Origin of the sequence: Bacteroides fluxus YIT 12057, from assembly GCF_000195635.1 — a bacterium.
Taxonomy (GTDB): Bacteria; Bacteroidota; Bacteroidia; order Bacteroidales; family Bacteroidaceae; genus Bacteroides; species Bacteroides fluxus.
Genome location: NZ_GL882633.1, coordinates 1 through 57671, shown reverse-complemented (window position 1 = coordinate 57671; position 57671 = coordinate 1). Strand labels below are relative to the sequence as shown.

Annotated in this window: 36 protein-coding genes (1 of these 36 running past the window's edge); 20 read left to right on the top strand and 16 right to left on the bottom strand. The window is 45.6% G+C overall.

What is annotated here, in order from left to right; translation table 11 throughout:
* The 9 genes from HMPREF9446_RS08975 to HMPREF9446_RS08935 all read right to left on the bottom strand — a co-directional run.
* Positions 1-2103: the 5' portion of a SusC/RagA family TonB-linked outer membrane protein gene (locus HMPREF9446_RS08975; RefSeq protein WP_009125281.1), read on the bottom strand. The gene continues 1155 nt to the left of window position 1, outside the view; 2103 of the gene's 3258 nt are visible here — the first part of the coding sequence; it begins with the start codon at positions 2101-2103; the stop codon falls past the left edge of the window.
* 215 nt (positions 2104-2318) lie between these two features.
* Positions 2319-3956: a DUF4992 family lipoprotein gene (locus HMPREF9446_RS08970; RefSeq protein ID WP_009125280.1), complete on the bottom strand. Its 1638-nt coding sequence runs from the start codon at positions 3954-3956 to the stop codon at positions 2319-2321.
* Positions 3957-3985: 29 nt separating this feature from the next.
* The gene (locus tag HMPREF9446_RS08965) at positions 3986-5935 is read right to left on the bottom strand and encodes a RagB/SusD family nutrient uptake outer membrane protein (protein WP_039968904.1); all 1950 of its coding nucleotides are present in this window, start codon (positions 5933-5935) and stop codon (positions 3986-3988) included.
* 16 nt (positions 5936-5951) lie between these two features.
* Positions 5952-9212, bottom strand: a complete 3261-nt coding sequence (locus tag HMPREF9446_RS08960) for a SusC/RagA family TonB-linked outer membrane protein (RefSeq protein ID WP_009125278.1) — start codon at positions 9210-9212, stop codon at positions 5952-5954.
* A gap of 363 nt (positions 9213-9575) precedes the next feature.
* Complete coding sequence (locus tag HMPREF9446_RS08955) at positions 9576-12059, bottom strand: glycoside hydrolase family 95 protein (protein ID WP_009125277.1); 2484 nt, start codon at positions 12057-12059, stop codon at positions 9576-9578.
* 85 nt (positions 12060-12144) lie between these two features.
* Positions 12145-12804, bottom strand: a complete 660-nt coding sequence (locus HMPREF9446_RS08950; protein ID WP_009125276.1) for an HAD family hydrolase — start codon at positions 12802-12804, stop codon at positions 12145-12147.
* Between the two features lie 285 nt (positions 12805-13089).
* Positions 13090-14769 carry a glycoside hydrolase family 43 protein gene (locus HMPREF9446_RS08945; protein WP_009125275.1) on the bottom strand — a complete coding sequence of 560 codons (1680 nt, stop codon included), beginning with the start codon at positions 14767-14769 and terminating at the stop codon, positions 13090-13092.
* Between the two features lie 52 nt (positions 14770-14821).
* Entirely contained in the window at positions 14822-16048 is a 1227-nt protein-coding gene (locus HMPREF9446_RS08940; RefSeq protein WP_009125274.1) for a DUF4861 domain-containing protein, read from the bottom strand.
* 210 nt (positions 16049-16258) lie between these two features.
* The gene (locus tag HMPREF9446_RS08935; protein WP_009125272.1) at positions 16259-17857 is read right to left on the bottom strand and encodes a glycoside hydrolase family 28 protein; all 1599 of its coding nucleotides are present in this window, start codon (positions 17855-17857) and stop codon (positions 16259-16261) included.
* A 419-nt stretch (positions 17858-18276) separates the two neighbouring features.
* On the opposite strand from HMPREF9446_RS08935, the gene HMPREF9446_RS08930 reads away from it, so the two are divergent.
* Positions 18277-19134 carry an enoyl-ACP reductase FabI gene (locus HMPREF9446_RS08930; RefSeq protein ID WP_009125270.1) on the top strand — a complete coding sequence of 286 codons (858 nt, stop codon included), beginning with the start codon at positions 18277-18279 and terminating at the stop codon, positions 19132-19134.
* A 100-nt stretch (positions 19135-19234) separates the two neighbouring features.
* Entirely contained in the window at positions 19235-19939 is a 705-nt protein-coding gene (locus HMPREF9446_RS08925; RefSeq protein ID WP_009125269.1) for an SAM-dependent methyltransferase, read from the top strand.
* Here HMPREF9446_RS08925 and HMPREF9446_RS08920 read toward each other — a convergent pair.
* From HMPREF9446_RS08920 to HMPREF9446_RS08905, 4 genes are all read right to left on the bottom strand, one after another.
* Complete coding sequence (locus HMPREF9446_RS08920) at positions 19905-21023, bottom strand: hypothetical protein (protein ID WP_039968869.1); 1119 nt, start codon at positions 21021-21023, stop codon at positions 19905-19907. The genes HMPREF9446_RS08925 and HMPREF9446_RS08920 overlap by 35 nt on opposite strands.
* Before the next feature lie 54 nt (positions 21024-21077).
* Entirely contained in the window at positions 21078-21947 is an 870-nt protein-coding gene (gene lipA, locus HMPREF9446_RS08915; RefSeq protein WP_039968867.1) for a lipoyl synthase, read from the bottom strand.
* Positions 21948-21951: 4 nt separating this feature from the next.
* Positions 21952-24162 carry a S9 family peptidase gene (locus tag HMPREF9446_RS08910; RefSeq protein WP_009125265.1) on the bottom strand — a complete coding sequence of 737 codons (2211 nt, stop codon included), beginning with the start codon at positions 24160-24162 and terminating at the stop codon, positions 21952-21954.
* A gap of 190 nt (positions 24163-24352) precedes the next feature.
* Positions 24353-25531 (bottom strand): MFS transporter, encoded by a 1179-nt coding sequence (locus tag HMPREF9446_RS08905; RefSeq protein WP_009125263.1) that lies wholly within the window; start codon positions 25529-25531, stop codon positions 24353-24355.
* Positions 25532-25679: 148 nt separating this feature from the next.
* Between HMPREF9446_RS08905 and HMPREF9446_RS08900 the strand changes: the two genes are divergently transcribed.
* The 12 genes from HMPREF9446_RS08900 to HMPREF9446_RS08850 all read left to right on the top strand — a co-directional run bounded on the left by HMPREF9446_RS08900 (position 25680) and on the right by HMPREF9446_RS08850 (position 42915).
* A complete protein-coding gene (locus tag HMPREF9446_RS08900; protein WP_039968866.1) occupies positions 25680-26606 on the top strand; it encodes a TIGR01212 family radical SAM protein in 927 nt (308 codons plus the stop codon).
* A 60-nt stretch (positions 26607-26666) separates the two neighbouring features.
* Positions 26667-27872 carry an FprA family A-type flavoprotein gene (locus HMPREF9446_RS08895; RefSeq protein ID WP_009125261.1) on the top strand — a complete coding sequence of 402 codons (1206 nt, stop codon included), beginning with the start codon at positions 26667-26669 and terminating at the stop codon, positions 27870-27872.
* Between the two features lie 53 nt (positions 27873-27925).
* Complete coding sequence (nagB, locus tag HMPREF9446_RS08890; protein WP_009125260.1) at positions 27926-28738, top strand: glucosamine-6-phosphate deaminase; 813 nt, start codon at positions 27926-27928, stop codon at positions 28736-28738.
* 444 nt (positions 28739-29182) lie between these two features.
* Positions 29183-29899 carry a hypothetical protein gene (locus tag HMPREF9446_RS08885; protein WP_009125259.1) on the top strand — a complete coding sequence of 239 codons (717 nt, stop codon included), beginning with the start codon at positions 29183-29185 and terminating at the stop codon, positions 29897-29899.
* Positions 29900-29915: 16 nt separating this feature from the next.
* A complete protein-coding gene (locus tag HMPREF9446_RS08880) occupies positions 29916-30908 on the top strand; it encodes a 6-bladed beta-propeller (RefSeq protein WP_009125258.1) in 993 nt (330 codons plus the stop codon).
* Between the two features lie 203 nt (positions 30909-31111).
* Positions 31112-31579 carry a 6-bladed beta-propeller gene (locus tag HMPREF9446_RS19375; protein ID WP_009125257.1) on the top strand — a complete coding sequence of 156 codons (468 nt, stop codon included), beginning with the start codon at positions 31112-31114 and terminating at the stop codon, positions 31577-31579.
* Positions 31580-31647: 68 nt separating this feature from the next.
* On the top strand, positions 31648-32286 hold the full coding sequence (locus HMPREF9446_RS19370) for a hypothetical protein (RefSeq protein WP_338058229.1): 639 nt from the start codon (positions 31648-31650) through the stop codon (positions 32284-32286).
* 362 nt (positions 32287-32648) lie between these two features.
* Positions 32649-33689: a DUF4934 domain-containing protein gene (locus HMPREF9446_RS08870; protein ID WP_148345771.1), complete on the top strand. Its 1041-nt coding sequence runs from the start codon at positions 32649-32651 to the stop codon at positions 33687-33689.
* A 178-nt stretch (positions 33690-33867) separates the two neighbouring features.
* Positions 33868-34935 (top strand): efflux RND transporter periplasmic adaptor subunit, encoded by a 1068-nt coding sequence (locus HMPREF9446_RS08865; RefSeq protein ID WP_009125254.1) that lies wholly within the window; start codon positions 33868-33870, stop codon positions 34933-34935.
* Positions 34936-34937: 2 nt separating this feature from the next.
* Positions 34938-38036, top strand: a complete 3099-nt coding sequence (locus HMPREF9446_RS08860; RefSeq protein WP_009125253.1) for an efflux RND transporter permease subunit — start codon at positions 34938-34940, stop codon at positions 38034-38036.
* A 173-nt stretch (positions 38037-38209) separates the two neighbouring features.
* Entirely contained in the window at positions 38210-39688 is a 1479-nt protein-coding gene (locus HMPREF9446_RS08855; protein WP_039968894.1) for a TolC family protein, read from the top strand.
* Positions 39689-39714: 26 nt separating this feature from the next.
* Entirely contained in the window at positions 39715-42915 is a 3201-nt protein-coding gene (locus HMPREF9446_RS08850) for an efflux RND transporter permease subunit (RefSeq protein WP_039968863.1), read from the top strand.
* A 99-nt stretch (positions 42916-43014) separates the two neighbouring features.
* Here the strand turns inward: HMPREF9446_RS08850 and HMPREF9446_RS08845 are convergent, their stop codons facing one another.
* From HMPREF9446_RS08845 to HMPREF9446_RS08835, 3 genes are all read right to left on the bottom strand, one after another.
* Positions 43015-43629: an L-threonylcarbamoyladenylate synthase gene (locus HMPREF9446_RS08845; protein WP_039968860.1), complete on the bottom strand. Its 615-nt coding sequence runs from the start codon at positions 43627-43629 to the stop codon at positions 43015-43017.
* 66 nt (positions 43630-43695) lie between these two features.
* Entirely contained in the window at positions 43696-45438 is a 1743-nt protein-coding gene (locus HMPREF9446_RS08840; RefSeq protein ID WP_009125247.1) for an ATP-dependent DNA helicase, read from the bottom strand.
* A gap of 1 nt (position 45439) precedes the next feature.
* Positions 45440-46231: a Cof-type HAD-IIB family hydrolase gene (locus tag HMPREF9446_RS08835; RefSeq protein ID WP_009125246.1), complete on the bottom strand. Its 792-nt coding sequence runs from the start codon at positions 46229-46231 to the stop codon at positions 45440-45442.
* Positions 46232-46323: 92 nt separating this feature from the next.
* Here HMPREF9446_RS08835 and HMPREF9446_RS08830 point away from each other — a divergent pair, with 92 nt between their 5' ends.
* The 6 genes from HMPREF9446_RS08830 to HMPREF9446_RS08805 all read left to right on the top strand — a co-directional run bounded on the left by HMPREF9446_RS08830 (position 46324) and on the right by HMPREF9446_RS08805 (position 57631).
* Entirely contained in the window at positions 46324-47496 is a 1173-nt protein-coding gene (locus HMPREF9446_RS08830; RefSeq protein WP_009125245.1) for a MalY/PatB family protein, read from the top strand.
* A 428-nt stretch (positions 47497-47924) separates the two neighbouring features.
* Entirely contained in the window at positions 47925-49379 is a 1455-nt protein-coding gene (locus HMPREF9446_RS08825; protein ID WP_039968892.1) for a pectate lyase family protein, read from the top strand.
* Between the two features lie 29 nt (positions 49380-49408).
* Positions 49409-50509, top strand: coding sequence for a pectinesterase family protein (locus HMPREF9446_RS08820; RefSeq protein ID WP_009125243.1), 1101 nt, complete (start codon positions 49409-49411; stop codon positions 50507-50509).
* Between the two features lie 122 nt (positions 50510-50631).
* Complete coding sequence (locus tag HMPREF9446_RS08815; protein WP_009125242.1) at positions 50632-53883, top strand: SusC/RagA family TonB-linked outer membrane protein; 3252 nt, start codon at positions 50632-50634, stop codon at positions 53881-53883.
* 15 nt (positions 53884-53898) lie between these two features.
* A complete protein-coding gene (locus HMPREF9446_RS08810) occupies positions 53899-55959 on the top strand; it encodes a RagB/SusD family nutrient uptake outer membrane protein (protein ID WP_009125241.1) in 2061 nt (686 codons plus the stop codon).
* A 31-nt stretch (positions 55960-55990) separates the two neighbouring features.
* Positions 55991-57631 carry a DUF5123 domain-containing protein gene (locus HMPREF9446_RS08805; RefSeq protein WP_039968856.1) on the top strand — a complete coding sequence of 547 codons (1641 nt, stop codon included), beginning with the start codon at positions 55991-55993 and terminating at the stop codon, positions 57629-57631.
* Positions 57632-57671 lie beyond the last annotated feature (40 nt).

The following is a 57671-nucleotide window of genomic DNA, read 5'->3' as shown; positions in this document are numbered from 1 at the left end:
AAAACCTTTTCCGAAACTTGAATAATAGAGTTTGCTGGCGAGGAATAATGTTTCATAGTTGCCTACAGATGCATTGTTGCCGGTAGCACCATAACTGGCACGTAATTTTAAGTTGCTGATCCAAGGGGTGTTCTCGCGGATGAAGTTTTCTTCGCTGATGCGCCAAGCCAACGCCGCTGAAGGGAACATGCCCCATTTATGTCCATCCTGGAATTTGGATGATCCATCCCAACGAGTAGATACGGTAGCCAGATATTTACCTCTGTAGTTGTAGTTTATCCGGAGCGCATAAGATAACATGGTTGCCTTTCCATAGGAACTTTCAACGCCACTGTATGTACCTGCTGATCCTAGATTGTACCATAAAGTTTCAGGAGTAACCCCTTCTCCAGTCAGTGCGTATTTTTCAGCTTCTGTGCTATACACGCTCAATAACGCCATGGCATTCAAGTTATGGTCATTATTGAAGCTCTTCATGTAGTTTACCTGTGTATCCCAGGTGTATGAGAAAGACTCGTTTCGTGTGACAGATGCAGATGCTGTTCCCGTAGGATTGGTGGTCGCATTGTATGTCCCGGATTGCATGGAAGACAATCCACCGTAATATTCACCTCGGCGTCTGGTGGAAAAGGTGGGGGAGAAGGTTGTCTTTATGATAACATCGTCAATCGGTTTGTACTGTGCGTACATTGTGCCTAAAACCCGGTAACCTTTTGTCTCGTCTTTTGAGTTCATTGAATCTATCAAGGGAGATACGGAGGAGGAGAATCCTGCCGGAAAGGTCAGACTGGAAGATTGTCCCGGACGTAAGTCTTTGCCTGGCTGATAATTGACTTCACCTGTTTCTGTATTATAAGGTAACCAATACCCGTTTGCGCGGAAAGCTTCCTGTACGGCGCGTTTTGAACCGTAATCATAGTTGAATGCTACAAGATTGATGGTAGTACCGATAGCTACATGCTTATTGATTGCGCCGTCAATGGAAGCTTTTACATTGTAGCGTTTCATGGCATCGCCCATCACACCGTCTTCCTGTTGATAGCCTGCACCTAATCTGTAGGATACCTTTTTGCCTGCACCGGCTACTTGTATGAAGTGATTTTGTTGTGTGCCGTTTTCAAGCATCAAGTCTCGCCAATCAGTGAAATCCCCGGTTAAAAATTGTTCGCGCATCTTTGTTGAGATATTATTGCCTTTGTCATTCCATACGGATGCCAGATTTCCCGCTGTCATTTCCAGGGGAAGCCGTCCATTGGTGATGCTTGCATTTTTTACAGGAGTGGCATACTTCATGTAACGATAGTCCATCCATTCTCTGTCGTCCATGAAGTCGGGCATGCGGGCTACGGTTTTATAGCCTACATAGCCGTCATAGGAAACGGATACTTTCATCTCTTCACCGGTTTTAGCCTGTTTGGTAGTTACGATTACTACACCATTTGTGGCACGTGATCCATAAATGGCTGTAGAAGATGCGTCTTTCAAGATATCAATTTTCTCAATATCCGAAGGGTTTAGGAAATTGATGTCGTCGCATATGACTCCATCTACAACAAACAAGGGGCTTGTACTTCCTCCTAATGTGCTCTTGCCGCGGATGGAAATGTTGAAGCTTTCGCCTACACGGCTTGAGGATTGGGAGATATCCACACCGGCTACTTGGCCTTGCAAAGACTCCATGACGGTAGATGCGCCTTTGGCGGCTAACTTTTCATTATCTACGCTACCGACAGAACCGGTTAAATCCGATTTTTTCTGTACGCCGTAACCTACAACAACCACTTCGTCCAGTGCCTGTGCATCTTCCTTTAAGGTTACCTTGATATTGTTTTGAGTACCTACGGCAAGTGTCTGCGTAATATAACCGATAAATGATACTTGAATTTTGGCATTAGGCTGCACGTTCAGTTTAAAATTACCGTCAATGTCGGTTATTACACCGTTGGTGGTACCTACTTCCAATACATTTGCGCCAATCACCGGTTCGCCGGTACCGTCAATGACTGTACCTGTAATCTGACGACCTTGTGCAAAAGCGACTAAACACAACATACTCAATGAAAGAGTAGCTAATGCCCTTTTGGCAAGTTTTTTAAGATTCATAATGATGTTTTTTATAGTTATTAAATAAGATTGAGGTCAACATCGATAGAACGGTGTTCCCTGCTATCGATTACAAAACTATGGGTTAATGAGTGTAAATATGGGTAATTTTTCGTTGTTTTATGGGAAAAATTGGGCTTTGGTCATAAAAAGAGGCTTGTTCCCGTTACGGAAACAAGCCTCTTGCCCTATTGGCCAGCCTTTCTCTGGCAACATTACTTTTTATACCATCTTGGATCACCGCAATTTGTTTTTCCGGGGAAACTGTTGTCTATGATTGTGAAGTCATAATTGGCGGAATTCTGGAATAAATCGGCTTCACCGCCTTCATAGGAAGTCAGATTGCCGATAGGGTTATTGGTTATATACATGTCTTTAGTTGCATAACTATTGGATACTTCCACAGTACCTTTGGCACGTATCCCATTGATTTTTTCACCTTCAGCGGGTGTGACAGAGCTGCTGCCGAAAATGCAGTTTTCAATGCTCGTGCCGTTAGACGGCCCATAAGTATTTTTGGCACAGTCGAGGAAATAATCGCCTACACCGATAATTTTACTGAATGTGCAGTTTGCAAACTTCAGTGAGGTAAAGTCCGTGTTTTTGCAATAAATAAAGGACTTGCCGGTATAAACGACGGTTGAGTTCGTAAACAAGATGTTTTCTACTTTGCCGTTTCCGCTGCCCGCATCTATGTGTACCAGGCTGTAACTGCGTGATGATGCTCCGTATATGATACTATTGTCGAATGTCAGGTTATTGACCGTTTTCATGTCGGATCCTTGCATTCTGAATGGAGAATTCTTGAAACCATGGATGAATGAGTTGCTGAACTTGATTTCTCCGACATGGGCAGAAACTGATTGATTGAAAACATAATCACCATGTTCTCCGTTCAGCTCTACATTTTCAAAGTGTATAAACTCGTGAGTTCCTGCATAATCGATGTTTTTGACACTGATGATGGCTTGGGATGCTCCGGGTAATCCGAAGAATGTTACAGACATGCCGTCGGGAATGACGATGCTGTTGTCATTGTTGTATGCCGCACCTGATGCAAGAGCGATATTGACGGTCTGGTAGCCGGCTTCGGACATCGTTTCAAACAAGGTATTGTTCAGAGAATCCGTAGCGGCTAAATAGACAGTATAATCGGCATCGGGTACAGTGGCATTGGTCACGAATGTTACGACTCCGCGTTTGGTTTCACCCAAATACAATGTGGCGGTATAGGATGTCAGCTGATTCAGACCGTCTATTGTTACTGTTCCTTCTGATTTGGCCGTATCATCAAGTGTTACTTTTTTTATGGAAGTTCCGTTTGCATCAGTAATTTCAATATAATCCACATCTGCTCCCGGGGTCCAATGCAGGGTGATTGTCTTGTCACTGATATCTTCATTGGAGACCGTTTCAAAAAGCTGTTCGGTTTTTGTAGTGAAACTATAGTCTGTATAATAGGCCCATTTGGACTCGTTCTTTATGGAAGACATGGATTTGATACGTAGAAAGTATTTAGTGTCTGCCGACAGGTCAGTCAGCAGGTAAGGACTTTCTGTGATAGACTTGTCTTCACCATATACAATGGCATTCTCGCCATTCATGGCAATGGCGTCATACAGTGTATCTTTGCTGACTTCTATGATATAGTATTCAGCATCTTTGCTCAAGTCCCATTTCACTTCTGCTGTTGTTGCATTCTCGGAAACAGATATATTCTCGGAATTGACACTAAAGAGGCGGTCAAATGAACTGTCGGTTTCCCAGTCATTCCCGTCTATACAGGATACGGTAACCATGGAAGCTAATGTCATAATAGCTCCTGCTCCGGCTATATTTTTTAATATTTTCATTGTAGTTCTACTTTAAATAAATGGGATGATTAGTTGGAATATCCATAGGAATTGTACAACGTACCATTGGATGCCGATATAGTGGTAGAGGCAATAGGCAGCAAATAGCGGTTTATAACTTCTACATTATCTCCGACCAAACCACTGGAAATGGATGGAAGGTTGGTTGTCAATTGTGTTTGTTTGGCATCTGTTCTTTCCTTTCCAAAGAAATCTTTTTTGTCATCATAGTCACTTTCTGATTTACCGTCAGGAAGACCGTACCAGGTTACACTTGACATGTCAATCTGGGTTTTTGCCTCATCTGAATAGTTGAAGTAAATCTTTTCCGGATAACCGTTTGTTTCATCCTCCAGCTGAGCTACATAGTCAGTTTTGAATTCATTGATCTTTTCTGCCAACAGATTCCAGCGGATAAGGTCGAACTTACGGAAACCTTCACCCGCCAGTTCCCAGGCATTTTCGTCAACGATAGCGTTGAAAAAAGCATCCTTGTCGGCAGGAATGGCCGTGATATAGCTGGCTGCAGCATTCTTGTCGGCTTCGGCAAAAGCACGGCAATGGACTTCAGACAAAGCTTGGCGAGCTGTCATTCCGGCATCTCCTGTATAATTACCGTCAGGGCCGGACAATTCATTCATTACTTCAGCATACATCAGTAATACTTGCGGGTAGCGCATGCGTACGCAATTGATGCCGCTCATCCATTTGGAGTTTCCTACGGAAATGGCGATTGAACGCCATTCTTCACTCATCTTGCGGATGTCCCATTTGCCGCAATAAATGGCAAAAGGCGTATTTCCTAACATTTCTTCTTTGAGGATACCGCTTGTCTCTTTCAGTTGCAGGTTGCAGCAGGTTATATCACGGCGTAGATCCTTCTTGTCGAATGACCAAAAGAAGGGAGCGGTTAGTTTGAGTTTGCCGGAAGAATTGCCTTTGGCGCCATATTGGCTGCTTGAGCCGTTGATACGTACTCCTACGGTGTAACCTAATTCCCCTGTACTTCCCAATCCCATTGGAATTTCAAATATATTCTCGCGATAGGTTTGGTCTAGCTTGAGCTGGTTCAAAAGATACCATTCATTCTCTATGGAAGGATTTAATTTGTGCGTGCCGTTTGTGATGACACTGCTTAGATGCTTCAACGCCAACTCGTACATTTCTTTACGCTTGGTTGCATCGCAACGTTGGGTGGGGTAAGTGGCGTCTGTATAAGATGCTGTTTCATACCCGTCCTTGGCCTTTTCACGAATGGCCCATCCTGCGCGCGTTAAGGCTATGTTTGCCAACAAGGCGTGTGCGTATCCTTTGGTTACATGTTCCGTAGTGTACGTTGATACTTCACCTGCCCATGGCAGAAGGTTTATCGCTTCTTCCAGATTGACCATCAAGGTATCCATGATTTCGTCGCGGTCCGTTTTTCCCAAATAGGCGTTGCTCAAGTCATCTTTGGAGGATTCTAATTTCATAGGAACATCGCCGAAGAAACGGATCAAATCAAAATAAATCATTGCCCGGAGTGTCAAAGCTTCACCTTTGTAGCGTTCCATTATTTTTTGGTCGCTGCCACCGGCGGTGGCCAATGGGCTTTGATCTACCATTTCGATGGCGAGATTGGCATTCTCTATGATTTCATACATGGCATTCCACACTTTGGATAGATTAGCCCATCCCGGATTGGCATTATAGTTCATGTTTCCACGTTCGCTGCTTGTATTGCTCGCATCACTGCCCAAGCCATCTACAAGTTCACAATCGCTGTTCAATCCCCATACGATGGGGATATATTGGGAATAGGTTTCGTCTTTGAGTAAACCGCCGTATATTTTGTTGACGGCCAATCCGGTATAGTAGGTGGATTGGGATATTGTTTCGGTGGTCAGTTCTGAAGGAGATGTCTGGTCCAGAAAGTCGGAGCAGGCTGTGGTACCCAGTAAACCTATTGTCAATGTGAGTGCTTTTGCTATATTTTTCATAAGATAGTTCATAATTTTAGAATGTTACATTAATACCACCGACGAACGAACGGCTTTTGGGATAAGCTGCGTAGTCAATGCCCGGTGTCATTGCATTTCTTTTGCTGCTTGTATCTACTTCGGGGTCAGCGCCGGAGTAGTTTGTGATACATAACAAGTTATAGCCTGTTACATAAACACGGATTTTCTGGGTAAATACCTTCTGGCACCATTGTTTGGGCAATGTATAACCCACAGTCACATTGTTGATACGCAGGAAGGACGCATTTTCTACTGCATAGTCTGTCAACTGCATCGTGGTCACTCCTGCCGGGTTATAGATAGAAGCATTGGCGTTAAGTGCATTTAAACGTGCAGCTACGGCTTCTGCTCCTCCATAGTATTCGATGGTGCTGGTGCTGGGGCGTCCTAAATTCAGCCCATTGGCAGGATCAATCCATGTGTAGCGGTTGGCCAGTGCGAAGTCGTTGTTCAGATTGTAACCTTTGGCGGATCCGGTATAGAATGCTGTCGCCAATTTACTGCCGTTTACAAGTTTGTTGCCGATGGAGTAATTACAGAATACATTGAAATCGAAATTGCCTATTGAACCGTCGAAGCCGAAGCCACCGGTCAGGGGGGCAATGGTGTTGCCTAATTTTTGCTTGACGGGATTACCCTCTTCATCGCATTGTATTTTCAAGGCTCCCGGATAATAGCTGCCGCCGGTAATTGTTTGACTGTTGTCTTTGATTCCGTCTCTCAATTTCCAATTCGTACCGTTTAGCACCAACTCTCCGTTCGGATTGTTTTGGGCGTCGTATGCTGTAAAGAACCCATTGGTTTTATACCCCCATATTTCTCCCAGGCTTCCGCCTTCCTCTACACGGAAATCTTCATACTTGGACATTGTACTGCCGGACCAGTTGCTGCTTTGCCATGGATTATCTGTGTTCAACTCATCAATGCGATTCTTGTTGTAAGAGATGTTGAAGTTGAAATTCAAGCTGTATTTTTTTGCATCCAACAGTACTGCGTTCAAGCTGAGTTCTATACCTTTATTGGAAGTCTTGCCAAAATTCTGGTATTGGTAGCCATATCCGGTGTTTGAAGGTATCTCGGTCCTCATCAACAGATCTTTGGTAGTATTCCAGTAGAGATCGACCGAACCTGAAAGGCGGTTGTTCCAGAAACCGAAATCAACACCGAAATTACGTGTAATGGTTGTTTCCCATTTCAGATTAGGGTTAGAAAGGTTGCTTCCGTGTTCCAACATCGTATAACGTGTCTCGTCAAAGAATGGAGCTTTGGAAGTGTTGTCTGACATGGTAAAGGTTGTGTACATCAAGCCGGAACTGATACGGTTGTTGCCCGCTGTACCATAACTGAGGCGTAATTTTAAATTGGAAAGCCATTCGGATGTAGCATTCATAAAAGCTTCGTCCGACATACGCCATGCTAAAGCGGCAGAGGGGAAAACACCCCATTGATTGCCTTTGGCAAATTTACTGGAGCCATCGGCACGTACCGTTACAGTCAGTAAGTACTTGTCTGCCATCGTATAATTTAAACGTCCAAAGAATGACAGCATATTTTCTTTGGCCGCAATAGTCGTTTGGTTGGCAAGGGCATTGCCGGCAGCCATATTAGCCAGAATTTCGTCTATAGTCATTGACAACGGAAAGCCGGTAGATGTATTTTCTCTTGTATTCTTCTGGCTGCTGCTGACTTCATGGCCTAACAAGACATTTAATTTGTCGCGCCCGTTGAATAATTTTTTATTGTCATAAGTCAACGTATTTGCATTGCGCCAATTTTTGGTTACGTTTCTTGATAGAACTACTTGAGGCTGTCCTTTAGGATCTAATTTGGAATTTTGGGTGGCATCTGCTCCCCATGCCTCATCTGTATCTTCGTATTTCCAGCCATATCCGAACTCGGAACGGAAGGTGAAGTTCTTGAACGGCTTCCAGTTTAAGCCTACGTTATAATTTTGGTTAAACGTATTCTTCTTTTTGTAGGTAGCGAGCAAACGTTCCAAGGGAGTCTTTTGACTGCTGGTATTGTTTTCTTCATCATCGGTGTCGCTGGTCAGCGGATCTATGGGGCGGAAACGGGCGGCATTGGCCACGATGGAAGTTGCGGCATTCGATTCATTGGTATCGGCTCCGCCACTCATGCCGTCCACGGTGGTATAGCTTAGGCGTGCATTGAAGTCCAGGCTTATCCATTGGTTCAATTCCGCATTGATTTTTGCATTGATGTTGTCTTTGTTGAAGCCGGAACCGAGCATGATGCTTTTCTCGTCATTGTGGGCGTAGCCGACATTGAATTTAAGTTGCTTGCTGCCGCCACTTACATTTACATTGTATTGGGTCTGATTGCCGGTACGGCCAAAGATCTCATCCTGGTAATCTGTTCCTTCGACGGACTTCCAGATATCCAGATCTTGATAATTCCCGTAATCAGTGGAACCCAATTCGTATTGATAGGCAGCATAGTCGTAGGGGCTCAGCACCTTCATGAGCTTGGTCACTTTCTTGAAACCGTATGAAGCATTGAAATCCACCTGGGTTTTTCCTTCGTGGCCACTTTTAGTAGTTACGATAATGACTCCGTTGGCACCGCGCGCACCATAAATGGCTGTGGAAGACGCGTCTTTTAACACATCGATGCTTTGTATTTCAGAGGGGGCAATGTCACTGATACTTGAAACCGGAAATCCATCCACGATATAAAGTGGCGAGTTGTCTTGTGATAAGGAACCTCCTCCGCGGACACGTATTTTTATGTCAGCGTCCGGGGAACCTTCAGTGGTCGTGATATTTACACCGGCTAATTTTCCTGTCAAGGCTTCGGTTGCACTTGAAACCGGCACAGCCTGTAATTGCTCTGCACTGACAGATGCTACTGAACCTGTCAAGTCTTTCTTTTGCACTGTACCATAACCGATAACCACAACCTCTTCCAGTGTCTGTGTGTCATCCGTCATCGTTACGTTGATAACGTTTTGTCCTTTGACTTCAATTTCCTGGGACATCATGCCTACATAGGAGAATATCAATGTGGCGTTGGCAGGAACGCTAAGTGAATAATTACCGTCGATATCGGTAATTGTACCATTGCTGGTATTCCCTTTTTGTACCACGGAAGCACCGATCACGGTTTCTCCCGTATTGTCTTTCACGGTACCTTTTACGGTTACATTCTGCGCTGATACGCTGAGCGATATCACGGCTACTAAAAATAATAGTAACGCACTGCGCATGCTTTTCATTTTGTTAGACATTCTTTGCATATAAATATATTAAAAGTGATTCCTTTCAACTATTTGCATGGTGTGTTCGCACACACCGTTAATTCATGGCTGCAAATGTATAGGTATGTAAAAAAACAGTTGTGGAATAATTGTTCTTAGGCTGGTATTTTTTGTTATCTATTACATGCTATGATGTTAACGCTTAATTTGATGGTGCTTTAGAGCAACAGAAAAAGATGCGAAGGGATAATCGTTCCACCGTGGAGTAAATTTCGTTCCACCACGGGGTAAATATCGTTCCTCCATGGTGGAACGATTATTCCCCCATGATGGAACGATTAAGTGTTGCCTGTTTCCGCTCTTGGCGTTTCCCGACAGGCATATACTTCCTGGTAGGTATGATTATTGTATCCGGGTCGTTAATGTATATTGGTTCCCGGTGTTGGTCTCAATGTCATACACATAAGTCTCCGTATATTCCGGAACGGAAAGTGGGGCATTGGCGGCGACCGATGGCTTGCGTATGGGTTGGGGTTGCAAGAGCTGATTCTCGCAAGGCTTTTGTGTGGTCGGTACCAGTTTTTCTCCATTCATGTAGAGGGGAGATGAAGTACGTATCCGCAGGATGCCTCCTATATTCGAGGTGATGCTCACGGTTTGCAGCTGACCGTTTTCCCAATTCAGTTCATCAATGGTGAAGCCGCCTCTGCAACGGATTCCTTTCAAAGTTCCCTGTTGCCATACATCCGGTAATGCCGGCAGAAGGTGGATGGCACCGTCGTGGCTTTGAACGAGCATTTCGGCAATACCGGCGGCGCAGCCAAAGTTCCCGTCAATCTGGAAAGGCGGATGCGCGTCAAACAGGTTGGGGTAGGTACCTCCATTTTGTCCCTTTTCATCGGTCGTTGGATGGAGCTGCTCGGTAATCAGCTTGTAGGCATGATTGCCGTCGAGCAAGCGTGCCCATAAGCAGACTTTCCACCCCATGGACCAGCCGGTAGAGTGATCGCCGCGGGCGATGAGGGATTTTTTGGCGGCTTCAAACAAGACGGGGGAATTGTAGGCACTGATTTGTCGTCCGGGATATAGGCCCCACAAATGAGAGACATGCCTGTGGTGATCTTTCGGATTATCCCAGTCTTCCATCCATTCCTGTAATTGTCCCCAACGTCCCACCTGCATGGGAGCCAGATGATCGGACACTGCTTGAAGGCTGTCGGTGAATGCAATGTTCTCATTCATCAGCTTGGCTGCCTGTATGGTATTGTAGAATAAGTCATATACCATCTGGTTGTCCATGGTAGTTCCGGCCACGACTACAAAGTCACGCTTGCCGTTTACGACCGGTCTGTTTTCGGGAGAGTAGGAAGGGGCAACCACCAACCAGTTGTTTTTCGGTTCGCGTACCAGGAAATCAAGATAGAATTCGCAGGCACCGCGCATCAGAGGATAGATCTCGGCCAGGTATGCCTTGTCTCCGGAAAAAAGATAGCGGTCCCACAAGTGTTGGCAAAACCAGGCATTGCAAGTAGGCCAGATACCATATCCGGGACCATCTACCGCACCGGTGCTACGCCAGATGTCTGTATTGTGATGCAATGTCCAGCCACGGCAGCCATACATGGCGGCGCTTTCGCGTCCGGTTAGGGCTACTTCTTTTACCAATTGGAGGAAAGGCTCGTGCATTTCCGGCAAAGAAGTGCTTTCTGCCGGCCAGTAGTTCATCTCCACGTTGATGTCGGTAGTATATTTGCCGTCCCAAGGGGCGCGGAGCTGGTAATTCCAGATACCTTGCAGGTTGGCCGCTTGTCCTCCGGGCTGTGAGCTGCATATCAGCAGGTAACGTCCGAATTGGAAATACAGGGCAGCCATTTGCGGGTCGAAGCTGCCGCTGAACTCCTTGACACGTACGTCGGTAGGTTTGTCCGCTTGCGCATTGCTGCCCAAATTGAGCGATACGCGGTCGAAATACTTCCGGTAGGCGTTGATGTGGGCCAGTTTTCCCTTGGTGTAGTTCTTGCCTGCCTGTTTCATATATTTCCGGGCGGTGGCAAGTGCGTCACCTGACACATCTTTGTAGTTGACGAAATTGGTACCGATGGAAACATATAGCGTTACGCTGTTGGCGTTCTTGACTTGCAGGGTGCTGTCGGACAGGACCTCCAGGCTTCCTCCGCTGTTCTCGATCCGGGTAAGAGCTGTAAACCGTACCTTTCCTTCGATGCCTTCGTGGTCATTGGCTTTCCCGTCCAGCTGTAATTCCTTGTCGGGAGATATACTGCGCTCTACATTCTTTTTATAAGGTGTAGTATATCTGGCAGTGAAGGAGATGCTTTTCTTTTGGGAAGCCGTCAGTCTGATAACCAACAATTGTTCGGGAAAAGAGGTGTAGGCTTCGCGGGTGTACGTGATTCCTCCTGCCGTGAAACGGGTAGTGGTTACAGCCTTTTCCAGGTCGAGTTCACGGTAATAGTTGGTGTAGCCGGATGTCCCCTCAAAATCAAGGTGCAGCGAGCCTACCGTCTGATAGGGCATGCCGTTGGCTGATTGTGAACAGATGCCCGGCCCGCAAAGAGCCTGTGCCTCCGCGTTCCGGCCTTCAAAGATGAGCTGGCGGATACGTGGCAATGCGTCTTTGGCTTTTGGATTGGTATTGTTGTATGGTGAACCGCCCCAGACTGTTTCCTCGTTCAGCTGGAACTGTTCATTTGCCGGGTCGCCAAAAACCATGGCACCCAGGCGTCCGTTGCCCAATGGCAGAGCTTCCACCCATTGGGTTGCGGGTTTGTCATACCATAACTTTAAATTGTTTTCTTGTTGTTGTGCTTGTACTTTGCCTCCTGAACAACAGATTGCAAAGAGCAGGATTGACCATTTCTTTATCATTGTTTTTCATATTTGGTATTCAGGTGGCAATATTAGGCACTTTCAGGCATACGGAGGGGGATTTTTCGGATGAAAAGGTGGAATTTTAGTGTCGGCAAGCGACGATTCCGGCTATAGCGTCAGCTTTATCTACGATATGTTCCGGATGGAAGCCTTCCAGTTCGGTACGCGGGCGAAAGCCCCAGGTTACTCCACAAGCAGTTATTCCTGCGTTGACGGCTGTCTGCATATCCACTCCGGAATCTCCTACATACAGTACATCTTCTTTGCTGACTTTGGCTATATCCAGAATGTCATGGACAATGGTCGGGTCCGGTTTTACCGGGATACCGTCCCGTTGTCCGAAAACAGCGGTAAAACGGATATTGGGAAAGTAACGGGAAACCAGTTTGGCAGTGGCCGCCTGGTATTTGTTGGAGGCTACCGCCAGCAATACCCCTTGTTCCTGCAACTGTTCCAGTAGCTGGGGGATGCCGGGGTAAGGACGGCTCTTGTCCGCATTGTGCAGGTCATAGAAGGGAATGAATTCCCGGCGGACACGCAATATGTTTTCTTCTGTTTTTTCTCCTTCGGGAAGGGCACGTTCAAATAGTTTGTTGATACCGTTGCCAACCATGAAATTATAGGCTGATTCTTCGTGAGTGGGGTAGCCAAGTGTCTGCAGGGCATGGTTTGTACTTTGTGCCAAGTCTGCAATTGTATTTAAGAGAGTTCCGTCCAGGTCAAATATTACCAGCTTCTTCATTGTCTTTTTCTTTTTTCTGTTTTGAAATGCAAAGATAGGGCATTTGCCTGAATCCGGGTATTGACGTATATCAATAAGCTTTAAAAAAGGGTAGAAAAAAGAGGGTGTCAAAACTGATAAAAGAACGCAAATAACACAAATTACGCAAAAAAAAGCGAATCTGATAATCGCTGATTATCAGGAGTCATTAAAAAGCAGGGTTGTGTAATTCGTGTTATTTGGGTTCTAAATCTTTATTTTGACACACCTGTTTTCCGAGAGATGCCAATCATAAGCATCTGACCGTTATTTCTTGGTGATTCTGAACCAATCGACATCCGTCCATCCTCCGTCATTGGTCACGATGGCAGGGCGGGTGCAGAACATGCCTACTTTGGCGCCTATCCATTGTCCTTCCCGGGCCTGGAAAGGCTTGCCGAGCGGCAGATATTTCTTTCCGTCAAGGCTGTAGCTGAAATTACACATTGCCAGCAGGTCGTGTCCGCCTTCACTCTTGGAGATTTTCTTTCCGTCACAACTGAATTTGACACGTAGATAAAGGGTGTTGTCTTTCAAATCTACCGTTCCGTTCACTTGTTCCGTGCCTCCTTTATCTGCTTTGGGACAGGCAACTTGTGAGAGTACCAGCCCCTTGTCTGTATTCTCTAAAATCAGGCCGGCATAATCTCTTCCCATCACTACCAGGCCGGTGCGCTCGCCTTTGTATTTCTCTGTAGGTTTGAAGGTCAGTTTCATAGTGGCTGTGAAGTTGTCCGAAGGAGTTTTCTGTAACAACAGGTTGGCTACATCCCACAGGCTCTTGTATTCTTTGAGGACCGGATAGGAGTAGAGGCGTACAAGGCTTTGGTCTCCTGCATAGTAGGCCCACTTCTCATTGATGTTGGCATGCCATTGCCATTGAGGCGACAAGGTATATCCGTCGAATTCGTCACTTTCTTGCGGATTGCAGGCCGGATAGGTCTTGCCGACATTCGGTTTCTTATAGGTCATTACAGGTTCACCGCAACCGTCACCGTCTTTGTCTATGCCGATTACAGGCCAGCCATCTACCCATTTCATGGGCTGGAGATGTACCAGGCGGCCGTATGCGCCTACATCCTGGAAATGCAGGAACCAGTCTTCACCGGTGGGAGTGTCCACCCATGCTCCCTGATGCGGGCCGTTGACGGGAGAATTTCCTTGCGCCAATACCGTTTTCCATTCATAGGGACCATATATGTTCTTGGAACGGAGAACTACCTGCCATCCTGTAGGAACACCGCCTGCCGGATGGAAGATGTAATAATATTCTCCTTTCTTGTAGAGTTTGGGACCCTCACAAGTCTGGTGTGCTTCATGTCCGTCAAAGATGATGCGTGACTGCGTGATGGCTTTGGTGGCGTCTGCATTCAACTCACAGATAGCAATGACGCTTTTTAGCCCGGCGCGGCTGCCTGCGTATGCATGTACCATATATACTTTCCCGTCTTCATCCCAGAAAGGGCAAGTGTCGATAACGCCTTTGGCAGGCTTTACAAGTACGGGTTCCGACCATGGACCTTTCGGGTCTTTGGCTTTCACCATGAAGGCGCCTTGGTCCGGATCCCCCCAGAAGATGTAGAATTCTCCGTTGTGGTGACGGATGGCGGGTGCCCATACACGGTTGCCGTGTTCGGGGCGTTCGGGAGTCTCTATCGGGGGCAGCGCATAGGGTACGGCAGCACCGATAATGGTCCAGTTCACCAAATCCTTGGAATGTAATATCTGTAGCCCCGGCAGGCAGTTGAAGCTGGAGGAGGTCAGGTAGAAATCATCTCCTACGCGGCAGGCATCCGGGTCGGAATAGTCTGCATAGAGTACCGGATTTTTGTACTTTCCGTTTCTCAAGTCCGGTGACCAGACTTCGGACACGTAATTCTTTTGCTGTGCTGCTGCCGGCAAGGCGAGCAGCAGGCTGAGTCCTAAAAGGGCATTTTTGATTTTCATGGGTTTAAATTTATATTTGAGTTATGTTTCAGGATAAATGACCAGTTCCTGCTCATGGTTTTATTTTTACTGTTACCGGATGTTCCAGCTCTTCCTTCCACTCCTGCATGTAGGCAAACCAGGTTTCCGGTGTGGGATAGCCGAAGGTTTCCTTACGCGAGGTAAACATGGTATAGTAGTGGAAATGTTTGCAGCCCGGTGCAGAGACGGTATAAAGGAAATTATCTTTGTCTTTTACTTCCTTACGGACATATTTCTGCGGAATGTAAGTGGCGATACCTACCGTTTCTTTGGCATACTTCACGGTGTCTGTAACAGGCCAGTGCCTTCCCCAGCTACCAACCAGGCCGTGATGGTCGGAATGAGAGAGGGTTTCGTTTCCCATAATGTTCTGTACCCCGGTGCAGAAAACTTCGTCAGTCAGCGGCTCGTCGAAAAATGTTTCTACCAACAGGTCACGGTGCCCGGCATAGAGAATGTAGCGATTGGTCATATTCAGTTCCTTGCCTTGATATTCCCACCCTTTGACCTCTACCTCTGTGACGGTACGTATGGGGCCGTAGGCAAGGATACGTTCGGTACGGAAGGCCACCGGCTCTATGTGAGTGGCTTTGGCGCCATCCCAGCCTTTCAGTGTACCGATGCCGCAGCTGTTGCCCACCATCAGCACATCGTCGCCGAAGCCGCGTTCCAATTGCGCTTTGGTGGGATAGAATTGGCTTTCTTCAATTTCCAGCCCTTTGTTGAATTTGCCGTATGGGTCAACGGTCTGTTTCTGGTTGAAATAGATGCGGTAGCCCACTAGTTCCGACTCGAAGGCGGGGCCGTGGTGTTGCACCATATTGTAAAAATTCGTAGTACCGGGTACGGTGATGGATTGTGCCGGTGCATGTTTCTGCTTCTTGGCGTCACGTACCAGCATCTCGGCAAATACACGTGCAGGGTAGGTCTTGCCTGTCTTTTCAGAAGAAAGGGTAACGGTCAATACTTTTTTGCTTTGGGCAGGCACGTTGATAACAAATGCCAATTCGTCGGCTTTCAGGTCGCCGTCAAGGTCATCCAATTGGGAAGCGATTTCTTCATTTCCATTCATCACGACTGCCGAGCGTACGCGGAAGCCGGGATTGACTTCATTCAGGCGTATGACGACCGGCGCGTCGGTCTTGTCTGTTTTCCATTGGTTGCCCACTTCTACTGTCAGCTGAACTGTTTGTTGAGCGAATATGCTCAGGGGAAGTCCGCAGAGCAAACAAAGGAGGATAAAAATGTTTTTCTTCATGGTTTTACTTGTTTGTTTTTTGATTGGCAAATGTAAGGGAATTCTCCGAGAGCCGGTCCGTCTTTTTTGATGTTCTGACTATCTGCTTTGTGACTTATTCCCTCCGGCCTGCCGGGACATGAATGGAAACGCTCCATGCCGCTTGTTGGAGCAAGCAGCATGGAGCGAACAGGGTACTTAATCTCTTCACCGACTTTTTCATGGGGAGAATTACATCTTGATGGATTGTCCTTTGGAGGTCTTGTTCTCGTAAGTTTTCCCGTTGACTTTCACATCTTCGGCATTCTTTATCTGCAGTACATCACCTTCGGTTTCGATGCGTACATTTTCCAGAATCACGCCCTTGGTCTGGCTGATGACGATACCTTCTTTGGCATCACTGATCACTACATTCTTCACGCTCACATTGTTGATGGGCATTTCGGGCAGTCCGTTGAAGAACATGGCGCGTCCGGCACCTTTGCAGATTACATGGGAGATATGGATATCACGGAAAGCGGGAGTTTCTACCGTCACGGGAGGAATGTTTGCTTTCATGCGTCCGGCAAGTTCTGTTTCCGTTTCTTCACCGGCAGCTTTGCCGCCATAGAACAGGTCGAACAATAACGGTTCATGGGGAATATCAATCATGTGGATGTTATGGATATAGATGCCTTCTACTACACCGCCGCGTCCACGGGTGCTTTTGAAACGGAGACCGACATCGGTACCGAGGAAAGTACAATCGGACACATAGATGTTTTTAACGCCGCCGGACATCTCGCTACCCACTACAAAGCCGCCGTGGCCATGCAATACGGTATTATCTTTTACCACCACGTTCTGGCAAGGTTCACCGCGTCTTCGCCCGTCTTCATCTTTACCGGACTTGATGCAGATTGCATCGTCTCCGGCATCGAATATATTGTTGATGATCAAGGCGTTTTTGCAGGATTCCAAATCCAGGGCATCTCCGTTCTGGGAATACCAGGGGTTGAATACTTTTACATTGTTGATGGTAATATGTTCGCAGGACAGCGGATGCAGGCACCAGCTGGGTGAGTTCTTGAAAGTGACGCCTTCCAGCAAAACTTTCTTGCTTTTTACAATGTTCAGCAGCACCGGACGTAGCCACGGGCGGATTTCATTCCATTCCTCGTCAGTATCGATGCCTTCAGGATTGTTGAAATTCTTGCATGCCAAAGCGCCTTTCAGAGCACCGGCGGTAGGATACCATATTGACTTATCTACGACACCGCCAGACTTAACGAGTGCTTCCCATTGCGAAGCAGTCAGTTTGCCCTTCTTTACCGGACGCCAACTGTCACCCGATCCGTCAAAGACCCCGTATCCGGTAATGGCGATGTTTTCAGCGTTTCTGGCAGAAATGGGAGACTGGCAACGGCGCGTATCCAATCCTTCGAATGAAGTTTTAATGATGGGGTAAGCGCTAAAATCGTCCGTGAACACGACCAAGGCGTTTTTTTCCGTATATAGATTTACATTGCTCAGCAATTCGATGGGGCCCGTCAGCCATATCCCCTCCGGGATAATGACTTTACCGCCACCATGGGCGTTCACGGCCTTGATGGCATCGTTGATAGCTTGGGTGTTGAGGGCAACTCCATCATTTTTTCCACCGAAATCTACAATGTTGACAGAGTATTCGGGGAAAGTGGGTTGCTCTACCTGGGGCATATCAAAAGGGAGATTCTCATAGATACTATTATCTATATGATTTCCGCATTGGGCATAGGCCGCATTCTGAGCCGGTATCAGCGGAAGGGATAAAGCGGTAAGCACTAATAGCTTTTTGATAAGTGTTTTCATTCGTGATACTTATGTTTATTACAGATTATTAATTACAAATTATCAAGTATTTGAGGAAGTCTTTTCATTGTCTTATCATTTCTCCGCAAGCTGCTCTCTCGAGTGGCCTGCGAAAGAAATAATAAATGATTCATGTTAACCTAATTCTAACCTTAAATAAATAGGATGAAAAAACCTCTTAATTACTGATTGCAAATGTACCCGGGTTTGCCTGAAGCGGTGTGCACTTATTGTTGGTTTTGGTGTATTTTTTGGCGTTTCGCCCTTTTCTTTGCACACTTTCGTTTCTTTTTCATGCAGAAACTTCCTATCTTTAAATAAAATAGGCTGCATCTCGGCATAGCAAAAATAAGCCCTCTTATTTTGGCTATGCGTTCAATTTGCACTATCTTTGCAACCGAATTTTAGTAAAAATAGGTATGAGTTACAATTTGTTGAAAGGAAAAAGAGGCATTATTTTCGGTGCTCTGAATGAGCAGTCCATTGCCTGGAAAGTAGCTGAGAAAGCAGTAGAAGAAGGTGCGACAATCACTTTGTCCAATACTCCGGTTGCCGTGCGTATGGGAGAGGTTTCTGCTCTTGCCGAAAAGCTGAACTGTGAGGTTATCGCTGCAGATGCTACCAATGTAGAAGATTTGGAGAACGTATTCAAACGTTCCATGGAAGTGCTGGGCGGCCAGATAGATTTCGTACTGCACTCTATCGGAATGTCTCCTAACGTGCGTAAAAAACGTACATACGATGATTTGGATTATGATATGCTGGACAAGACACTGGATATTTCGGCCATTTCTTTCCATAAGATGATACAGGCTGCCAAAAAAATGAATGCTATTGCGGATTATGGTTCTATTCTTGCTTTGAGCTATGTGGCTGCGCAGCGTACTTTCTACGGTTACAATGATATGGCAGATGCAAAGGCATTGCTGGAATCAATAGCCCGTAGTTTTGGTTACATCTATGGACGTGAGCATAACGTTCGTGTCAATACTATCTCCCAGTCACCGACCATGACAACTGCCGGTTCGGGTGTGAAAGGTATGGATAAGCTGTTCGACTTCGCCAACCGTATGTCTCCTTTAGGTAATGCTTCAGCCGATGAGTGTGCCGATTATTGTATCGTTATGTTCTCCGACCTGACCCGTAAGGTTACCATGCAGAATTTATTCCATGACGGAGGGTTCTCCAGTGTAGGCATGAGCCTTCGTGCCATGGCGACTTATGAAAAGGGGCTGGACGAATACAAGGATGAGAATGGAAATATAATCTATGGCTAAGCCGTAGAAATGAAGAATCAAGAACGAAGAATGAAGAATGAAAGCAGGTAGCATTTCATCCTTCATTCTTCATTTATTTATTTAAAATCTGCCTGTAACCATGTCTGCCGCTCTTTATCTTTTGCCCGTTACTTTGGGTGATACGCCTCTTGAAACAGTCTTGCCTTCTTATAATAAGGAAGTGATATTGAGAATCCACCATTTTATTGTGGAGGATATACGTTCTGCACGCCGTTTTTTAAAGAAAGTGGACCGGGAGATAGATATTGATGCCCTGAAATTTTATACGCTGAACAAGCATACAACGCCGGAAGAATTATCCGGTTATCTTCAGCCTCTTGAGGCCGGTCATTCTATGGGGGTCATTTCGGAAGCCGGTTGTCCGGCAGTGGCTGATCCGGGAGCAGATGTAGTGGCGATTGCCCAAAAGAAAAATCTCAGGGTAGTTCCTTTGGTGGGCCCTTCTTCCATTATTCTGTCTGTCATGGGTTCCGGATTCAACGGGCAGAGTTTTGCTTTCCATGGTTACCTACCGATTGAGGCGGGGGAGCGTGCCAAAAAAATAAAGATGCTGGAGCAACGTGTATATACCGAACAGCAGACTCAGCTTTTTATAGAGACTCCTTACCGCAATAATAAGATGGTGGATGATATCCTGCATAATTGCCGTCCGCAGACAAGACTCTGCATTGCGGCCAACATTACTTGTGAGGGGGAGTATATCAAGACGAAGACCATAAAAGAGTGGCACGGTAAAGTTCCCGACCTTTCTAAGATTCCTTGTATTTTTCTCTTGTACAAATGATGGACTTCAGGTGCTCGTATTCATATTCGAAGCAGTGACTGAAGAAATTCCTGTCCAGATTGTGCTCTATTTGTTGGAATGTCCACAGCTTTCCACCTTTAAAGGATTTATTGCATAGGATGGAATCATCGTCCAGATCCAGGGTGAACAGGTAAATCAACCGGTTGGTCGCTTCATTCTCAAAATGATACTTCAGATTGAAATGTAAATCGTCCAGCGGAGCGGCAGGCAATGCTTGTCTCAATATTCTGCTGACTCCCTGCTCAAGGGTTTCCCCATATAACAGATATCCTTCTATAAGCAAGTCTATTTTCCCTTTTTCAAATGTGCTGCACTGGGGGCGGGGAAGGAGGAATAACATACCATGCGAGGCAGCCGCGATCCTGATTACCGGATTGATATAGTCGTGTCGTTTATTGATGGCTTCGGATGCGATCGCTTTTCCTATGACATCTCCTTTCTTATCTACTATCGGTACAAATACCGTATGTTTCATGACTACATTGAAATAGATGATACCGAACTGGTTGAATACGATGCAAAGGATAAATACGGCGGCGGGAGCTATGTTGAATAAGATGTATCGTGTGGTATTCCCTAACGGGTGACTTATCAGGATGGCAAGGAAGATAGTCAGGAAATGCAGAAAGCTGATGATGAGTACGACACGGGCGGATACGATTGCCGCTTCGGCTGATTGGGCAAAAAGTTGTTTGCAACATTGTCCTGTTTGGGCGGCATGGTAATCCAGGAAACGTTTTCGGTTCAGAAAGATGATAAGAGGAGGTATAATGGCACTGACCTCCAATGTAAAGGGGAACATGGAACGTGGACAATAACTTGTTGTGAACAAGGTGGTTATTGATAGCAATAGTAACATTCCCGTTGTACAGCAAAGTATAATCTGGGGAATACGCGCCCCTTTATGCCTCCATGAATATAGATATAGCAATACCCCTACACCGGCACCGGTGTAGATGGATATGTCTTGCGTTATAACTTCGCATAGCAGGATGGATATAATAACGGGGATAAATCCCAATGACATATTGAACTTAGACGATAGAACTTTTTGATGACCCATTATCCGTACTATTTTGCCGTTTCCATTATAACATACGGAACAACAAAATGTTCTTTATTTCACCTTCTTTTGTAAGAATAAGGCTGATTTTTCTGCATGATAGGATGAACGGACCAAAGGAGCGCTTTCTACTTGAGTGAAGCCTTTGTCAAGTCCGAGCTGTCTGTATATGCCAAACTGTTCGGGAGTAACATATTCTGCGACCGGATAATGCCTGTGGCTTGGTTGCAGGTATTGTCCGATAGTCAGTATATGGCAGCCTGCCCGGCGCAGGTCGTCCATAAGTTCTTCCACTTCAACGGGTGTTTCGCCCAGGCCTACCATGATACCGGATTTGGTGGTGATACCGCTTTCTGCCACTTGTCTCAAAACGTCCAGGCTGGTTTCGTAGCGGGCGGCACTGCGCACTAAGGGTGTAATACGCCTTACAGTTTCCATATTATGGGAAATGATGTCCGGATGAGCCTCCGTGATTTGGGCTATCAGTTCTTTTCGGCCTTGAAAATCGGGAATCAGTACCTCGACTGTGGTTTCTGGATTGATGCGTCTGATTTCCTGTATCGTATGTACCCAATGTGCCGCCCCTAGATCGGACAGGTCATCCCTGTCTACAGAAGTGATGACGGCATGCGAAAGCTTCATCAGGGCAATGGACTCTGCTACATGGGCCGGTTCATTGACATCCAGAGGCAACGGTTTGCCGGTTTGGGTATTGCAGAATTTACAGCAACGGGTACAGATATCGCCACCTATCATAAAGGTGGCGGTTCCTTTACCCCAACATTCTCCCATGTTGGGGCAACGGCCACTGCTGCAAATCGTATGGAGGCAATGGGATTCCACAATGCGTTTTGTTTCGGTATAGCGCTCATTGGCACCAATGCTTATTTTGAGCCATTCCGGCTTGCGTACTCTTTCCGCCATTTAATCAAAGGTTGTTTTTGAAGAAATTAGTCAATTTCGTATATAGATGCAGGCGTGTATTGCCTCCGAAAATGCCGTGGTTCCGGTTAGTATAGACTTGCATGTCAAACTGCTTGCCGAGTTGCACTAAATGTTCTGCATATTCGGTACAGTTCTGGAAGTGTACATTATCATCCGCCATGCCATGTACCAGCAGAAGGTTGCCATTCAGTTTGCCGGCACGTGTGAAGGCGGAAGAGGCTTTATAGCCTTCGGCATTCTCTTTGGGAGTGCGCATGAAACGTTCGCCGTAGATGGTGTCATAATAATTCCAGTCTGTAACGGCGGCCACGGCGACACCGGCTTTGAATACCGGAGTACCTTCACTCATGCTCATGATGGTCATATAACCACCGAAACTCCATCCCCATATACCGATGCGGCTCTTATCTACATACGGCTGGCTTCCCATGTAGAGGGCGGTTTCTACTTGATCTTTAGCTTCTTTCACCCCTAAGTTCAAGTAAGTGCATTTTTCAAACTCGGCACCGCGTCCGCCTGTACCGCGTCCATCCACACAGACTACGATATAGCCTTGTGATGCCATGTAGGTCTCCCAACTGATGCTGAAGTTATCAAGAACTTGTTGTGAACCGGGCCCGCTGTATTGAAACATCAGTACCGGATACTTTTGGGCTGTAGAGAAACCAATCGGTTTCATCATCCATCCATTCAACGTAGTACCGTCGGAAGTTTGGAAGGTAAAGAATTCTTTTTGCGGTACGTTGTATCCGTCCAAGGTCTGTTTCAGTTTCTCGTTGGTAACAAGGGTGGTAAGTGTCTTGCCCGTATTGTCGTTCAATGTGATGACAGTGGGGGTGCTCAGGCTCGTATAGCGGTTCATGAAATATTTCATGTTTGTGCTGAACTGTGCATTATTGATCCCTGCTTGGGCAGAAAGCTTTTGTTTTTTACCCTTACGGTCAATCTTATATACGGCTTTACGCATGGGGCTTTCCTCATTGCTGGTAAAGTAGAAAGAACCGTCTTCGGAATCATAGCCCAGGAACTCTTTTACTTCGTACTTCCCTGCTGTAACTTGCTTCAACAGATTCCCCCCCATGCTGTACCAATACAGATGGTTGTAACCGCTTTTTTCACTGACAAAGCTGAAGTATTCAGGATAGAAGATGATATTGTCGAATACATTTTCTTTGATGTAAGTGTCGCTTTCATCGCGGAGGGCCAGTTTGCAGACCGTACTGCGGGGGTCGGCAAAATAGAGGTCGAACCGGTTCTGATGGCGGTTCAGTGTCATCACGGCCAGCTTGTTCGGGTCTTTGGTGAAGCGGATGCGGGGAATGTACCCGTCGGCATCCATAGGAACATTCAGCTTGCGGGTTACTTTGGATTTTATGTCGAAAGTGTGGACGGATACTTTGGAGTTGGGTTCACCGGTTTTGGGATACTTGTAAGTATATTCTCCGGGATATTTTTCGTAGGCCGCAATATGCGGGGCTTCACCTGCAAATACCGGGAAGGTATAGGAAGGCACCTCCGTCTCGTCGAAGCGGATAAAGGCAATCATTTTGCTGTCCGCGCTGAATTCCAGGGCACGATTAAAAGAGAATTCTTCTTCATATACCCAGTCGGGGATACCGTTTAATACGGCGTTGCGTTTGCCGTCTTCCGTCACCTGGCTTTCACTGTTGCCATATAACAGCTTGACCAGAAAGATATTGTTGTCGCGTACAAAAGCTACCATGTTTCCATCCGGAGAAAATACGGGTACCTGTTGCGGGCCGCCATCCGAAAGCTTTTCTACTACATTATTGATCTTACCGTCCAGATTCCGTTTCAGACTATAAAGGTAGTGTACGGCTGTATAGGAATGGCGATATATGGGTGTGGTTTTCGTTGCAATGAGCAGTTTTCCGCCATCCGGTGAAAAACTGTAACTGTCGAAAGTCTTGAAAGGACATTCGCGCGCGGTGGCAGCATCGAACAATACTTCTACGGGTTTTCCGGTCTTAAAGGAATATTTGATGATTTGAGTACCGTCGGCATTCATTTGTGAATAATGCTCTCCGTCACCCGGAATGGGAATGACACCGTAAATGTTTTCGGGACGGAACTTGCCGGATACGATTTCTTTTAAATCCAGTGATTTGCCGTCTTGGGCGAAACTCGCCAATGTGCAGAGGCAAAATAAGAGTGCGATGCTTATCTGTTTCATTTTTTAAATTAGGTTATATCCTTGTTTTTAGGTTTTCAAGGCAAAGATAATGTAAACCCTGAACAGAATGAAATGAACTTGTTCCTTTTTTGTGTCAAGATACGGTTTTTATGCAAAAAGGTCCGTTCTGCTTCTTGGGAGAGAAGTAGAACGGACGGACGGTCACTCATGGATCATGATTGGAATAGCTTTAATTAGAAGATTTTGACTTTTTCTGATATTCTGCGAGTGAACGTTTGAACAAAAGGAGCATAATGATGAGAGAGCCGATCATAAGGTAGGGATAGAGGTTGAGGCCGCTTTCATATTGTGAGACGACTCCCATCAGCCCATTCATGGTTGCCTGCCCCACGAGCGCGATGGCAAGTGCCACGCTGAATGCCGTTCCCGACAAAGAAGGATAGCGGTTGCCGAGCACGCTTAATATGACGGGATAGGTAGATGAGAGACCTGCACCTACAATGGCCATGCCGATGGCTGCCCGTATGAATCCCGGCGAGAAAGTGAGCAGGGTAAAACCGGTGGCAGTCAGGATGAGGCTATAGGGAAGTACCGTTTCCGGTTTTATTTTCTTGAAGACTACAACTTGAAGCATACGTGCCACTGTAAGTCCGGCTACCATGCAGGTCAGTGCTATCAGTGCCTGGTTGGCGGGCATGTCGGCTGCTTGTCCGAAATAGCTTGTGGACCAATTGTTGCAGACTCCTTCGATGCCGCTTTGGAAAAAGAGAATGAGACTGAGCAACAACAGGCTGCTTTCTTTCAGTAATCCCAATCCCTCTTTTACGGGGAAACCCTGGGCTTGCTTGGGTGCGGGAAAACGTATGGGGATACAATACACGATACCAATCAGCATGATTGTGCCAATGCCTTGTAATATGGCTTCAAACGTAAAGTGTCTGGATAAGGCTCCCAATAGCATAGGAATGCCCAATGCGCCAAGTCCGTAGAACATTCCCAGGAAGCTGAGCCGTGAGCCTTTCTCGGATTCTCCGGAAATATCGGCTACCAGTGCGTTGGTTTCTCCGTTAAGGATGCCTCCTCCTAAGCCGATGCCGATGATGGAAGCCTGCAGCAAGGGGATGTTCTCAAAAAAGGCAAGTCCTTCCATACCCAGCAATACGATGATACAACTTGGAACCAACAGGGCCTTATGTCCGAAGTGGTCAACGATAGGGCCGAATATCAAAGAACCAATCAGCATGCCGAGTGGCAGGAACGTGACTAAGGTGGTGGTTTGCAGTCCACTTAAATCCAACTTGTTGACGAGTGACGGTAATACGGCCCCCAATGTAATCATCGAGACGCCGAAAAAACACATACCGATGCATGCGGCCGTAAAAACGAGGTTTTTGTGATAGTTACCCATGATTAATCGTATAAGTGATTTATGCAAAGCTATGAATTAATTTCATTCTTCCTGTATGCGGAAAGAGAATTTTGTGTATAAATAATGTAATCAATCATTAGAATCTCTCGTAAAAACTTTATTTTTGTCTGGTATAATAAATATGATTATGAGCATTACACCTCTTTATAATGAATTTCCTGTTTTTCTGAAACGTTATTTTCCTTACAAAGTGCAGAAAATATCGTTGAATGCCGGCTTTACTTGTCCCAACCGGGATGGGAGTAAAGGCTATGGCGGTTGCACTTACTGTAACAACCAGACGTTTAATCCCGATTATTGCCGTACGGAAAAAACTGTTACGCAACAGTTGGAAGAGGGTAAACTTTTCTTTGCTCGTAAATATCCGGAGATGAAATATCTTGCCTACTTTCAGGCATATACTAATACCTACGGCGAACTGGAAAGCTTGAAACGGAAATATGAAGAAGCATTGTCGGTAGATGGGGTGGTGGGGCTTGTCATAGGTACTCGCCCCGATTGCATGCCCGATGAATTGCTCCGTTATCTGGAAGGGATCAACAGGCAAACCTTCCTTTTGGTAGAATATGGTATAGAAAGCACCCGTGATGAAACCTTGAAGCGCATTAACCGCGGGCATACTTTCCAAGCTACCGTCGATGCTGTGGAACGGACAGCGGCATGCGGCATTCTTACCGGTGGGCATGTCATTTTAGGATTGCCGGGCGAGACGCACGAAAGTATTGTGGCGCAAGCCGCAACCTTGTCCCGTTTACCGGTTACTACGTTGAAGATGCATCAGTTGCAGTTGATACGGGGTACCCGTATGGCTTTGGAATATGAACAGCATCCGCAGGATTTTCATTTGTTCCAGGTAGATGAATATATCGAACTGGTTATTGATTATATTGAACATCTGCGTCCCGATATTGTATTGGAACGTTTCGTCTCTCAGTCTCCTAAAGACCTGCTGATTGCGCCGGACTGGGGACTAAAAAATTATGAATTTAACCACCGGGTACTAAAAAGAATGAAAGAACTGGGCGCTTATCAAGGCAAGAAGTATGATATGTGAGAAAAAAACGTTATTTTTGCAGCTGTTAGAATATGGAATCAATCTAAATAAAGAATAACAATGAACCCAAAAACAGTGATAAAAGGAAAAATCCACTATGTGGGAGTGAATGACCGCAATAAGCATTTGTTTGAAGGTATGTGGCCATTGCCTTACGGAGTGTCATACAACTCTTACCTGATAGACGATGAGACTGTTGCATTGGTTGATACAGTGGATATCTGTTATTTTGAAGTATATCTTCGTAAGATTAAGAGCATTATAGGTGAACGTCCTATTCAATATTTGATCATAAACCACATGGAGCCTGACCATTCCGGCTCGATACGTCTTATCAAGCAGCATTATCCGGACATTATTATCGTAGGCAATAAGCAGACTTTCGGTATGATTGAAGGGTTCTATGGTGTGACGGGCGAACAATATATGGTGAAAGATGAAGATTTCCTGGCATTGGGGCATCATAAACTCCGTTTCTACATGACGCCTATGGTGCATTGGCCCGAGACGATGATGACTTTTGACGAAACAGACGGTGTTCTCTTCTCCGGTGACGGCTTCGGCTGCTTCGGCACGCTGGACGGCGGCTTCCTTGATACACGTATCAATCTGGACAGATATTGGGATGAGATGGTGCGCTATTACTCCAATATTGTCGGTAAATACGGTTCTCCGGTACAAAAGGCGCTGGCGAAGTTGGGCGGACTGCCTATTTCTACCATCTGCTCTACGCATGGACCGGTGTGGACGGAAAATATAGCTAAGGTAATCGGCATCTACGATAAACTGAGCCGTTATGCCGCCGATGAGGGTGTGGTCATTGCATACGGTTCCATGTACGGCAATACGGAGCAGATGGCGGAAGCTGTCGCCGCCGAACTTTCGGCACAGGGCATCAAGAACATTGTGATGCATAATGTCAGCAAGAGCAATCCCTCTTATATCTTGATGGACATCTTCAAATACAGAGGTTTGATTATCGGAAGCCCTACCTATAGCAACCAGATTTATCCCGAAATAGAATCTTTACTTTCCAAGATACTGGTTCGTGAAGTAAAGGGACGCTATCTTGGTTACTTCGGTTCTTTCTGCTGGGCCGGTGCTGCGGTGAAACGTATGGGCGAGTTTGCCGAGAAAAGTAAGTTTGAGATAGTCGGTGACCCGGTTGAGATGAAACAGGCCATGAAAGATATCACTTACGAACAGTGCGAGAACCTGGCCCGTGCCATGGCGGAGCGTCTGAAGAAAGACAGAACCAACTCATAATTCAAAATTCATAAAATAACCCCTAATTTATTAACCTGATAAAAATAAGAACAATGAGACTAATCATTCAGCCGGATTACCAATCCGTGTCAAATTGGGCAGCGCATTATGTAGCTGCGAAAATCAAGGCCGCTAATCCGACACCTGAGAAACCTTTTGTATTGGGATGCCCTACCGGATCTTCCCCGTTGGGTATGTACAAAGGATTGATCGAACTTAACAAAAAAGGGATCGTATCTTTCCAAAACGTGGTTACTTTTAATATGGACGAATATGTAGGTTTGCCCAAGGAACATCCGGAGAGCTACTATTCTTTCATGTGGAACAATTTCTTCAGCCACATCGATATCAAACCGGAAAACACCAACATCTTGAATGGTAATGCTGCCGATCTGGATGCGGAATGTGCACGTTATGAAGAAAAAATCAAGTCTTACGGTGGCATTGACTTGTTTATGGGTGGTATCGGCCCCGACGGACATATCGCTTTCAATGAGCCGGGTTCCTCCTTGTCTTCCCGCACTCGTCAGAAGACATTGACTACCGACACTATCATTGCTAATTCCCGTTTCTTTGACAATGACGTGAATAAGGTGCCCAAAACTGCTCTGACAGTAGGTGTAGGTACTGTGCTCAGTGCCAAGGAAGTGATGATTATCGTAAACGGTCATAACAAGGCACGTGCGCTTTATCAGGCGGTGGAAGGTCCTGTTATGCAGATGTGGACTATCAGCGCCTTGCAGATGCATGAAAAGGGTATCATTGTTTGTGACGATGCGGCTACTGAGGAATTGAGGGTAGGTACTTACCGTTATTTCAAGGATATCGAAGCCGATCATCTGGATCCGGAAAGTTTGCTGAAATAATAAGAAAACGATAAGTTAGTAAAAGGCGCATTGACCACAGTTCTCGTTGAGGACTCCGGTGGTTGATGCGCCTCTTTTTTGATGCCTATAAAGAAACATATTGCCGGGGATAAGCCTCCTTTACATCAGCAGAAAGCACTCCTTTACATCAGTAGAAAGTATTGCATTCCTTGCTCCATTACATCACATCCTTTACATCAAGGCATAAAAGTGTTTACATTATTGGGTAACGACCGTTACACTAAGAGGTAACAACCGTTACATACTTGAGTAAAGCCTTTTACATCAGCATGCAACTCATATGTAAACAGAATGCGCTGGTAATTAAGTGTATAACCGTTTTATAATCCTTATATAAAAGTGAGGATTGCAATTACTATGGCAAAAGAAACTCCATATCCAATCATATAATGTATATTTGCAGGCGATATCCAACCTTGCTAAATGAAACAAAACATAATAGCCCTAAGTATAGCCACGTTTTTCTGTATCCTGATTACAGGAGGATATTCTGTAACCTTGTATCGTGATGTTCAAAAGCAACTGCCCGAATGGAAAGAATCGGTTCGGGAAGCCCTTGTCGAGGCACTGCAGGTTGAAGTGCGGAAGCGTGGAAATATTCCGGTGGATGTAATAACCGTCAACTCTACCGAAGTACAGACATTGGAGGAGAAGGTACCCGACTCGGTGACGCTGATAAGCAAATACGGCAAAAAGACGTATGCAATTCCTCGGGAGAAGTTTGCGCACAGTCTTGTAAAAGAAAGAAAAAAGAGGATGCTGCTGAGTATGCTGCTTGAAAAGTACCCTGTCTCGGTAGATACTCTGAACCAAAACTGGGACAGCTTGTTGCTTGCCAAAAAGATTGCTGCGAATACCTATATCCGCTATTCCATAACAGACCTGCAGGAATACACTACCACTACCTATTCCCGCAAGTACAGGCAGAACCTACAGGCGGACAGCCTGACACCCTGCTATATGGGGTTCCGTTGCGAAGCAGAGGTTACCGGATTTGTCCTCTACCGGTGGTGGCAGATGATTGACGGGTGGCAATGGGGTTTATTGGTTCTTCCTTGGATAGGTCTGTGCATCTTTATGTTCGCCTATAGGCGTATAATATCTTTCTTTAAAGAAAAAAGTATCGAAACATACTTTTGAAATCAGTAAGGAATTTATGCGGATTATTTATAGTTTTTATCTGTTGTTGTTTTTGGTATCTTGTGGAAATAAAGGCAGGAAAGAAGTTTTAAGTGAAATGGAGATTGTCCCGGAATTGGTGACAGATGAATTACCAATCCTTCCCCCTTTACAAATGAAGGATATGAAAACGCATCTGTTGTTTGTTACTCCCGGCATGGAACACAATCTGCTGCTCTTTGATAAAGAAACTCAAGAAGTATCTGCTTGGGGGAAGTTAGGCAATGGACCGGATGACTTTATTAGTGCTTTGTGTATAGGAGAAAAAGAAAACAGAATAAAATTGTTTGATAGTAATTTAAGGAAATGTGTCGAATATGAATTGCTGTTACAAGATACGGTGAGTTTGAGCCGTTTGCAGGAGTATCGATACAGAACAGATTCTGTGACATTGCTCGGCCTGCATGCGATGAACAACGGAGTAATGGTAGGTTTTGCAGGGTTTGGCTGTGATAATATGTTTGTATTGCTGAATGAAAAAATGGAAATGATAAAATCTTTTGGGAATATAGCCATAGAAGGAAAGCCTGAAAAAAATAATTTGCAGTTTTATGGTTGGTTCACTTCTTATAAAGATAAACTGTTTTTTGTCTCACAACTTACGGGATATATTGTCTGTTATACTATTGACGGGGAAAATAATACAATAAAGGAGTGGGAGCATTATTTGACCGAACCATTATATGATGCTGAAACTCAAAAGTGGGATAAAGAGAATAAATATGGTTTTTATGACGTTTTGTGTAACGAAGATTATGTGTTTGCTGCATTTAGTGGAAAAAACGGATCGGATAAAAAATTACTTCCACAGAATATATTGGTCTTTACGCATACTGGCAGACTGGTGGGGAATATACGGTATAAAGATGTAAGTTTTGGTAAAATAGCTTTATCTGATGATTCGCTCTACACAATAGGAGAAGATAAGTTAATGATTTGTAACTGGAAAAATTGGAAATTGCAAAATTGAAAACGGGTTTTAAACTCTTGATGACCGTTTCGGAATAAATCCAAAAACAGAAAGCATATCTAATTTGATATTGGCGAATGTGGAGGCACGGTTTGTTAGGCTGAAAGTCTTTAAGGCAGGCGCTTCACACAAGATATGGCCTTTAGCCCTTTGCGAAACTTTAACTGTTGAAGTCATGAAGTGTTTAATCAAAGAACAATAAAATGAAAAAATTAATTCCATTAGTCATAATACTGTCCATTTTTATGGCCTGCAAAAGCGAGCGAAAAAATACAGATGGATTGTTGCGAATTCCAATTAATGTAGAAGACGTTACTTCTGATGCAGCTTCCTTTTTGGAAAAGATAGAGATTGTACCGCTGGAGACCAATGATTCAATCTTATTTAGTTATCCTTCGAAGATTCTTTATGATAAAGAAACAGATACCTATGCTGTTATGAATAGGATGAATGTTTTTACATTTACAGGTGAAGGAAAGGCAATCGGAAGTTCTGTTAATAAAAGGGGACAAGGCCCGGATGAATATACTATGATAGTAGATATGAAGTTCAATCATTTTCTGGGTGGAATTGATTTGTTGAGTCCATACGGAACTATATATACATATAGTCCGACATTTAAATTGTTGGCACGTCGTAGTTTTAAACCGGAATTTCCTGTTTCTTATTGATGCCTTTAAGTGTTGATAACTATTTATTTTCTTTCCCGTACTTGTGGACCGATCAGGAAGTGGCATTTATGAATATCTCTACAGGAAATACTACCTATGTGAAATATCAAGGAATGATATCGGGAGGTAATGGATTGGAGCATCAACATTTTCATAAGCTTGGGGATTCTTTCTATTTTATACCTCAAGGGGTTAATTATTATTTTTATAAGATTGACACTTTGGAGAAAAAGGTTTCTCCTGCTATTTTCCTGGATTTTGGAATAAATGAAATAAAAGAGGGGGAGTTGCCGGGACGAGCTTCCGGGAAAAGAGTGGATAATGACAAGGATAGGATGGATATTGCGGACGAATATTCCGTTAGACATAACTTTTTAAGGAAATCTGATAAGTATGTAATTCCCATGCAAAAATTTTTCAATGAGCATTATGTATATATATATATGGTGAAGGGGCAGGAATCGTATGGACGGCATTATATTTATAATCGTATGAGAGATGTGGGATATCTGATAAAAAGAGGTGAACCTTTTTGTATGTATCCGTGCTTTGCCATTGATGGTAATGTTCTGCTTGCTGTATGCCAGCCTTCCGAGTTGCCCATGTGCGTAGATCGTAAGTTTATGGCACCGGAAGAGATTGCTACAATGGAAGGCATAAAGGATGAAGATAATTCTATTATAATAAAATATCATTTAAAAAGATGAAGAGATCAATCCAGATAATTGGGGCTATCATAGTTCCCTTTCAACCCAAAAGAGCTGTTGAAGTCATTAAGAATTAATAGATTTAAATATTATATATATTGATGAAAATGACTCTCTCAATCTGCTGAATCATTTTTCCAAAGAAGATGTATTCCGTACATTTTTGTTGGATAGGGACAATTTTAAGGAAGATGTGCAGAAAACCTATTCTACAGCAGTACGGCAGATGCGGCAAAAAGTAAAAAAAGATAAGTGTTGCTACGCCTTTTTAGTAATTTAACGATGTTGATTAGTTTTAAAACTAATTATTTTAGTTCCTTTGTGAAGATATTATGAATCTTAAATCAAAAACACACGAAACCATGAAAAAGAGTTGGCTATATGCTGTTTGTCTGGTTTGTTTGGCTGCAGCTTGTTCCGGTACTAAGCAGTCTGTGACTTTAGAAACTACTGATTCGTGCTTGATTGGAAGAAATCCCTATATCTTGCTGTTGGATAAGCATATTGTTGTCTTTTCAAATAAATCATGTTATCTATTCGATAAGATGAATGGTAAGTTTGTCTGTGAAGTAGGGCATGGGGGAGATGATCCTGAAGCCTATTCTTATGCGCAACCCACATACAATGACGTGGATAAGACGCTCTGTTTCAAACGTGAGCCGAATGGATTGCAGAAGTATGACCTGCAAGGCAACTACCTTGGCAAATTGGTGATTCCCACACCTCCTGCAGCGCCTAATGATTATGTGTTTACGGATTCCTTGATTATCGGCTATTATAATAATGTAGCCCAACAATACAATGTACGTGCTTTGATGTTTTTCAATGCAGAAGGTACTCAGATAGACACGGTTCCCAGCCTGCTGCCGGTTCTTCCGGAAAAGCAATTGAATGATATAGCGGAAATTTCAGTGAGGAGATTCGGGCTTGCCGTTTTTTTTCTGTCAAAATTCTCAGATGGCAGCTACTCGGCAGGTATCAGAGGCATTCCTTTTTTATGGAAGAATAAAGGGAAAGTGCGTTTCAAGGAGAGTTTTAATGACACGGTCTATACGGTAGAACGGGAACGGTTGGTTCCTGCCATTGCTTTTTCTACTGGTAAATGGCATTGGGGGGCAGATGCGCGTACCGACTCCAAGGACAATGAGAACCGTTTGTTGATGACTGCCGTTTTTGAGACGGATTATACGATTTCCTTTCAATGTACACGTGAAATATATGGTGGCAAGCCGGATACATTCAATGGCATCTACAATCGCCAAACGGGTACTACCTGCATGTATGCCGAAAAAGAAGGCATTACGGATGACCTGACAAACTTCATGCCTTTCCATCCGAAAACTTGCAGTGCCCGGGGGGAATATGCAATGATTGTTGGGGCGGATGTAGTGGTCATAACGTAGCCTTAGTGGGAATGACAGTCTGTATTTTGTCCACCTATGAAAAGATGGTCGTAAATGTAATACGTTGATAATTAATTGTATGCTGTAAATGCGTAAGCCATGATTTGTCTATATATAAATATCGGTTTCTACTGCTGAAACCACTAATTTTGTAACTCAATCGTTTTTTAGTATAAATATGAAAATACAAAACTACCGATACTTGCTATGCGTCGCTGTTGCTCTGCTGGCAGCTTGTTCCGATGCCAAGAAGGAAAATGCTGGAGAAGAGGGGGTGGCCACTGTTTTGCCGAGTGATGATAATAAGGTGACCGTACAGAGGTTGGAGCGCCGGACTTTTGACCATGAACTGGTCAGTAACGGAAAAGTGATTGCCGGAGGGCAGGCGGATTTACGTTTCGAGACTGCGGGGATTATAGCACATATTTATGTAAAGAACGGTGACTTTGTGCGTAAAGGGCAGAAGATAGCCGAACTGGATAAATTCCGTCTTGCTAACAAGACGGTACAGGCCAAGGATGCATTGGAAAAATCAAAACTGGAATTGCAGGATGTATTGATAGGGCAGGGATATCCTGCAGGCGACACATCTAAAGTTCCGGCTGACATTATGCGATTGGCACGGGTAAAGAGCGGTTACGACCAAAGTCTTTCCCTATACGAACTGGCGAAATATGAGGAAGAGCATGCTACCTTGACCGCTCCTTTCGACGGTGTGGTAGCCAATCTCTTTTCTAAGCCTTACAATGCGGCAAGTGCGTCGGATGCATTCTGTACCATTGTAGGCACGCAAGGTATGGAAGCTGACTTTACGGTATTGGAGAGTGAGCTTCCTTTGATAAAGAATGGGGATAAGGTGATAGTGACTCCTTATGCCGATGCTGCATCCGGTTACGAGGGGCGCATAACACAGATCAATCCTTTGGTGGATGATAAAGGTATGGTAAAAGTCAAGGCGGTGGTAGGCAGTAAGGGAAAGCTGTTTAGTGGCATGAATGTACGGATAAACGTGCACCGTTCTCTTGGCGAGCAGCTGGTGATACCCAAAAGTGCTGTCGTATTGCGTTCGGGCAAGCAGGTGGTGTTTACTTTAAAAGAGGGCAAAGCCCGATGGAACTATATACAAACCGGCCTGGAAAATGCAGAGCATTACAGTGTAGTGGATGGTTTGCAGGAGGGAGATACGGTCATTGTTACGGGAAATGTGAATCTGGCACATGAAGCGCCGGTAAAAGTAGTGGAGTAATCATGGTGAAATTCTTGATACAACGGCCCATAGCTGTATTGATGGCGTTTACTGCTTGTTTCATCGTCGGGATGGTGACTTATTTCACTTTGCCGGTATCTTTGTTGCCGGATATTGCCATACCGGAGATTACGGTGCAGGTGTCGGCTCAGAATACCTCGGCGCGTGAGTTGGAGAATACGGTGGTCAAACCCTTGCGCGGGCAGCTTATACAGGTGGCCAAACTCAAGGACATGCATAGTGAGACAAGGGATGGTGCGGGGATTATCCGCCTGAGCTTCGACTATGGTACCAATACAGATCTTGCTTTTATAGAGGTGAATGAGAAGATAGATGCTGCCATGAATTACCTTCCCAAAGATGCTGAACGTCCCAAAGTGGTAAAGGCCAGCGCAACGGATATTCCGGTCTTTTACCTGAACTTGACTTTGAAGAGCGACAGCGCATATGGAAAGACCGATGAACGTGCTTTTCTGGATTTGTGTGAGTTTGCCGAGAATGTCATCAAGCGCCGTATCGAACAGCTGGCCGAAGTGGCAATGGTCGATGTGACCGGTCTTTTGGAACGTCAGTTGCAGATAGTGCCCGATCCGGATAAACTGGCCGTATTGGGGCTCTCTATAGAAGACATCGAGAATGCCCTGGAGCAGAATAATGTGGAACCGGGCAGCATGACCGTACGTGATGGCTATTACGAATACAACATAAAGTTCTCCACCTTGCTGCGTACCGGGGCGGACGTGGAGAATATCCTTTTGCGGAAGGAGGACCGCATTGTCCGTCTGGGTGAGTTCTGTAAAGTCGGCATTGTCCCTGCCAAGGAAAAGGGGGTATCCATGAGTAACGGCAAGCGTGCAGTCACTTTAGCCGTCATCAAGCAGGCCGATGAGAATATGGATGACATGAAGGCCGCCATTGACGGGACTATGGATTATTTCAAGGAAGTATATCCGGATATCGATTTCAGTGTCAGCCGCAACCAGACGGAACTGCTGGATTATACAATCTCTAATTTACAGCAGAATCTTTCGTTGGGTTTCCTTTTTATCTGTGTTGTTGCGGTACTTTTCTTGGGAGATGTCAAGTCGCCGTTTATCATCGGACTGAGTATGGTGGTATCTATCGTGGTTTGTTTTCTCTTTTTCTATCTTTTCAGGATGTCGCTCAACATTATCTCGCTCTCCGGTTTGATTCTGGCATTGGGTATGATGATAGACAGCAGCATCATTGTGACGGAGAACATATCCCAATACCGGGAACGCGGATACTCGTTGAGGCGTGCTTGTGTAACGGGGACAAGCGAGGTGGTCACTCCGATGCTCAGCTCCTCACTGACTACGATAGCCGTCTTTGTCCCGCTGATTTTCATGAGCGGCATTGCCGGTGCGCTGTTCTATGACCAGGCTTTTGCAGTGACAGTAGGTTTGTTTGTATCCTATTTCACCGGAATCATGTTGTTGCCGGTACTTTATATGTTGGTTTATCGTACGGGGTTGCGCGGCAAATCGTGGTTTTCCCGTATCCGTATCAATAATCCTTTGAAGGAACATACGCTGGACCGTTTCTATGACGCGGGAATTGACTGGATATTTGCCCATAAAACATTCAGTGTCGCATTTTGCATTGTTTCCGTTCCTCTTTGCGTCTTTCTCTTTTACTTCATCGGCAAAGAACGTATGCCCGATATAGACCAGAATGAACTGATAGCCCGTGTGGAATGGAATGAGAATATCCATGTGGACGAGAACCGCCACCGGGTCAATGCATTGTTTGAGGACTTGAAGGCTGAGACAGTGGAGCAGACTGCTGCTGTCGGCCAGCAGGATTATTTGCTGAACCGTGACCGGGCCCTTTCTTCTTCAGAAGCGGAATTGTATTTCAAGACTTCTGCCCCTGCGGAGATACCCGCATTGCAGCGGAAAGTGTATCAGCGGTTGAAGGAGGAATACCCGTTGGCAGTGGTCTCTTTCTCACCGCCCGAAACGGTGTTCGAGAAATTGTTTGTGACCGGTGAGGCGGATGTGGTCGCCGAATTGTATGCACGCAATAAAGAGAAGGCTCCGGCCGCCGGGAATTTGCGCAGGCTGGAACGCCGGTTCGGAGAGCTCACGGGAATATCCCCTACCGGAATAGCCTTCGAAAACCAGTTGAACATAAGCATTCAGCAAGAAAAGCTCCTGTTGTATAATGTCTCGTACAGTGAGCTTTACCGGATCTTGAAGACCGCTTTCAAGGAAAACAGCGTAGCCATGTTGCATTCCTACCAGCAATATCTGCCTATCAGTATTGTGGGGGAAGAAAAGACGGTCAATGATGTACTGCAACAGACTTTGATACAGACCCGTCCGGATGACAAGGGAGAAGTGGATTATGTTCCCTTGCGGAATCTGGTGAAAGTGGCTCCGGCAGAAGACTTGAAAACCATTACGGCAGGCCGTAACGGTGAATATATTCCTTTCCGTTTCTATGAGGTGGATGATGCAGTCCCTTTGATGGAAGAAGTGAAACAGGCGGCGGATGCTACGGGGGACTGGGACACAGCCTTTTCCGGGAGTTTCTTCTCCAACCGCCGGATGTTGGATGAACTGGTGGTGATTCTTTTTATCTCCATTCTGCTGATGTATTTTATCCTCGCTGCCCAGTTCGAGAGCTTTGTGCAACCGTTGATTGTCTTGTTGGAGATACCTATAGACGTAGCTTTTGCCCTGCTCCTGCTGTGGGTGTGCGGGCATACGCTGAATCTGATGTCGGCCATCGGACTGATTGTGACGTGCGGTATCATCATCAACGACTCCATTCTGAAACTGGATGCCATTAATGAACTGCGGAAAGGGGGGATGCCCTTGTTGGAAGCCGTTCATGAGGCAGGGCGAAGAAGGCTCCGGCCTATTATCATGACATCGTTGACAACGATTTTTGCGATGGTGCCATTACTGTTCTCTTTCGATATGGGTTCTGAGTTGCAGAAGCCCCTTTCCATAGCCATGATTGGAGCCATGTTCGTAGGTACGTTGGTCAGCTTGTTCATCATACCGCTGATATATTGGTTTATATATAAAGCCTCACCCCCGACCCCTCTCCGAAAGAGAGGGAAGGATTGAAGTTACTCTTGTTATATAAAAAATACTGTTATATGAAGATATGCCATTACATAAAGAATACTGTTATAGTACGTCATTACCTAAAGAATTGTTTTCAATATCTGCTGAATATCCTCTTGCCGATTGACAAGGATACTATCCTTTCTCCCCTCTCTTTCGGAGAGGGGGCGGGGATGAGGCTTCTGTTGCTTTTCTTGAGTTTCGGAGCATTTCCTGCTTTTGCCCAACAGCGCATAACGCTGGACTTGCAGCAAACCATTGCGTTGGCAAATGACAGTTCGCTGGAAGCTTTCCGTACCAAAAACATGTATCTGGCGGGATATTGGGAATATCGTACTTTTAAAGCGAACCGTTTGCCCAGCCTGACCTTGAACATGACGCCTGCACAATATAACCGTGACATTACCAAGCGTTATGACTCCGGGCAGGATTTGGACATTTACCGTAGCCAGCAGTCCTTCTATGCATACGGGAATCTTGCCGTCAGGCAGAACTTTGACTTGACGGGAGGTACGTTCTATCTGGACACGGAATTGGGCTATATGCGCAGCTTCGGCGGCAACCAATATACCCAATTTACCAGTGTACCGGTACGTCTGGGGTATTCGCAAAGCTTGGTGGGATATAATCCGTTCAGGTGGGAGCGCAAAATTGAACCGCTGAAATACGAAAAAGTAAAGAAAGAATTTATCTATAATGCCGAGCGAGTTTCCGAACAGGCTACCACTTACTTCTTTGCCCTTGCCATGGCGCAGGCGGAATATGACCTGGCAAAGGAAAATGCCGTTTCTACCGATACGCTTTACCGGATAGGCATGCAACGTCTCAAGATAGCTGCCATCAGCCGTGCCGATTTACTGACTTTGAAACTGGATGTAGTCAATGCCCGTAACACCTTGCAAAATGCGACCAGTGCCTTGAAACGTGCCATGTTCTCGTTGGCTTCTTTTCTGAACTTGGAGAAAAATACGGAAATCAAGGCCGTATTGCCCGGACGTCCCCAATCACTGGTTATTCCGGTGGATGAGGCTTTGGCCGCTGCGCAAGTCAACAACCCGCAGTTTTTGGGACTCCGCCAGAATGTATTGGAAGCCGAGCAGAACGTGGACAAGACGAAGAAGGAATCTCGTTTCAATGCCAGTATCAATGCCAGTGTCGGTTTCAACCAGGTGGCGGAGAAATTCGGGGAAGCGTACAAGAGTCCCATGCAGCAGGAAATGGTATCCGTCAGTGTTTCCATTCCATTGATAGACTGGGGAGTACGCAAGGGGAAGTACAATATGGCAAAGAATAACTTGAACGTGGTGAAAACCTCTTCCCGGCAAAGCGAAATCAGTATTGAGGAGGAAGTGATTATGACCGTAGCCGATTTTAATGTACAGCAGGGGTTGGTGACGAGTGCCGAAGAGGCTCTTGACCTTGCCATCCTGGCATACAATGAAACTCGCCAGCGTTTCATCATCGGTAAAGCCGACATCAATAGCCTGACCCTGTCGCTGAACCGCCAGCAGGAAGCTCAGCGCAATTATATCTCTGCTTTGCAGGATTACTGGCTGAATTATTACAAAATACGGAAACTGACGTTGCACGATTTTGCCTCGGGCTTCTCGCTTTCGGATAAGTTTGAATTTAGTGCCGCAGGTGTTAAATAAAAAGAGATTACCGTAAACATAAATCTATGAAATCTGCCTCTTCTTTCACCGTCATAGTGACATTTGTCTGTTTGGCTCTGGTAGGTATAGCGTTGGTACCGCTCCTTCCGGTCAAGCTGAATCCGTCGCGCAGTCTGCCGGGCTTTACGGTAAGTTTCAGCATGCCGGGCACATCGTCGCGGGTGGTGGAGATGGAGGTCACCAGTAAGTTGGAATCTATGTTGGCGCGTATCCGTGGAGTGAAGAAACTGAATTCCACTTCCGGAAACGGCTTTGGCAATATCACCGTGGAGCTGGACAAGCATGCCGATATAGATGCGGTGCGTTTCGAAGCTTCCACCATTATCCGCCAGACATGGCCGCAACTGCCCGATGGCGTCAGCTATCCCGTTATACGGATGAAAGTCCCCGATGAGAATGCGGCCCGTCCTTTCATGTCCTTTACTTTGAATGCTCCTTCCACTCCTATACTGATTCAGCAATATGCGGAGGAACATATCAAGCCTCGTCTGGCACGTTTGCCGGGAATTTATAAGATAGAGTTGAGCGGGGCTACTCCGATGGAATGGCGGCTGGAATATGACAGTGAGCAACTGCGCATGCTGGGTGTCACCTTGGCGGACATCCGTGATGCGGTGCAGTGCCATTACCGGAAAGAGTTTTTGGGAACTCATAATATGGATACCGGAAAAGAAGGTGAACAATGGATACGCCTCGCCTTGGTGCCGGAGGCAGACCGGGGCGGGTTGGACCCTTCTGCCATTCCGGTGGTGGCTGCTGGTGGAAAAGTGTTGTACCTGGATGAGTTGGTACAGGTTGTCCGCACGGAAGAAGAACCTCAGAGCTACTACCGCATCAACGGCTTGAACTCCATTTATCTTTCCATTACGGCAGAGGAATCTGCCAACCAGCTGCAGCTCAGCCGTGAAGTGGCGGAAACCATGGAGGCTATCGGAGAAGTGCTGCCCGCCGGCTATGAAATACATACCAGTTACGACGCTACCGAATATATTCGTGAGGAGCTCGATAAAATCTATTTCCGTACAGGGCTGACAGTGCTTATTCTGTTAGTATTCGTCTGGCTCATTACCCGTAAACTGAAATACTTGTTCCTGATTGTCACCAGCCTGTCCGTGAATATAGCGGTGGCACTCATTTTCTATTATCTTTTCGGACTGGAGATGCAGCTCTATTCATTGGCAGGGATTACGGTGTCGCTGAATCTGGTGATAGACAGTACCATTGTCATGACCGACCATATCCTGCATCGCCGTAATCTGAAGGCTTTCATGTCCGTATTGGCGGCTACTCTCACTACGATGGGAGCATTGGTCATCATCTTCTTCCTGGATGAAAAGATACGGCTTAATCTGCAGGATTTTGCAGCGGTGGTCATCATCAATTTGGCTGTTTCCCTGATGGTGGCATTGTTCTTTGTGCCGTCCATGATAGAGAAGATAGACTTGGTGAAACAGGTTGCGGGAAAGAGAAAGTACGGGAAGGTTTTTCCCGCTTCATTCAGCAGGGGGATGAGTCGGTTTCTCAAGCGTTTTCCCGTTTATTTCTCCCGTCTCTATTCAGCTTTGATTCGTTTGCTTTGCCGTTGGCGTTGGGCGGTCTGCCTGCTGTTGCTTCTCGGTTTCGGCCTGCCTGTTTTCCTGTTGCCCGAGAAACTTGAAGGGGATGGCAAATGGGAAACCTTCTATAACAAGACCTTAGGATCGCCCGCCTACAAGGAATCAGTGAAGCCTGTTGTAAATAAGGTGTTGGGAGGCTCATTGCGCCTTTTTGTGCAGAAAGTTTATGAGGGCAGTTACTTCACCCGCAACGAGGAAGTAGTGTTGTATGCCAATGCCAATCTGCCTAATGGTAGTACTCTGGAGCAGATGAATGCTTTGATGAAACGTATGGAGACTTATCTCAGCGGTTTCAAGGAAATCAAGCAGTTCCATACTTCCATTTACAATCCCCGCCGTGCCGGTATCAGTATCTATTTCAAGAAGGAGCATCAGAATAGTGGTTTCCCTTATACGCTGAAAGCCAATATAATCAGCAAGGCACTGGAGCTGGGTGGCGGCAGCTGGGGAGTATATGGCTTGCAGGACCAGGGCTTCAGCAATGACGTACGCGAGAATGCCGGTTCCTACCGCATCAAGATGTACGGTTACAATTACGATGAGCTCTATGGATGGGCGGAGAAACTGAAAGCCAAGTTATTGACTCACCGCCGCATCAAGGAGGTACTTGTCAATTCGGAATTTTCGTGGTGGAAAGATGATTACCGGGAATTCTACTTCCATCTGAATAAGGAGCGTATGGCACAGGAAAATATTGATGCACGGGTGCTTTTTGCTGCAGTACAGCCCATCTTCGGTAAAAACATGGAGATTGGTTCGGTGCCTACGGAGGCAGGGACAGAGAAAATCAAGCTTTCTTCCCGGCAGTCGCAGGAGTACGATATATGGGCTATGCAATTCTTTCCGTATGGTGCGGGAGACAGCAAGCATTACAAATTGTCCGAACTGGCGGAGGTGGTGAAGGGGCAGATGCCGCAGGAGATAGCCAAGGAAAGCCAGCAATACCGGCTTTGTCTGCAATACGAGTATATCGGTTCCAATGAGATGGGCAACAAGATACAGAAGCGCGATCTGGAGGAATTCAACAAATTGCTGCCGATGGGCTACACGGCCGAGTCGGACAGTAATTGGTGGGGTTGGGGAAAGAAAGAGAATCGCCAGTACCTGTTGCTGTTGGTGGTAATCGCCATCATTTTCTTTACGACCGGAGTCCTGTTCAATTCCTTGAAGCAGCCGCTTGCCATTATCTTTGTCATTCCGGTTTCCTACATCGGGGTGTTCCTCACTTTCTATTGGTTCGGGTTGAACTTCGACCAGGGCGGTTTTGCCTCGTTTGTCCTGTTGTGCGGCATTACGGTCAATGCCAGTATCTATATCCTGAATGAATACAACAGCATTCGCCGCCGTTTTCCGCGTCTCTGCGCACTCCGTGCCTATACCAAGGCATGGAATGCCAAGATTGTACCTATTTTCCTGACTGTAGTTTCCACTATCTTGGGTTTTATCCCGTTCATGGTCGGCACGGACAAGGAAGCTTTCTGGTTCCCGTTGGCGGCGGGAACCATCGGGGGCTTGGTTATGTCCGTAATCGGCATTTTCTTCTTCTTGCCGGTATTCGTGTTGAAGAAGAAGGAGACGCAAGGCGGATGACCGGTCATTGTGGCGGGGAACGCGTATCTCGCCTTTACATAAACCCGAATATGGATAGTCCGATCACCACTCCGAATACTATCCGGGCTATCCGGATTTTTATCCTTCATCCAGCCAGCCTTTTCCTTGGCGTACGATTTCGGGCTCTCCGTTGGTACAGTTTACTACGGTGGAACCTTCAGTGCCGCCAATACCGCCGTCGATCACTAAATCTACGGCATTGCCGAATTTTTCGTCTATAAGTTCCGGATCGGTGATGTATTCGATGTCCTCGTCCTCATCGTAGGGGAGGGTGGTGGTCATGATGGGGGCGTCCAACAGACGGGCTATTTCTTGAATGATGGAATTGCCGGGCATGCGTATGCCGACTTCTTTCCGGTTGCGGAAAATTTTGGGCAGGCGGGTGGTGCCGTTCAGTATGAAGGTGAAGGCTCCGGGCAGATTGCGTTTCATCAGTTTGAACGTGCCGTTATCGACCTTGGCATATTCGCTGATACTGCTCAAATCATAACAGATGATGGAAAGGTTGTTCTTCTTCGGATCGATGTCCTTCAGCCGGCAGATGCGTTCGATGGCGCGTTCCTTCAGTCCGTGGCAGCCGATGGCATACATGGTATCGGTGGGATAGATGATGATTCCTCCGTCATTCAGGATATCGACTACCCGTTGCAGGTCGGCGGGATTGTTATTTTTTTCATAAAGTTTCAGAAGCATGGCAGAGCGGGTTTTGATGTAATAGTTGTGCGAAGATAAGCAATAATCAGCTTATAAGCAAGGGATTTACCTTTTTAGCATTTCTTTCTCCAGCTTCTTGATTTTCTTCCAGGCTTCTTTGAACTTGGGACACAGAGTGACGGCTTTCTCGTAATTTTTCATGGCGGCCTCTTTCATGTCATGTTTCAGGCATTCGTCACCCATGCTGATATATTCGCGGGCATACTTGACGAGGGCTTTCTCTTTGTCCAGAGCAGCTTGCTTCAATGCACGGTTTTCCTCCTTCAGCCGGTTGATGATGTTCAGTTTCCGCCGGATGAGGCGCTGCGCTACAGGCTTTTCTATATCATACCGGGAATGGATGGCTTTGAAAAACTCATCGAGAAACACGTCGAACTTTCCTTCGTCGAAGGCTTTGGAGGCAGCCGCATATTGCACGTCCGCCTGGGCCTGTTTCAAGGCACGGTCTATGGCCTGCCGGTTGTTGAAACGTTCGGCGAAACCGACTATTTCGGGGCGCACGAAAACATCGGCACGGCTGATGGGTTTCTTCAGCTGGATGCCTTCCAGCGAAGTGCAGCGGCTGAGTGCCACGTATGCCTGTCCGCCGGCAAATACGCCACCGGTGAAATCAATGACTACACGGCTGAAGGTCAGTCCCTGGCTCTTGTGGACGGTGATGGCCCAGGCCAGGCGTACGGGGTATTGGGTGAAGGTTCCCAGTTCTTCTTCTTCAATCTGCTTCTTCTCTTCGTTGTACTTGTAGCGGATGTTGCGCCATGACTCCCGTTTGACGTCGCATTCCTTGCCATCGTCGGTGATGACATAAAGAGTTTCCTCGATGGGATCGAAGCCGCTTACTATGCCGATAGTGCCATTTACCCAACGGCGGTCGAAATCGTTCTTGATGAAGATGATCTGTGCACCCGGTTTCAGGACAAGCTCCTTGGAGGTGGGCAGGCTGCTTTCCGGAAAATCACCGGTAATTTCCCCGTAGAAAGTGACGGACTCTCCGGGAAGTTCCGCCAGTTTTTTGTCATTGATGTAGTCCACATTGTCACGACGGGTGGCAAGGGTGATATACATATCGGCTTCCGATTGCTCTATCTGCGTGCCGTAACGGGTATTGAGCAGTTGCAGGTCCGTGGCACCTACACTGTTGTTGCGGATGTGGTCTAACACATGGATGAACTTGCTGTCCGTCTGGCGGTAAACCTTCTGCAGTTCAATGGAAACGAGGTCTATCTGCCCGAAAACCCTTGCAGAAAAAAAGTAGGGGGTAGGGTAGAAGCGGTTTAGTATTTCCCGCTCATCTCCCTTTACGACAGGCTCCAACTGAAAGACATCCCCTACCAACAATAGCTGTTTGCCTCCGAACGGTTCGCGCAGATTTCGGGAATAAACACGGAGGATACGGTCAACGGCATCGATGATGTCGGCACGCACCATGGAAATCTCGTCGATGATGACCAGTTCCAGTTCTTCGAGCAGCTTGCGGTGGGGCTTGGTATATTTGAAGAACTCGTGGATGCGTCCCCGTTGCAGGCTGAAGTTGGGATCGTCGGGCAGCAGGGGATAGAACGGCAGTTTGAAGAAACTGTGCATGGTACTGCCCCCTGCATTGATGGCGGCTATGCCGGTGGGAGCCAGAACTACATGTTTCTTTTTGGTATGCTCGCAGATGTACCGTAAAAAAGTCGATTTGCCTGTACCGGCTTTACCCGTCAGAAATACGGACTGGCGGGTATATTGAATGAGGTTCAAGGCGTCTTGAAACTCTTTGTTCCGGGTATCGGGAGAGAAGGCCATGTCAACTTTCGCCTATTAGCTGTTTCAGGGCATTGGCGATTCCGTCATCATCTACGGTGGTGGTGATGTAGTCGGCAACAGCCTTTACATCGTCGCTGGCATTGCCCATGGCTACACCGATACCTGCATGGCGAAGCATGCTGATGTCATTGCCTCCGTCTCCGAAAGCCACGGTCTCTTCCAGGCGGATGTTGAAATGGCGGATGATTTCGTCGATCCCTTTCTGTTTGTTGTTTCCCTTGGCTGTGATATCTGCGAAGGCGGGAAACCACCGGCCTATTTCACAATTGGGGATGGAAGGAAGTATTTCTTTCTCTTCTTCTGCGGTGATGAAAGGAGTCATCTGGAAGATTTCCCTTCCTTGTATAGCCTCTTCGGGTGTTTTGACAGGGAGGACATCCACTTTCAAAAAGTCATGGAATATCTGTCTTACCTGGTCGTTGGGTTGGCAAACACAGATGTCATGTTCTCCTACGGCAATGCAGGGGATGTTTCTGCCGCTGCAATACTGCATAAGGGCCTGTACGTCTGTGGCCGGTATGGCACTTTTGTAGATGACCTCTTCACCCACGAAACAATAGCCTCCGTTCATGGTGATGTAGCCGTCTATCAGGTTGCGCTCCTGCAGGGCGGTCAGATTGTTGATGATAATGCCCGGGCGTCCTGTGGCAATGAATAGATGTATGCCTTTGGCTTTGGCGGCGGCCAATGCTTCGATGGCGGACGGGGGAATCTCATGGGTATGAAAGCTTACCAGTGTGCCGTCGATGTCAAAAAATAAGGCTTTAATCATAAGAGTCTTTTTATTTACTTGTGTGCAAAAGTACGAAATATCTTCCCTTTTGAGTATTTTTGCAGGTAAATAAATGAAAACTGCTAAAAATCATGCAATACAATTTTGATGAGGTGATAGAACGCCGGGGCACTGACTCCGTGAAATGGGATGCGGTAAAGGATAGGTGGGGGCGTGACGACCTGCTTCCGATGTGGGTGGCGGATATGGATTTCCGTACTCCGCCTTTCGTGATGGATGCTTTGCGCAAACGGCTTGAACATGAAGTCTTGGGATATACTTTTGCTTGCGGAGAGTGGTATGATTCTATTTGTAACTGGTTGCGCCGCCGCCACGGTTGGGAGATTACGCGGGAGATGCTGACGTTTGTGCCCGGCATCGTACGCGGACAGGCTTTTGCCCTGCAGTGTTTTACCGAGCCCGGAGATAAAGTGATGGTGATGACGCCGGTTTATCATCCTTTCTTCCTGGTGACCGAGCGTCTGGGGCGCGAAGTGGTCTATTCGCCGCTTGACTTGCAGGACGGACAGTATCAGATAGACTTTGACCGCTTCAGCAGGGATATCCAAGGGTGCCGTGCATTGATTCTCTGCAACCCGCATAACCCGGGCGGGCGTGTATGGCAGATGGAGGAATTGCAGCGGATAGCCGCGATTTGTAAGGAGAATCATGTTTTTGTCATTTCGGATGAGATACATGCCGACTTGACTTTGCCGCCCTACAAGCACCACCCGTTTGCTACGGTTTCGGAGGATGCGGCCCGGATTTCCTTGACATTTATGGCTCCCAGCAAGGCTTTTAATATGCCGGGTCTGGGAAGTTCATACGCGGTGATTGTGGATAAAGAGATTCGTGATTGTTTTCAAAAGTTTATGGAGTCCGGTGAATTCAGTGAAGGACATTTGCTGGCTTATATCGGTACGGCAGCGGCTTATACGCATGGTGATGAATGGCTGGATCAGATGCTTGCCTATATAAAAGGTAATATAGACTTTACGGAAAGTTATCTGCGGGAGCACATTCCGGGGGTCGGCATGATACGTCCGCAGGCTTCTTATCTTGTCTTCCTGGATTGCCGCGCGTTGGGCTTGTCGCAGGAGGAACTGAACCGCCTTTTTGTGGATAAGGCACATCTGGCCTTGAATGACGGAGCCATGTTCGGGAAACCGGGTGAAGGTTTCATGAGGTTGAATGTCGGTTGCCCGCGCTCGGTATTGGAACAGGCGTTGAAGCAACTGGAGGCGGCAGTTCAGAGGAGACTTTAAGCAGCGAGGCAGCGCCCTGTTTTCTGCATCGTTACATTTTATATCTTGGGCTACTAATAATTAATCGTCCGATATCTGTTTTCTTATCGTCCGACAACCGTTGAATTATCGTCCGACAGCTGTCGGACGATAATTCAACGGTTGTCGGACGATTATTTTTTGGCAAGAAAAACATTAGTTTGCTTGGCGAAGGAAACAGCATGCAGTAACGTTCTCCTTTTTTTTGCCAATTTGCGGCGGATGTCGCTGTAAAGGAGGGATGAAACGCTTGATAGTTCACCTTTTCTGATAAATATTCCCCTATATTCTGCTGTGGGAGGTCTATTTTTGCTTCAACAAATTAAAGTACTATGATGAAACAGCAGAATTATTCTATGTCCCGCTTTCCGGGCAGCTATCTCGTATGGGTGTTTTTCCTATGGATAGGAATGGGTAATATGGGTGAAGTGATTGCCCGCGATTTACCGGCATTTCCCGGTGCCGAAGGTTTTGGACGTTACACTACCGGCGGACGTGGCGGCAAGGTGTATCATGTCACGACCTTGGAGGATGGCACCCGGGAGGGAACATTGCGTCATGCCGTGATGCAGCAGGGGGCACGTACCATTGTATTTGATGTGGCGGGAACAATCTTTCTGGACCGTAGCCTGCGTATAGTGAATGGTGACCTGACTATTGCCGGCCAGACTGCCCCCGGACAAGGTATCTGCATAGCCCGTTGCCCGGTTACGATTAATGCGGAAAATGTGATTGTCCGTTACTTGCGTTTCCGTGTAGGCAATGAGGGCGGAGGTGAGCCGGACGGATTGTGCTGCATGGACAGCAAGAATGTGATGATTGATCATTGTTCCATCAGCTGGTCCGTTGATGAGGCCTGTTCTGTATATGGCGGGGAGAATCTCACCGTGCAGTGGTGTCTTGTTTCCGAAAGCCTCCGTACGGCAGGACACGCCAAAGGCAGGCATGGCTACGGGGCTATCTGGGGAGGAGCCGGAGCGTCTTTCCACCATAACCTGCTGGCGCACCACGAGAGCCGCGTGCCCCGTCTTGGCCCTCGTCCCGGCACACAGGACCGTGAGTATGTGGATATGCGCAATAATGTCTTCTACAACTGGGCCGGCAACGGATGCTATGGCGGGGAAGGCATGAAGGTTAATATCGTCAATAATTATTATAAGCCGGGACCGGCGACCCCTGAAAAGGGTCCTGTAAGCTACAGAATTGCCGCCATCGGAGTCCGTACAACCCGCTATTGCTATAAGGAAGACGGCACTCCCAATATCTGGCAGCCGATGGAACACGTATGGGGGCGGCTTTATGTGGATGGCAATGTGGTGGAGGGACATCCGGATGTTACCCGTGACAACTGGACAAAAGGTATTTACGGACAAATAAATAATGCTGCCTGCGACCATACTTTTACAGAAGAAGTGAAAAAGGAGATACGCCTATCCACTCCCTTGGAAACAGGGACGGTCACCACTCACTCGGCGGAAGAAGCCTACCGGTTGGTGCTGGAGGATGCAGGATGTTCCAAATGGCGGGATGTCATTGACGAACGCATTGTTCAGGAGACCCTGAAGGGGACAGCTACTTATATAGGCAGTGTAACGCCCGAAGCGGAGAAAGTGCCCGGATTGATAGACCTGCCTGCGGATGTGAAACCGGAAGGAGCTGCCGCTGCCTGGCCGGAACTCAGCGATGGAGGGGTTACTGCCGATGATTTGAGAGATACAGATGGCGACGGTATGCCTGATATTTGGGAGATAGCCCATGAACTGAATCCGCAAGATGCTTCGGACGGAACTTCAACGACATTAAGTGAAGAAGGCTATACTAATCTGGAAGTGTATTTAAATAGTATGGTGGAAAAACAGTTTTAGTCAGAATTTAATTTAAAAATCTATTATATATGAAGAATTTAATTTTAGTAACGGCATTGGCCGGATTTGTTTCTTTGGGGCATGCTCAAAATGCTTCATCCCCTTATCATGCAATGGTTGCACAAGATGGAAGCGGTAATTATACAAGTATTCAGGACGCGGTGAATGCTGCGCCGGAAAATCGTGATGAGCCTTGGTGTATTTTTGTAAAAAACGGTTCCTATAGAGAGCAGGTCATTGTCCCGAAAGATAAAACGTATATTCATTTGATAGGTCAGGATAAGAATAAGACGGTTATCCATCATAATCTGAATGTGGGCGGTCAGCCCAAAGAGGGTGAGGATGCTTCCAAGACAGCTTACTGGCAGCATTCTGTTCATAATCCTTCTTCGGAGGTTGCAGGTTTTGAGGGTGCCGTGGTCAAAATAGAGGGTGATCATTTTTACGCTGAAAACATCTCTTATATCAACGATTGGGGGGTGGAAAGCCAGGCAGGTCCCCAGGCTCTGGCCATGAATACACAAGCTGATTGTGTCGCTTTTTACAATTGTATTTTCCGTTCTTTCCAGGATACTTGGATGACAGCAAAGAATGACTCTTACCGTCTTTATGTCAAGGATTGCTGGATTGAAGGTGCCGTTGACTATTTTTATGGTGGCGGCGATGCGCTGCTTGAGAATTGTACATTGTATAATGTGCGCAGCGGTTCGGTCATTGTAGCCCCCTGTCATAAAAATGCCAAGTTCGGCTATGTATTCCGCAATTGTGTGGTAGATGGCAATGAGGCCGCCGCCGATGGAAAACAGAAATTGGGACGCCCGTGGCATAACTCCCCTGTTGCCGTGTATATCCATACCACCATGCGTATTCCCGTCGCTCCCGAGGGATGGACGAATATGGGAACCATTCCGGGACTGTTCGCCGAATATGACAGCCGTGACGCTGATGGAAAAGTATTGGACTTGAGCCGTCGTAAAACGGAATATGAAGGACGGGGTAACGAGGCAGGAAAGGGATCATGCCGTGCTGCCATCACTAAAGAGGAGGCAGATAAATTGACCTATGAACGTATTGTCAAGGGAAATGACGGATGGGATCCACGGGCATGGATGAAAAAAAGTGTGAAATGACTTTTTCCACCTATTACGATAATTTTTCCTCTTACAACCAGCTCGTTTTTTTGAATTTTGCAAATGAAAAGGGGATAATCCCATGTTTGAATTTAATTATTGTTTAACCAAATAATACTATCATGAAAGGAAAGACTAGAAAAACAGGGAGCAGGTTGTTGCTCTTGTCGGCACTTCTGCTGTTTGTGTCGATAGGGGCATTGGCTCAAAACATTACAATAAAAGGTAATGTTGTGGATTCATATGGAGAACCGGTTATCGGTGCTACTGTAATGGAAAAAGGTAATAAAACTAATGGGGTTGTTACTGACTTGGACGGTAATTTCTCTATAACCATGAATAAAGGAAAGAAGATTATTGTCACCTATATCGGTATGAAGTCCGAAGAAGTAAATGCCGTTGCAGGGAAGGTGTTGAAGATTGTTTTGCAGGATGATGCACAAATGTTGGGTGAAGTAGAAGTGGTAGCTGTGGGATATGGCAATGCACGTAAAAAGGATTTGACGGGAGCTATTTCTTCGGTAGGTGAGAACACTTTAAAGAATATTCCTGTGACTTCGGCAGCCAGTGCTATCACGGGCCGTTTGGCTGGTGTAAGTGTTATGACCTCGGAGGGTTCTCCGGATGCGGCGGTAAATATTCGTGTACGTGGTGGAGGCTCCATTACGCAAAGCAACGAACCTCTTTTTATTGTTGATGGATTTGAAGTAAGTAGCATCAGTGATATTCCTCCTACAGATATTGAAAGTATTGATGTCTTGAAAGATGCTTCTTCCACTGCCATTTATGGTGCGAAAGGTGCCAACGGTGTAATTTTAGTGACGACTAAGAGCGGGCGTGTTGGTAAAACTGAAGTGACTTTCAATGCATCGGTGGGTCTTAACCGTTTCTACAATCCTACGGAAGTACTTTCTCCCTATGAATATGTTTATTTGCAACGTGAGCTCGATTCCAGTGAAAATGCTGGTTTCTTCGACCGTTATGGCCGTTGGGAAGATGTTGACATTTATATGTCAAAAGTAGGTACTGATTGGCAGGATTTAGTGTTCAACAATACAGGTGTCAAGCAAAATTATAACTTGAACATTAGTGGAGGTAGCGAAGATCTTATTTATAGTTTAAGCTATACACATGACGATGAAAGTTATATTATGAAGTCTTCTAATTTCAAACGTGATAATTTGAATGTGAAAATCACCAAAAAGTTCGGGAAAAAGTTACGTTTGGACTTTAATGGTAAAATGACCCATCAAGTCATTGATGGCCCGAGTGTGTCAAGTGGTTCTAAATTGCGTGATGCTGTGAAATATCCGGTAATAGGTACATTGACAGATTTAACGGAAGAGGATTTGGCTGGTGATGATGCGTTGGTGTTTGAAAATATAAGTAATTTGAATGACCCGTTGTTCAATATCAAGAATGAATATAAAAAACAGACGAAGTTTAACAACAGCTACAATGTGGCTTTGGTATGGGATGTAATCAAAGGATTGCAATGGCGTGCTGAAGGCTCCTATGGATATACATTCGACCGTACTGACAATATCTGGCTGGCACGTACGGGTACAGCCAATGGCCGTGGGGGTAACCCTGTGGCAAAACGTGAATATTGGAATGGAAATAATTGGACATTACGTTCCACTATTAACTATAATCTTAATATCGCTAAGAAACATCGTATTGATCTTATGGCTGGTATTGAGGCTAAAAGTTCAGAAAAAGACAAAATGGAGATAAATGCCGACTATTTCCCGAAAGACTATACAGTGGATAACATTTTGGCAATGTGGAATAGTGGAACTTCAGAGCCCACCTATACTACGATTGATGAACCAAGTCGTAGTATGTCTTATTTTGGCCGTGCCAATTATATTTTGAATGACAAGTACTATCTGACCTTTACGCTGCGTGCTGATGGCACAAATGTATTTGCTCCCGGAAACAAATGGGGAATCTTTCCGGCAGCCTCTGCTGCTTGGCGTGTCTCAGATGAGAGCTTTATGGAATCGACCAAAGATTGGATGTCCAATCTGAAACTGCGTGCCAGTTTCGGTAAGTCGGGTAACGCGCGTGTAGGCTCTTTCTGGCGCCAGACATACAGTCCTGTTACGAACATTAAATACTTGTATTATCAGAACGGGACCGGACAGAGTGGGTTGCAGCCTTCCACTCGCTTGCGTAATGAAAATCTTACCTGGGAGTCTAAGTATTCGACTAATGTTGGTTTGGACATGGGCTTTTGGAATAATCGTGTCAACATGACTTTTGATTTTTACAATGATATTACAAAGGACTTGATTATGGAAGTGCAGTTACCTTCCAATGCGGGTTACAGGACACAATACCAGAATTTGGGGCAAACAACCAACAGGGGTGTAGAACTTTCATTGAATGCCAATCTGGTACAAACTAAGGATTTCTTTCTGGATTTCAATTTCAACATTGCTTTCAACAAAAATAAAGTGAATAAACTTGCTACTGATGAGCCCATGATTATTACCAATGGAGGTTCTTCTGAAGTGGGTAGTGACAATTACCGGATTATAGTAGGGCAGGAAGTGGGACTGATTTATGGCTATGTATGTGACGGCTTTTATTCCTTTGATGATTTTACTTATGATAACAAGACTCAACGCTGGATTCAGAACACTGATGCGGAAGGCAATTATACATCATCTAACCCGAATGCGGCAAGCCTTTTGGATAAGGGTGGGCAGTATTATGGTCCCGGGCATTTGAAACTGAAAGATTTGGACGGAAACGGGATTGTGGATGAAAAGGACCGCAAGGTGATTGGGCATACCATGCCCAAACATACAGGAGGTTTCAGCTTTTCAGCTGGATGGAAAGGTTTTGACCTGACTGCCATGTTCAACTGGTCTTATGGCAACGATATTCTTAATGTGAATAAAATAGACTATACTTCTTATGTAGGAGCCAAGAGGTATCAGAACATGAGTTCGGAAATGAGCCTTGCCAACCGTTTTACGACTATTGATCCTGTGACAGGACAGAATATCTATTATGGTAAGTTTGCAAATCCGGAAAGGTTGCAAGAAATCAATGCCGGTGCAACGATATGGCATCCTTTGATGAATAATTCTGTAACAACGGATTGGGCTGTGGAAGATGGTTCTTTCTTACGTTTGGGAACGTTGACGTTGGGATATACTTTGCCTAAAGTTTGGACACGGAAGTTCGGAGTGAAAAATCTGCGCGTCTATGCCACGGGAAACAACCTTTTGTGTCTGACCGGATATAGTGGCCAGGATCCGGAGGTAAATACAAGTTCCAATCGCATGGTATCTGGTTATGATAAATCGGCTTATCCTAAGTCAAGATCTTATATCTTTGGTTTAAATGTTACATTCTAAAAATAAAATAGACGTATGAAAAAACATATATTATTGTGTATGGCAGTTGCCGGAAGTTTGGCTTTGGCTTCATGCAGTGATTTTCTGGAAACGGAATCCCCTTCTTCGCAAACAGGAGAGGTCATTTTCGAGAATGAAGGTTTGGCTAAGTCGGCCATTATGGGTGTTTATTCACTGATGACTGATACTTATGTTTATGGGCAGAAAATGTCTGTTAACTGGCAGGGAGTATCTGATATAGAGTTGGCCAGCGGCTATCAGAATGACCCTTCTCAGTCCGGTGCAGATAATGGTATTGCCAATTATTTCTGTAGTATTTATCTGGAAAACACTAAATGGGAAAGTATCTTTAAAATGGCAGAGTATGCCAATACAGCTGTAGAAGGTATACGCAATTCAAGCTTGTTGGCTTCTTCCTCCGTGATTCAAGGTTATTATGGAGAAGCGTTGGTACTGCGTGCGTTGGCTAATTTTGAACTGGTGCGTCGTTACGGTGATATTCCTTATAAAGATAATATGTCAAATTCAGATCTTTCCAATGTGTATATGGGGAAGGTTGACCGTGACAGTGTATATTCCGGACTTATCAAGGATATGGAAGAAGCTATCCCTTATTTACCTTGGATGGGTACGGGAGAGTACAATAGCGAACGTGTGACAAAAGGTTTTGCGAAAGGATTGCTTGCCCGTATTGCTTTGTTTGCCGGGGGATGGTCTGTACGGGACGGTAATCAGTTCCCGGACACTAATGTGGAACATTATCCCAATATAGAAGCTAATCCGGGAATGGCAGAAACTGGTGGTTTCTATGTAGGACGTTCTAAAGATTGGAAAAAGTTCTATGAGATAGCCGAAAGAGAATGTGCTGAACTGATAGGGGATGTTGAAAATCCGCACAGCCTGGATCCTGATTACGGAGATATCTGGAAAACGGTTTGCAGTGAAAGCTATAATACTTATAATGAAAACATGTTGGAAGTTGCAAACGGTGTGGGACAAAGCGGCGATATCGGAACTTTAATGGGACGCCGTATGGATGGTAATATAGGATATGGGCAAAGAGGCTTTGGTGGTACTTATGTTAGTACAAATGCCTATTATTTCTATTCTTTTGATCCTGAAGACCGTCGTCGTGACTATGCTGTTTATTGGCCTACTTATAAGAAAGATGGTGATACTAAGAAGATTCAGGAAGTGATGAATAATGATATCATGAATGTGGCCTTGGGTAAATGGAGTTTCTTTTGGGCGTCCGATGCTTATAAGCAACTGGCTTTGACGGCTACCAGTCGCGTACCGACCGGTATCAATTGGATTTTGATGCGTTATCCTGATGTACTTCTGATGTTTGCTGAAGCTCGTTATATGTTGGACAGAGGTGTAGATGCAGTAGATGTTACAGCAGGAATCAGCGCCCGTCAAGCATTGGAGATGGTACGTGAGCGCGCATTTGGTGCTGGGTCTGAAAAAATAGGTCAATATGACTCCGATTTTTTCGAAGCTATTGTTAATGAACGTGCTTGGGAATTAGGGGGTGAAGGTATTCGTAAACTTGATTTGGTACGCTGGGGGTTGCTCGATAGCAAGATTGAAGATATGAAGCGCGCCATGGTTTATATGATGGATGGAACCAAGACGATTGAGATATTTGATAAAACTTACGAACCGTCTGATATCCCGACCACATTATATTATAAATATCAGGGAAGTGATGAAGAGTTCATTGATTGGTCATCTGTTAACTTTTATACACAACGTAATGCTAGTCCTGGTAGTGAATATCGTGAAATTAAATGGATTCCGAGTAATTATTGGGAACGTGAAGATGCTGATGACGCGAAAACTTTGATACAAAATTCAGCTAAAGTATTGGCTTGTGCTTCTGGCCTGCGTTCTTCTTACGATTATTCTGTGTTGCTGGGTGAATTGCAATGGGGAACGGAGATACAAAATTATATCTCTACTACAATCAATAAGTTAGGAAATGGAGTATGCAACTATCGCCATCTATATCCTATTTATTATGAGGATATTGTGAAATCTAATGGCTTCTTGTCTAATTCGTATGGATATTAATTCGTCAGTTTATAATAAAGATAGATTCAATATGAAAATCAGAAATATATATTATGTGATAACCGGATTGTTACTTGTCTTGACAACAGCTTGCCAAGACGACGTTAATGACTGGGCAGTGGACGGGAGTCATGATCGCCTATTCCGTTCCACGAGTTTTGAATGCGTGGAAGAAAATCCTACGTCTGCGTTACTTTCTTTTAATGGGGTGCAAGGGGCCACCAAATATTATTTTGAATTCAGTAAGGGGGATAGCTTGCTTTTCAATAATATTGTATTCACTGCCAATGTATATGCCGACACGCTATCTGCTTATGATAAAGGTACTTTAGAGGTAAATACAGAGTATCGTGTACTTTTCGACGGGTTGGATGGCACTTCCCGTTATTCTGTACGTATGAAAGCATTGAATGAACAAAATGGTATGGAATCAGGGTATACCCAACTTTGTTTTGATACTCCGGATGAACAGATATTTACTAATGTCACTCCTGGAACAACAAGTGTGGTCTTGAATTGGTCCACCAAGGAAGTTGCTACTCGCATAGAGTTTGCCGAACTGACAAGGCGGATGCCAGAGAATGAAACGGAAGAAGAAAAGATGGATACTTTGTGGTATGATGAGCCTTTTGTTCTTACTGAAGAGCAAAAACTGACAGGTGAATTGACGATTAATGACTTGAAACCAGGTACCAATTATCTGGCATATATCTTTAATGAAGATGCCCGTAGAGGTGCATATGCTTTCAGAACATTAGGCTCTTCACAAGGTGAGACCATTCTTGTTCCGGCCGGAGGAGATATAAATGCATTATTGGCAGGTAAAACAGGTGACGTAACGCTTTCATTTGAAGGTGGTAAAGACTATTCGGTAGGTGAGTTTACTGTGCCTGAAGGTGTTTCTAACCTGTATATTTCCGGAAATGTAGTAGGTGGTAAATTACCGCGTCTGACCATGAGTAAATTTGTTTTCTCTGGTTTATTGAATAGCTTCCAAGTACAATATATGGATGTGGTCAGCGATGAATCCGCTCAGTTCCTGGTAGAACTGAATAATGCGAATGGTGCCGTGAAAATAGGTTTTGACGGGTGCTATATCAGTCAAATTCCAAGAAGTCTTGTCAGGACTAATACAGGTGATTTGAATATTGAAGAAATAAAAATCAATAATTGCATTATTAAAAATGTAGGACTAAGTGGTTACGGGCTTTTGAATATAGGCAAATTGGGCTCTTTAGGCAAGATTCTCATTACTAAAAATACATTGCTGAATATTGGTGATCAGATTATTGATTTACGTGTGCAGGTCGATGAATTTACATTCACGCAGTCTACTTTCTGTAACTATACAATCGGTATGCCTAAATTGTTGCGTTTGGATAAGCAGCCGAAACAGACGACTGTGACTCAGAATATCTTTACAGGAAACAATAATGGGTCAAAAATGAACTCTAGCAATAACGATAAAGATGCCAATTTCTTGAGTTTTGCCGGTTGTTATTTGACGTCTGAGTTTCCTCAAGATAAAAGAGTGTTTACAGATGCTCAGGTATTGACTGTATCGGGAGAAGATCTTTTTGTGGATCCGCGGAACGGTGATTTTCATTTTAAACCGGGAGTAAAATTTGAAGGAGATGGTGAAGCTGGAGATCCGCGTTGGTGGACTAAATAATCTTTAATTAACCCGTTGGCGGAATTAATTTAAGTTGATA

What these genes read in the sequence shown, in the direction of transcription:
- HMPREF9446_RS08970 (WP_009125280.1), bottom strand. Translation starts at nt 3,956, where the DNA reads ATGAAAATATTAAAAAATATAGCCGGAGCAGGAGCTATTATGACATTA.
- HMPREF9446_RS08965 (WP_039968904.1), bottom strand. Translation starts at nt 5,935, where the DNA reads ATGAAAAATATAGCAAAAGCACTCACATTGACAATAGGTTTACTGGGT.
- HMPREF9446_RS08960 (WP_009125278.1), bottom strand. Translation starts at nt 9,212, where the DNA reads ATGCAAAGAATGTCTAACAAAATGAAAAGCATGCGCAGTGCGTTACTA.
- HMPREF9446_RS08955 (WP_009125277.1), bottom strand. Translation starts at nt 12,059, where the DNA reads ATGATAAAGAAATGGTCAATCCTGCTCTTTGCAATCTGTTGTTCAGGA.
- HMPREF9446_RS08950 (WP_009125276.1), bottom strand. Translation starts at nt 12,804, where the DNA reads ATGAAGAAGCTGGTAATATTTGACCTGGACGGAACTCTCTTAAATACA.
- HMPREF9446_RS08945 (WP_009125275.1), bottom strand. Translation starts at nt 14,769, where the DNA reads ATGAAAATCAAAAATGCCCTTTTAGGACTCAGCCTGCTGCTCGCCTTG.
- HMPREF9446_RS08940 (WP_009125274.1), bottom strand. Translation starts at nt 16,048, where the DNA reads ATGAAGAAAAACATTTTTATCCTCCTTTGTTTGCTCTGCGGACTTCCC.
- HMPREF9446_RS08935 (WP_009125272.1), bottom strand. Translation starts at nt 17,857, where the DNA reads ATGAAAACACTTATCAAAAAGCTATTAGTGCTTACCGCTTTATCCCTT.
- HMPREF9446_RS08930 (WP_009125270.1), top strand. Translation starts at nt 18,277, where the DNA reads ATGAGTTACAATTTGTTGAAAGGAAAAAGAGGCATTATTTTCGGTGCT.
- HMPREF9446_RS08925 (WP_009125269.1), top strand. Translation starts at nt 19,235, where the DNA reads ATGTCTGCCGCTCTTTATCTTTTGCCCGTTACTTTGGGTGATACGCCT.
- HMPREF9446_RS08920 (WP_039968869.1), bottom strand. Translation starts at nt 21,023, where the DNA reads ATGGGTCATCAAAAAGTTCTATCGTCTAAGTTCAATATGTCATTGGGA.
- lipA (WP_039968867.1), bottom strand. Translation starts at nt 21,947, where the DNA reads ATGGCGGAAAGAGTACGCAAGCCGGAATGGCTCAAAATAAGCATTGGT.
- HMPREF9446_RS08910 (WP_009125265.1), bottom strand. Translation starts at nt 24,162, where the DNA reads ATGAAACAGATAAGCATCGCACTCTTATTTTGCCTCTGCACATTGGCG.
- HMPREF9446_RS08905 (WP_009125263.1), bottom strand. Translation starts at nt 25,531, where the DNA reads ATGGGTAACTATCACAAAAACCTCGTTTTTACGGCCGCATGCATCGGT.
- HMPREF9446_RS08900 (WP_039968866.1), top strand. Translation starts at nt 25,680, where the DNA reads ATGAGCATTACACCTCTTTATAATGAATTTCCTGTTTTTCTGAAACGT.
- HMPREF9446_RS08895 (WP_009125261.1), top strand. Translation starts at nt 26,667, where the DNA reads ATGAACCCAAAAACAGTGATAAAAGGAAAAATCCACTATGTGGGAGTG.
- nagB (WP_009125260.1), top strand. Translation starts at nt 27,926, where the DNA reads ATGAGACTAATCATTCAGCCGGATTACCAATCCGTGTCAAATTGGGCA.
- HMPREF9446_RS08885 (WP_009125259.1), top strand. Translation starts at nt 29,183, where the DNA reads ATGAAACAAAACATAATAGCCCTAAGTATAGCCACGTTTTTCTGTATC.
- HMPREF9446_RS08880 (WP_009125258.1), top strand. Translation starts at nt 29,916, where the DNA reads ATGCGGATTATTTATAGTTTTTATCTGTTGTTGTTTTTGGTATCTTGT.
- HMPREF9446_RS19375 (WP_009125257.1), top strand. Translation starts at nt 31,112, where the DNA reads ATGAAAAAATTAATTCCATTAGTCATAATACTGTCCATTTTTATGGCC.
- HMPREF9446_RS19370 (WP_338058229.1), top strand. Translation starts at nt 31,648, where the DNA reads ATGAATATCTCTACAGGAAATACTACCTATGTGAAATATCAAGGAATG.
- HMPREF9446_RS08870 (WP_148345771.1), top strand. Translation starts at nt 32,649, where the DNA reads ATGAAAAAGAGTTGGCTATATGCTGTTTGTCTGGTTTGTTTGGCTGCA.
- HMPREF9446_RS08865 (WP_009125254.1), top strand. Translation starts at nt 33,868, where the DNA reads ATGAAAATACAAAACTACCGATACTTGCTATGCGTCGCTGTTGCTCTG.
- HMPREF9446_RS08860 (WP_009125253.1), top strand. Translation starts at nt 34,938, where the DNA reads ATGGTGAAATTCTTGATACAACGGCCCATAGCTGTATTGATGGCGTTT.
- HMPREF9446_RS08855 (WP_039968894.1), top strand. Translation starts at nt 38,210, where the DNA reads ATGAGGCTTCTGTTGCTTTTCTTGAGTTTCGGAGCATTTCCTGCTTTT.
- HMPREF9446_RS08850 (WP_039968863.1), top strand. Translation starts at nt 39,715, where the DNA reads ATGAAATCTGCCTCTTCTTTCACCGTCATAGTGACATTTGTCTGTTTG.
- HMPREF9446_RS08845 (WP_039968860.1), bottom strand. Translation starts at nt 43,629, where the DNA reads ATGCTTCTGAAACTTTATGAAAAAAATAACAATCCCGCCGACCTGCAA.
- HMPREF9446_RS08840 (WP_009125247.1), bottom strand. Translation starts at nt 45,438, where the DNA reads ATGGCCTTCTCTCCCGATACCCGGAACAAAGAGTTTCAAGACGCCTTG.
- HMPREF9446_RS08835 (WP_009125246.1), bottom strand. Translation starts at nt 46,231, where the DNA reads ATGATTAAAGCCTTATTTTTTGACATCGACGGCACACTGGTAAGCTTT.
- HMPREF9446_RS08830 (WP_009125245.1), top strand. Translation starts at nt 46,324, where the DNA reads ATGCAATACAATTTTGATGAGGTGATAGAACGCCGGGGCACTGACTCC.
- HMPREF9446_RS08825 (WP_039968892.1), top strand. Translation starts at nt 47,925, where the DNA reads ATGGGTAATATGGGTGAAGTGATTGCCCGCGATTTACCGGCATTTCCC.
- HMPREF9446_RS08820 (WP_009125243.1), top strand. Translation starts at nt 49,409, where the DNA reads ATGAAGAATTTAATTTTAGTAACGGCATTGGCCGGATTTGTTTCTTTG.
- HMPREF9446_RS08815 (WP_009125242.1), top strand. Translation starts at nt 50,632, where the DNA reads ATGAAAGGAAAGACTAGAAAAACAGGGAGCAGGTTGTTGCTCTTGTCG.
- HMPREF9446_RS08810 (WP_009125241.1), top strand. Translation starts at nt 53,899, where the DNA reads ATGAAAAAACATATATTATTGTGTATGGCAGTTGCCGGAAGTTTGGCT.
- HMPREF9446_RS08805 (WP_039968856.1), top strand. Translation starts at nt 55,991, where the DNA reads ATGAAAATCAGAAATATATATTATGTGATAACCGGATTGTTACTTGTC.